Origin of the sequence: Listeria marthii, from assembly GCF_014227425.1 — a bacterium.
GTDB lineage: Bacteria > Bacillota > Bacilli > Lactobacillales > Listeriaceae > Listeria > Listeria marthii.
In genome coordinates this window covers 403331-461001 of sequence record NZ_JAASWB010000002.1, presented here as the reverse complement: position 1 = coordinate 461001, position 57671 = coordinate 403331, and the positions used below count along the sequence as shown (strand labels likewise).

Annotated in this window: 58 protein-coding genes and 1 pseudogene (2 of these 59 running past the window's edge); 45 read left to right on the top strand and 14 right to left on the bottom strand. The window is 39.5% G+C overall.

Features of this window, described 5'->3' with window-relative positions:
- The 9 genes from flgB to HCJ55_RS05065 all read left to right on the top strand — a co-directional run.
- Positions 1–372 carry the 3' portion of a flagellar basal body rod protein FlgB gene (flgB, locus tag HCJ55_RS05105; protein ID WP_008947131.1) on the top strand. Its footprint begins 30 nt before the window's first position, so the window shows 372 of its 402 coding nt (coding positions 31–402); its start codon lies beyond the left edge, outside the window; the stop codon is at positions 370–372.
- A gap of 11 nt (positions 373–383) precedes the next feature.
- A complete protein-coding gene (gene flgC, locus HCJ55_RS05100; protein WP_008947132.1) occupies positions 384–794 on the top strand; it encodes a flagellar basal body rod protein FlgC in 411 nt (136 codons plus the stop codon).
- A gap of 16 nt (positions 795–810) precedes the next feature.
- Complete coding sequence (gene fliE / locus HCJ55_RS05095) at positions 811–1107, top strand: flagellar hook-basal body complex protein FliE (RefSeq protein ID WP_008947133.1); 297 nt, start codon at positions 811–813, stop codon at positions 1105–1107.
- 67 nt (positions 1108–1174) lie between these two features.
- Positions 1175–2827, top strand: coding sequence for a flagellar basal-body MS-ring/collar protein FliF (fliF, locus tag HCJ55_RS05090; RefSeq protein WP_185517309.1), 1653 nt, complete (start codon positions 1175–1177; stop codon positions 2825–2827).
- A 2-nt stretch (positions 2828–2829) separates the two neighbouring features.
- Positions 2830–3936, top strand: coding sequence for a flagellar motor switch protein FliG (locus HCJ55_RS05085; RefSeq protein WP_185502384.1), 1107 nt, complete (start codon positions 2830–2832; stop codon positions 3934–3936).
- Complete coding sequence (locus tag HCJ55_RS05080) at positions 3923–4615, top strand: FliH/SctL family protein (RefSeq protein WP_185517307.1); 693 nt, start codon at positions 3923–3925, stop codon at positions 4613–4615. The genes HCJ55_RS05085 and HCJ55_RS05080 overlap by 14 nt, the downstream gene beginning before the upstream one ends.
- The gene (fliI, locus tag HCJ55_RS05075) at positions 4612–5913 is read left to right on the top strand and encodes a flagellar protein export ATPase FliI (RefSeq protein ID WP_185517304.1); all 1302 of its coding nucleotides are present in this window, start codon (positions 4612–4614) and stop codon (positions 5911–5913) included. The genes HCJ55_RS05080 and fliI overlap by 4 nt, the downstream gene beginning before the upstream one ends.
- A gap of 16 nt (positions 5914–5929) precedes the next feature.
- A complete protein-coding gene (locus tag HCJ55_RS05070; protein ID WP_185517302.1) occupies positions 5930–6589 on the top strand; it encodes a lytic transglycosylase domain-containing protein in 660 nt (219 codons plus the stop codon).
- A 13-nt stretch (positions 6590–6602) separates the two neighbouring features.
- Positions 6603–7247: a hypothetical protein gene (locus tag HCJ55_RS05065; protein WP_185517299.1), complete on the top strand. Its 645-nt coding sequence runs from the start codon at positions 6603–6605 to the stop codon at positions 7245–7247.
- Between the two features lie 40 nt (positions 7248–7287).
- Here HCJ55_RS05065 and HCJ55_RS05060 read toward each other — a convergent pair whose 3' ends face one another.
- Entirely contained in the window at positions 7288–7629 is a 342-nt protein-coding gene (locus tag HCJ55_RS05060) for a hypothetical protein (protein ID WP_185506387.1), read from the bottom strand.
- Between the two features lie 188 nt (positions 7630–7817).
- On the opposite strand from HCJ55_RS05060, the gene lftR reads away from it, so the two are divergent.
- Together lftR and HCJ55_RS05050 are read left to right on the top strand one after the other, a co-directional pair.
- Positions 7818–8144, top strand: coding sequence for a PadR family transcriptional regulator LftR (gene lftR, locus HCJ55_RS05055; RefSeq protein WP_003721840.1), 327 nt, complete (start codon positions 7818–7820; stop codon positions 8142–8144).
- A complete protein-coding gene (locus HCJ55_RS05050; protein WP_185502388.1) occupies positions 8144–8467 on the top strand; it encodes a DUF1048 domain-containing protein in 324 nt (107 codons plus the stop codon). The genes lftR and HCJ55_RS05050 overlap by 1 nt, the downstream gene beginning before the upstream one ends.
- 44 nt (positions 8468–8511) lie before the next feature.
- Here HCJ55_RS05050 and HCJ55_RS05045 read toward each other — a convergent pair whose 3' ends face one another.
- On the bottom strand, positions 8512–9159 hold the full coding sequence (locus HCJ55_RS05045) for a FusB/FusC family EF-G-binding protein (RefSeq protein ID WP_185506192.1): 648 nt from the start codon (positions 9157–9159) through the stop codon (positions 8512–8514).
- A 271-nt stretch (positions 9160–9430) separates the two neighbouring features.
- Here HCJ55_RS05045 and HCJ55_RS05040 point away from each other — a divergent pair, with 271 nt between their 5' ends.
- From HCJ55_RS05040 to HCJ55_RS05030, 3 genes are all read left to right on the top strand, one after another.
- A complete protein-coding gene (locus HCJ55_RS05040; protein ID WP_185517297.1) occupies positions 9431–11161 on the top strand; it encodes a pyruvate oxidase in 1731 nt (576 codons plus the stop codon).
- Between the two features lie 161 nt (positions 11162–11322).
- Entirely contained in the window at positions 11323–13128 is a 1806-nt protein-coding gene (locus HCJ55_RS05035; protein WP_185503861.1) for a methyl-accepting chemotaxis protein, read from the top strand.
- A 12-nt stretch (positions 13129–13140) separates the two neighbouring features.
- Positions 13141–13869, top strand: coding sequence for a C39 family peptidase (locus HCJ55_RS05030; RefSeq protein WP_185517295.1), 729 nt, complete (start codon positions 13141–13143; stop codon positions 13867–13869).
- A gap of 43 nt (positions 13870–13912) precedes the next feature.
- On the opposite strand, the gene HCJ55_RS05025 is transcribed toward HCJ55_RS05030, so the two are convergent.
- Positions 13913–14125: an LPXTG cell wall anchor domain-containing protein gene (locus HCJ55_RS05025; protein ID WP_185502393.1), complete on the bottom strand. Its 213-nt coding sequence runs from the start codon at positions 14123–14125 to the stop codon at positions 13913–13915.
- Between the two features lie 449 nt (positions 14126–14574).
- Here HCJ55_RS05025 and glmS point away from each other — a divergent pair, with 449 nt between their 5' ends.
- The 6 genes from glmS to HCJ55_RS04995 all read left to right on the top strand — a co-directional run bounded on the left by glmS (position 14575) and on the right by HCJ55_RS04995 (position 20488).
- The gene (gene glmS / locus HCJ55_RS05020; protein WP_008947147.1) at positions 14575–16380 is read left to right on the top strand and encodes a glutamine--fructose-6-phosphate transaminase (isomerizing); all 1806 of its coding nucleotides are present in this window, start codon (positions 14575–14577) and stop codon (positions 16378–16380) included.
- Between the two features lie 113 nt (positions 16381–16493).
- Complete coding sequence (gene ribC / locus HCJ55_RS05015) at positions 16494–17231, top strand: FAD synthetase RibC (protein ID WP_185506196.1); 738 nt, start codon at positions 16494–16496, stop codon at positions 17229–17231.
- Positions 17232–17317: 86 nt separating this feature from the next.
- Positions 17318–17797 (top strand): DUF6530 family protein, encoded by a 480-nt coding sequence (locus tag HCJ55_RS05010; RefSeq protein ID WP_185517294.1) that lies wholly within the window; start codon positions 17318–17320, stop codon positions 17795–17797.
- A gap of 13 nt (positions 17798–17810) precedes the next feature.
- A complete protein-coding gene (locus tag HCJ55_RS05005) occupies positions 17811–18149 on the top strand; it encodes a GIY-YIG nuclease family protein (RefSeq protein ID WP_185517292.1) in 339 nt (112 codons plus the stop codon).
- 139 nt (positions 18150–18288) lie between these two features.
- Positions 18289–18690, top strand: coding sequence for a DUF4064 domain-containing protein (locus HCJ55_RS05000; RefSeq protein WP_185517290.1), 402 nt, complete (start codon positions 18289–18291; stop codon positions 18688–18690).
- Between the two features lie 235 nt (positions 18691–18925).
- Positions 18926–20488, top strand: a complete 1563-nt coding sequence (locus tag HCJ55_RS04995; RefSeq protein ID WP_185517288.1) for an InlB B-repeat-containing protein — start codon at positions 18926–18928, stop codon at positions 20486–20488.
- A 50-nt stretch (positions 20489–20538) separates the two neighbouring features.
- Here HCJ55_RS04995 and HCJ55_RS04990 read toward each other — a convergent pair whose 3' ends face one another.
- Entirely contained in the window at positions 20539–22101 is a 1563-nt protein-coding gene (locus HCJ55_RS04990; protein WP_260451351.1) for a MucBP domain-containing protein, read from the bottom strand.
- A gap of 484 nt (positions 22102–22585) precedes the next feature.
- On the opposite strand from HCJ55_RS04990, the gene HCJ55_RS04985 reads away from it, so the two are divergent.
- Together HCJ55_RS04985 and HCJ55_RS04980 are read left to right on the top strand one after the other, a co-directional pair.
- Positions 22586–24286 carry a MucBP domain-containing protein gene (locus HCJ55_RS04985; protein ID WP_185517286.1) on the top strand — a complete coding sequence of 567 codons (1701 nt, stop codon included), beginning with the start codon at positions 22586–22588 and terminating at the stop codon, positions 24284–24286.
- Between the two features lie 153 nt (positions 24287–24439).
- Complete coding sequence (locus HCJ55_RS04980) at positions 24440–24949, top strand: helix-turn-helix domain-containing protein (protein ID WP_185390864.1); 510 nt, start codon at positions 24440–24442, stop codon at positions 24947–24949.
- A gap of 103 nt (positions 24950–25052) precedes the next feature.
- On the opposite strand, the gene HCJ55_RS04975 is transcribed toward HCJ55_RS04980, so the two are convergent.
- Positions 25053–25712: a Crp/Fnr family transcriptional regulator gene (locus HCJ55_RS04975; protein ID WP_185517284.1), complete on the bottom strand. Its 660-nt coding sequence runs from the start codon at positions 25710–25712 to the stop codon at positions 25053–25055.
- A gap of 263 nt (positions 25713–25975) precedes the next feature.
- Between HCJ55_RS04975 and HCJ55_RS04970 the strand changes: the two genes are divergently transcribed.
- The 17 genes and pseudogenes from HCJ55_RS04970 to HCJ55_RS04895 all read left to right on the top strand — a co-directional run bounded on the left by HCJ55_RS04970 (position 25976) and on the right by HCJ55_RS04895 (position 39704).
- Complete coding sequence (locus tag HCJ55_RS04970; protein WP_185517282.1) at positions 25976–26353, top strand: GntR family transcriptional regulator; 378 nt, start codon at positions 25976–25978, stop codon at positions 26351–26353.
- Entirely contained in the window at positions 26337–27026 is a 690-nt protein-coding gene (locus HCJ55_RS04965) for an ATP-binding cassette domain-containing protein (protein ID WP_185517280.1), read from the top strand. Before HCJ55_RS04970 ends, HCJ55_RS04965 begins: the two co-directional genes overlap by 17 nt.
- The gene (locus HCJ55_RS04960) at positions 27023–27727 is read left to right on the top strand and encodes an ABC transporter permease (RefSeq protein WP_185503853.1); all 705 of its coding nucleotides are present in this window, start codon (positions 27023–27025) and stop codon (positions 27725–27727) included. Before HCJ55_RS04965 ends, HCJ55_RS04960 begins: the two co-directional genes overlap by 4 nt.
- Positions 27728–27877: 150 nt before the next feature.
- Positions 27878–27994: pseudogene (locus tag HCJ55_RS14020) on the top strand (hypothetical protein); the annotation flags it as partial.
- Between the two features lie 22 nt (positions 27995–28016).
- A complete protein-coding gene (locus HCJ55_RS04955; RefSeq protein WP_185517278.1) occupies positions 28017–28520 on the top strand; it encodes a hypothetical protein in 504 nt (167 codons plus the stop codon).
- A 213-nt stretch (positions 28521–28733) separates the two neighbouring features.
- On the top strand, positions 28734–29555 hold the full coding sequence (locus tag HCJ55_RS04950; RefSeq protein ID WP_185517276.1) for an SGNH/GDSL hydrolase family protein: 822 nt from the start codon (positions 28734–28736) through the stop codon (positions 29553–29555).
- A complete protein-coding gene (locus tag HCJ55_RS04945; protein ID WP_185517274.1) occupies positions 29527–30432 on the top strand; it encodes an ABC transporter ATP-binding protein in 906 nt (301 codons plus the stop codon). Before HCJ55_RS04950 ends, HCJ55_RS04945 begins: the two co-directional genes overlap by 29 nt.
- Entirely contained in the window at positions 30425–31405 is a 981-nt protein-coding gene (locus HCJ55_RS04940; protein WP_185517272.1) for an ABC transporter permease, read from the top strand. Before HCJ55_RS04945 ends, HCJ55_RS04940 begins: the two co-directional genes overlap by 8 nt.
- A gap of 126 nt (positions 31406–31531) precedes the next feature.
- A complete protein-coding gene (locus tag HCJ55_RS04935; RefSeq protein WP_185517270.1) occupies positions 31532–32422 on the top strand; it encodes a VOC family protein in 891 nt (296 codons plus the stop codon).
- Positions 32419–33378, top strand: coding sequence for a ring-cleaving dioxygenase (locus tag HCJ55_RS04930; RefSeq protein WP_185506204.1), 960 nt, complete (start codon positions 32419–32421; stop codon positions 33376–33378). The genes HCJ55_RS04935 and HCJ55_RS04930 overlap by 4 nt, the downstream gene beginning before the upstream one ends.
- 6 nt (positions 33379–33384) lie before the next feature.
- Positions 33385–33993 (top strand): alpha/beta hydrolase, encoded by a 609-nt coding sequence (locus HCJ55_RS04925; RefSeq protein WP_185506205.1) that lies wholly within the window; start codon positions 33385–33387, stop codon positions 33991–33993.
- Between the two features lie 9 nt (positions 33994–34002).
- Positions 34003–34623 (top strand): flavin reductase family protein, encoded by a 621-nt coding sequence (locus HCJ55_RS04920; protein WP_185517267.1) that lies wholly within the window; start codon positions 34003–34005, stop codon positions 34621–34623.
- A 327-nt stretch (positions 34624–34950) separates the two neighbouring features.
- Entirely contained in the window at positions 34951–36207 is a 1257-nt protein-coding gene (hflX, locus tag HCJ55_RS04915; RefSeq protein ID WP_185517266.1) for a GTPase HflX, read from the top strand.
- A 65-nt stretch (positions 36208–36272) separates the two neighbouring features.
- A complete protein-coding gene (locus HCJ55_RS04910; protein WP_185517264.1) occupies positions 36273–37145 on the top strand; it encodes a metallophosphoesterase in 873 nt (290 codons plus the stop codon).
- Between the two features lie 5 nt (positions 37146–37150).
- The gene (lplA2, locus tag HCJ55_RS04905; RefSeq protein ID WP_185517262.1) at positions 37151–38140 is read left to right on the top strand and encodes a lipoate protein ligase LplA2; all 990 of its coding nucleotides are present in this window, start codon (positions 37151–37153) and stop codon (positions 38138–38140) included.
- Positions 38141–38265: 125 nt separating this feature from the next.
- Positions 38266–39018, top strand: coding sequence for a hypothetical protein (locus HCJ55_RS04900; RefSeq protein WP_185517260.1), 753 nt, complete (start codon positions 38266–38268; stop codon positions 39016–39018).
- A 35-nt stretch (positions 39019–39053) separates the two neighbouring features.
- Positions 39054–39704 carry a GntR family transcriptional regulator gene (locus tag HCJ55_RS04895; RefSeq protein ID WP_008947173.1) on the top strand — a complete coding sequence of 217 codons (651 nt, stop codon included), beginning with the start codon at positions 39054–39056 and terminating at the stop codon, positions 39702–39704.
- Positions 39705–39740: 36 nt separating this feature from the next.
- On the opposite strand, the gene HCJ55_RS04890 is transcribed toward HCJ55_RS04895, so the two are convergent.
- Entirely contained in the window at positions 39741–40730 is a 990-nt protein-coding gene (locus HCJ55_RS04890) for an NADPH:quinone oxidoreductase family protein (protein WP_185517258.1), read from the bottom strand.
- Between the two features lie 177 nt (positions 40731–40907).
- Between HCJ55_RS04890 and HCJ55_RS04885 the strand changes: the two genes are divergently transcribed.
- The gene (locus HCJ55_RS04885; protein ID WP_008947175.1) at positions 40908–41837 is read left to right on the top strand and encodes a diacylglycerol/lipid kinase family protein; all 930 of its coding nucleotides are present in this window, start codon (positions 40908–40910) and stop codon (positions 41835–41837) included.
- A gap of 37 nt (positions 41838–41874) precedes the next feature.
- Positions 41875–42207: a hypothetical protein gene (locus tag HCJ55_RS04880; RefSeq protein ID WP_185480313.1), complete on the top strand. Its 333-nt coding sequence runs from the start codon at positions 41875–41877 to the stop codon at positions 42205–42207.
- Between the two features lie 39 nt (positions 42208–42246).
- Here HCJ55_RS04880 and HCJ55_RS04875 read toward each other — a convergent pair whose 3' ends face one another.
- Complete coding sequence (locus HCJ55_RS04875; RefSeq protein WP_185517256.1) at positions 42247–43113, bottom strand: ROK family protein; 867 nt, start codon at positions 43111–43113, stop codon at positions 42247–42249.
- Positions 43114–43269: 156 nt separating this feature from the next.
- Between HCJ55_RS04875 and HCJ55_RS04870 the strand changes: the two genes are divergently transcribed.
- The gene (locus tag HCJ55_RS04870) at positions 43270–43653 is read left to right on the top strand and encodes a hypothetical protein (protein ID WP_003721894.1); all 384 of its coding nucleotides are present in this window, start codon (positions 43270–43272) and stop codon (positions 43651–43653) included.
- A 51-nt stretch (positions 43654–43704) separates the two neighbouring features.
- Here HCJ55_RS04870 and HCJ55_RS04865 read toward each other — a convergent pair whose 3' ends face one another.
- The 6 genes from HCJ55_RS04865 to HCJ55_RS04840 all read right to left on the bottom strand — a co-directional run bounded on the left by HCJ55_RS04865 (position 43705) and on the right by HCJ55_RS04840 (position 50263).
- Positions 43705–44172 (bottom strand): Lmo0779 family protein, encoded by a 468-nt coding sequence (locus HCJ55_RS04865; protein WP_003721896.1) that lies wholly within the window; start codon positions 44170–44172, stop codon positions 43705–43707.
- Between the two features lie 184 nt (positions 44173–44356).
- Positions 44357–45235: a PTS mannose transporter subunit IID gene (locus HCJ55_RS04860; protein ID WP_008947183.1), complete on the bottom strand. Its 879-nt coding sequence runs from the start codon at positions 45233–45235 to the stop codon at positions 44357–44359.
- 18 nt (positions 45236–45253) lie between these two features.
- A complete protein-coding gene (locus HCJ55_RS04855) occupies positions 45254–46066 on the bottom strand; it encodes a PTS mannose/fructose/sorbose transporter subunit IIC (protein WP_008947184.1) in 813 nt (270 codons plus the stop codon).
- A gap of 174 nt (positions 46067–46240) precedes the next feature.
- Complete coding sequence (locus HCJ55_RS04850; protein WP_008947185.1) at positions 46241–46726, bottom strand: mannose/fructose/sorbose PTS transporter subunit IIB; 486 nt, start codon at positions 46724–46726, stop codon at positions 46241–46243.
- Positions 46726–47160 carry a mannose/fructose/sorbose PTS transporter subunit IIA gene (locus HCJ55_RS04845; protein ID WP_185390889.1) on the bottom strand — a complete coding sequence of 145 codons (435 nt, stop codon included), beginning with the start codon at positions 47158–47160 and terminating at the stop codon, positions 46726–46728. Before HCJ55_RS04845 ends, HCJ55_RS04850 begins: the two co-directional genes overlap by 1 nt.
- A gap of 286 nt (positions 47161–47446) precedes the next feature.
- Positions 47447–50263, bottom strand: coding sequence for a sigma-54-dependent transcriptional regulator (locus tag HCJ55_RS04840; protein WP_185517254.1), 2817 nt, complete (start codon positions 50261–50263; stop codon positions 47447–47449).
- Between the two features lie 192 nt (positions 50264–50455).
- Here HCJ55_RS04840 and HCJ55_RS04835 point away from each other — a divergent pair, with 192 nt between their 5' ends.
- The 3 genes from HCJ55_RS04835 to HCJ55_RS04825 all read left to right on the top strand — a co-directional run bounded on the left by HCJ55_RS04835 (position 50456) and on the right by HCJ55_RS04825 (position 57353).
- Complete coding sequence (locus HCJ55_RS04835; protein ID WP_008947188.1) at positions 50456–51091, top strand: FMN-dependent NADH-azoreductase; 636 nt, start codon at positions 50456–50458, stop codon at positions 51089–51091.
- A gap of 194 nt (positions 51092–51285) precedes the next feature.
- Positions 51286–52662, top strand: a complete 1377-nt coding sequence (locus HCJ55_RS04830; protein WP_185502417.1) for an amino acid permease — start codon at positions 51286–51288, stop codon at positions 52660–52662.
- 263 nt (positions 52663–52925) lie between these two features.
- Positions 52926–57353, top strand: coding sequence for a 2-hydroxyacyl-CoA dehydratase (locus HCJ55_RS04825; RefSeq protein WP_185517252.1), 4428 nt, complete (start codon positions 52926–52928; stop codon positions 57351–57353).
- A 52-nt stretch (positions 57354–57405) separates the two neighbouring features.
- Here the strand turns inward: HCJ55_RS04825 and ybaK are convergent, their stop codons facing one another.
- Positions 57406–57671, bottom strand: the 3' portion of a protein-coding gene (gene ybaK / locus HCJ55_RS04820; RefSeq protein WP_185517250.1) for a Cys-tRNA(Pro) deacylase. 211 nt of this gene lie beyond the right edge of the window; 266 of the gene's 477 nt are visible here — the last part of the coding sequence; its start codon lies beyond the right edge, outside the window — the gene reads right to left on this strand; its stop codon occupies positions 57406–57408.

Below are 57671 nucleotides of genomic sequence, written 5' to 3'. Positions count from 1 at the left end.
TACTTGAATTATCTCCAAACGGCCAACCAAGTAGTTTCGAGTAATATCGCGAATGCCAATACGCCGAATTTTAAAGCAAGTGAAGCGAGTTTCGAGGAATCATTCGGCGCGAGCTTGCGAGCATCCGGCCAAAGTAGCACCGAGTCTACCGGAAACTTAACGAAAACAAACACGAAACATTTAGCCGGAACAAATACGGACGAAACAAACGCGAAAATCACTACCAAAAGTGGCTCCATCAACGAAGACGGCAACAATGTCAACGTCACTTCTGAAATGATCAGCTTAACTAAAAATAATCAAATGTACGCGCTCGCTATCAGTGCACTCAACTATAACTCATCCATCAACACAGCAGCCCGTGGAAAGTAAGGTGAACAACCATGTTTGAAGGAATAAACACAAGCGGCTCCGCGTTAAATGCTGCGAAACAATGGATGGAAGTGAGCTCCAATAATATTGCAAATGCTGATTCAAGCGCCGCGCCTGGCGAAACACCTTTCCTCAGAAAACGCGTCGTACTATCCGAAATTACGCCATTCGAAACAGCTCTAACAGGAACAAAAGGCGTCAAAGTAAGCGAAATCTCAAGCGACACCGGAAGCGTCAAGCGTGTCTATGATCCAACCCATCCAAATGCCAATGAAGCAGGTTACGTCAACTACGCAAATGTGGATATGACAGCGGAAATGACCAATTTGATGGTAGGACAAAAAATGTACGCGGCAAACACTTCAGCCTTACAAGCGAACGAAAAAATGATGGAAAAAGATTTAGAAATCGGCAGAGTATAAAGGAGTGGTTTAAGAAATGGCAATTGAAAGTATTAATGCAGCAAGCGTCTTGCCCAAAGTAACGCTTGGTGAAACCGCGAAAACAGACAATGCGGCAGGTGCCGGAAATACCTTCACGCAAATGCTGGATAGTATGAGTGATACACAATCAAACGCGCAAAATTCCGTTTCAAACCTTTTAACAACAGGAGAAGGAAACGCAAGCGACGTACTCATTCAAATGAAAAAAGCAGAGTCAGAAATGAAAACTGCTGCGGTCATTCGTGATAATGTAATCGAAAGCTACAAACAGCTTTTAAATATGCAAGTGTAGCGGTTAGACTAGTCGGGGGAGTTTTAGTCAATCGTCCACACGAGAAAAATGGAGCGAAGTTTTTAAGATGGCAAAAATAAAAACAATGTATTCGAAATTGAAGAATTGGCACAAAGGCGCGATTTTAGTCGGCCTTTTTGTCGTAGTCACGGTGTTATTACTCTACATGAACACGCCCAAAACAGAAGTTACTCTTTATAAAAATTTATCCGAAACAAGCCAGCAACAAGTCACCGATCAATTAGCCAAAATGGGCGTTGATTATACCGTCGACAAAAGCGGCAACATTTTAGTCGATGAAAAAGTGGAGACACTCGTTCGCGACAAATTCGCAGACCTCGGAATCCCTTACACAGGCCAAGATGGCAATGACATTTTGCTGAACAGCTCGCTAGGAGCCAGCGAAGAAGATAAAAAAATGCAAGAAAAAGTCGGCACAAAAGTCAATTTAGAAAAAGAAATCGTTCAAAGTTACGGAACAACTATAGACAGCGCATCTGTTCAGCTAACATTACCAGAATCGAGTTCAATTTTTGAAGAAGCGAGCCAAAAAGGAACCGCCGCAGTAACACTCAAAACAAAAAACAACCAAACACTAACAAGCGAACAAGTTCTCGGAATCCAGCGCACCGTCAGCGCAGCCGTACCAAACGTTGCCAGCGATGACGTAGCGATTATCGATACGAAAAATGGCGTTATCTCAGAAGCAGACACATCCAAAGAAGAAGGAAGCTCGGCCTATAAAAATGAAGTCGACATCCAAAACGCCATCGGAAAAAATGTGAAAACAGACATCGAAGGTACGCTTTCTAGCATTTTTGCCCTAGACAATTTCCGCGTGAATACCAATGTCACCGTTAATTTTGACGAAATCAAACAAAATACCGAACATTATCCAAGCGACGGCAAAGTCCGCAGCAATCAAAAAGATACATCAACCGACACGTCCAAAGGTTCCGCAAACACCACCGAATCAGGCACCGCATCAAACGCTGATGTGCCAAACTATACAGAACAAAACGGCGACGACACCAACACATACACAAGCGAAAAATCAAGCGAAACAACCAACTACGAACTAGATTCCACCATTCAAGAAATCAAAAAACACCCAGCCCTGGCAAAAACAAATGTTGTTGTCTGGGTTGATCAAAATGCTTTAAATAAAAATGGCGTGGACATGGCTGAATTCACGAAAGCAATCGGAGTTTCAGCAGGATTAACGCCTAACATGAGAACCGAAGAAGCTGGCGCAGACGGAGAAGCAGCAGCCGCACCAACGTTCGAAGGTACATTCCAAAACGGCGACGTTACCATCATGCCAATCCAATTTTTAGATAACCAAACACCAGTAGAGAAAGACACCACAGAAAAAGCAGCACCAGCAAGCAAAGCATGGATTTGGTGGCTAGCAGGAAGCTTACTATTTGCGATTATCGCAGCAGGAATTATCGCCTACATCATCTTCCTTAAACGTAAAGAACAACTAGAAGAAGCTTTAGAAGCAGAAGAAAAAGATTATATCCCAGCCGAAGAAGCCATCATCAATCCAGAAGAACATCCAGATTTCAATTTCCAAACAGATGCATTCGATTTATCTGAACCAGAATTAAAAGCGCGCAAAGAAAGCTTGAAAAATAAACTCGGTGAAATGGCCAAAGAAGACCCAGGGCGTGCCGCAGCAGTCATCCAAAAATGGCTCAATGAAAGGCAGGAATAACAATGGCAGACACACTTAAAGAAACCTTAGAAGAAACAAACGCTGAATTAGAAACGGTTGACACAGAAGAAACCGAAGAAAAAACAACCATTTCAGCAGAATCAGGTATTTCCCGACGTGAAAAAGCCGCACTTATTATTTGGAGCTTAGATGAACAAATTGCGACCGAAGTGGTAGATTTGCTTCCCGATGCATCCAAACAACGCCTTGCACGCGAAATGGCCAAAATGAAAGAAATGGACGGCGGCGCAGTAGAAGAAGCGACTAGAGAATTTTTAGGGGAACTAGAACTTCTGTCTGGTGGCATTGCCAAACTCGACCGCGAACACTTACAACGCCTATTCCCAGATATGACCACAGAAGAACTAAACCAACTGATTTACGGGGTAGAAGCAGAATCACGTATCGGCGAAACCGCCCTAGATATTTTACGCGAAATTGATGATGTCGACTCCTTGTTTACGATTATTAGCGATGAATCACCACAAACAATTGCGATGATTGCTTCCTACATGAAACCAGAAGAAGCGTCCAAACTACTAGCCTTGTTACCAGAAGAAAAAATGATCAACACAGTTATTGGCATCGCGAGCTTAGAACAATTTGATAGCGAAGTCATGCAAAACGTATCTAATTTACTAAGAATCAAACTCGACACAATGTCGAATAGCTCACTGAACAAAACAGACGGCATAAAAAATGTTGCCAACATCTTAAACAACGTGACCCGTGGTTTAGAACGTACGATTTTCGAACATCTAGACGCCGAACAAGCCGAACTTTCCGAACGCATCAAAGAGAAAATGTTTATGTTTGAAGATATTATTCTGCTTGATAACATGACCTTGCAACAAGTTCTGGCCGAAATTCAAGACAACAACAAAATCGCCCGAGCACTCAAAAACGAAAAAGAAGAACTCAAAGAAAAAATCCTTTCTTGCGTATCGAAAAACCGTCGCGATATGATTACCGAAGAACTAGAAGTCCTTGGCCCAATCAGACTTTCCGATGTCGAGCAAGCCCAACAAGATATCGCCAATGTCGTTAAAAATCTAGAAAAAGACGGCAAAATAGTTATCCAACGGGGGGAACAGGATGTCCTTATCTAATCCACGAATCCCAAAAGGCAAAGTCACTTTATCCGATGTGAAAATGGAACTATTCTATTTAGATGATATAGAAGAAACCGAAGAAGTCGAGTCGCCATACACGAAAGAACTCGAACAACTAGAAACGCATCAAAAAGAACTCGAAAAACATCTATCGGCCATCGAACTCGAACAGCAAAAACTAGCTAATGAAAAAGCGGCACTTGCAGCAGAACGCCAAGCCATCGAAGAATTAAAACAAGCCGCCGCAGTTGAAATCGAAGCACAAAAACAAGCATTCGAACTAGAAAAAACACAAATCTACCAAACAATCACCGACTTCCTTTGGGATGAAAGCATCGACCTCGCAGAAAAAATAGTCCATCAAGCCATCGACACCCGCCAAATCGAAGTGTTACCAATGCTAACAGAAGTCATCCAAAAACTCCCAGTCGCTTTCGACAAACTAAACGTCACCACCCACCCAGAAACGTTAAAAGCCCTAAAAGAAGAAAACACTGGCACAAAATACGATTGGCTTTTAGAAAATATTCATTGGAACTTCGATATGCGACTGGATTACGGCGAATTTACCGTAGAAGAAGAAAAAGAATACTTCGACTACCGCATCACCGAAATTTTCCAAACACTGCACAAACAAAACGCCGAACGGAAAATTCTAGGAGGAGATAAACCGTGAGCTGGTCGCCAAAAACCGCAGCATGGCAAGAACTAAAAAACACCGTCCCATACATTCAAAAAGGAAAAATCCACACCGTCCAAGAACAAGTCTATATTTCCAAAGGTCCCCAAGTGAAAATTGGCGATACGGTCATGGTCGGCGAAAACAAAGTGCTTTGCGAAGTAATCTCCATTGAAAAAGAAAACAACATGCTGCTGCCATTTAACCAAAGCGATAAAGTAGCTTATGGCGACTGGGTATACGTGACCGACACGAAAATCACCATCCCAGCTGACGAATTTCTCCTTGGAAAAGTTCTCAACGCATCCGGTGACATTTTAAACGAAGAAGCAGGTACAGCTAAATTCAAACAAAAAATGCCACTCGAAGCGCCGCCCATCCATGCTTTTAGCCGAGCAGAAATTACCGAAACACTCGAAACTGGCATCAAAGCAATCGACGGAATGTTAACAATCGGCATCGGCCAAAAAATCGGGATTTTCGCCGGCTCAGGTGTTGGGAAATCTACTTTACTTGGAATGATTGCCCGTAACGCCAAAGCAGATATTAATGTTATCGGCTTAGTCGGCGAGCGTGGTCGGGAAGTAAAAGATTTCTTGCGTAAAGATCTCGGTGAAGAAGGGCTGCGTAAAAGTGTGATTGTTGCCGCCACATCAGACGAAAGCCACCTTATGCAACTGCGCGCCGCCAAACTAGCGACTTCGATTGCCGAACATTTCCGCGATCAAGGAAAAACCGTTCTTTTAATGATGGATTCCGTCACTCGTTTTGCCGATGCAAGAAGAAGTGTTGATATTGCCGTCAAAGATTTACCCATCGGCGGGAAAACTTTACTCATGGAATCGTACATGAAAAAACTACTCGAACGTTCTGGTAAAACGCAAAATGGCTCGATTACAGGCATTTATACTGTGCTCGTTGACGGCGACGATATGAACGGTCCAGTACCCGATTTAGCGCGGGGGATTTTAGATGGGCACATTGTTTTAACCCGTGAACTTGCCACCAAAAACCATTATCCAGCCATCGATGTCCTCGGCTCCGTTAGCCGTGTGATGGAAGAAATTGTTCCAGAAAGTCAGTGGAAATCCGCTTCGAAAATCCGTGAGTGGATGAGTATTTACCAAGAAAACGAACTTTATTTCAAATTAGGAACAATCGAACAAACGAGCGATAATGCGGCCATTTTTACAAGTAAAGAGAAGTCCTATTTTATCCATCAATTTTTAAAACAATTGCGGGATGAAAGTGTTACGCTCGAAGAAACGAGTCAAATGATGGAAACGTTAGTATAACAAAGGAGTGCCGTGGATGAATCCAGTAGAACAAGTAATAAGTGCTAGACAAGCCGAGTTTCAAAGTGCGTTCGAAGCAGCGAAACAATCGGCCACCACATTTGAAACCAAATTAAATGAACGCTTAAACGCCACCACGCAAAAAACAACAACCAATGTGCAAACAGTTACCGATGCCGAACTAGCCCGCGCCCGAGAAGCGTACGAAGCGTTAATCAATAAATCCGAAACAAGTTCCACAGCAACCACATCAAGCACGACACAGGCAACGCCAACCGGGGAGCTAACCAACTGGAACAACTACCAAATCAAACCAATCAGCGCCGAAAATGAAGGGAAATATAGCGACTTAATCAAAACAGCCGCAGCCAAATACGGCGTCCCAGAAGCGCTCATTAAACGCGTCATCCAAGTAGAATCCAACTACAATCCGAATGTTGTATCGAGCGCTGGCGCAACCGGCCTAATGCAACTAATGGCCGGCTCCAACCGCACCGACCCAGCCACCAATATTGACGCTGGAACAAAAGAGCTTGCAGGCTACATTAAAAAATACGATGGCGACCTAAGACTAGCTCTAGCGGCCTATAACGCCGGACCAGGCAATGTCCGAAAATACGGCGGCGTCCCACCATTCAAAGAAACACAAAACTATTTAAAGAAAATTATCGGATAAGGGAGAATAAACCATGGGAAACTGGCAACAAAAGTGGGAGTCATGGCGCGATATGACAACAGCGATGCAACAAGAAATCAAAATCGAAGCCGCTGAAAAAGTAACTTCCTACATAAAAAACGACCAATTTGAAGAAGCAATTAACGTTATCAGACAAACCGAAAATCTCCTAAACGAACTTGACTTTGAATCGAAAATGAACCGCGTCGAAGAACAACTCCAAGCCTTCACATCCGACCAAGAAGCAGCTAAATCATTCGAAGCAAGCCAACTTCAAAACCTAGAAAAACCAACCACAAAAGTAAGCTTCGACCTTTCAAACGTGAAATCAGAAGCAATCAATCAATTCACCAAACGCGATTTCAACCTAGTAGACTCACACGACACCCACATGCAATTTCTCAAAGGCAACCGCAATTTTTACATGGACATTTTCAACCCCGAAGAAAGCGAAGAACACCATTACGCTAACCTCGATGAAAAATGCCAGTACAAAAACATCGGCTTCATTTGCCAAAATGACGCAGCAGCCGAAATCGCAACGAACCTAACAAACGAATGGCTTGAAACACTAGAAGCTCCAAAAAAGAAATTTTTAACAGTCAACATCGCCAATTTATCCGCAATGAAACAAAATCCAGAGGTACTTTTTCAGTAAACAAAAAGAGAGGCGCTACGATGCGTCTCTCTTTTTATTTTTATAAATCCCTATTTGTTTTGTCCTTTTTCTGATTACAAAATGTAGCAATGATCCCAGCTGAAATATAGAGCGAACCGGCAAGAGGACTTATATACATGTCATTTATTAGATTGGCGCTTAACAAAAGAATGCCACTTATAAGAACAAAGATAATTTGTTTTCTTGAAGCAAGGGAAGATACAAATATTAAAGCAACGCAATGAATGAGCAAAAGAATGCCTATCCAATCAATTTCTATAGTAGGAGATAATGTATCCTCAGAACCGCTGATAGGTATCTGTGCAAACAAAAATTCTAAAATAATGCCAAACCATAATAAAACTTTTGCTATTAATAACATGTTTTTTGTTCCTTTCTGAGAAGCGTAAGTACATGTTTTGGAAACTAATTCCATTTTAGTATACTTTTATCCCTGCTACAAAAGCAATAAGAATCACTAAAATTTTTCTAAAAACCAGTTGACAATCAATCTACTTTGTATTACTATATACTTGTACCTAGTAACAACTAGTAGAGGAGTGAATTCAAATGAAAGGACTTACCGAGTTACTCAAAGGTAGTTTAGAAGGAATGATATTGGAGCGAATTTCTAGAGGAGAAACTTACGGCTACGAAATCACCAAGTATCTTAATGACCTAGGCTTTGATGAAATCGTCGAAGGAACCGTCTACACCATTCTCGTCCGCCTGGAGAAAAAAGGGCTAGTCGAGATAGAAAAGAAAAAATCAGAATTAGGTCCACCACGAAAATTTTACACATTAAGCCCAGCTGGGGAAGAAGAATTAGCGATTTTTTGGAAGCGTTGGGACTTTATTCAAGGAAAAATCATGCAAGTTAAAGGAGGGCAAGCGTAATGTTTAAATGGTTTACAAAATACCGCGAAGAAAAACGAGACTATAAACTGTATAAAAAACGGATAGATGCTTTGCCAGAGGACTATAAAACCGCAATGAAAGCTATCGAAACATATTTATGGAACTTTGCAAAAGGCGCTGGGATGTTCGAAATCTTAAAAAACGTCCTCGAAATGTTCGAAAACGCCGCAGCTGACAACCTAGAACTAAAAGCTGTTGTTGGTGACGACCTAGCCGAATTTGCAGACAATCTATTAAGTGAATTTCCAGAAGAAACATGGATGGATAACCAACGAAAAAAACTACGCAATTCGATTAAATAAAAAACAGAAAGCCTCTCAAACAATCATGAGAGACTTTCTGTTTTTTATTTACGTTTCTTAACAACCTCTATAAATTCATCTAACGTTTCATGGGCTTTTATTTGCTCATTACAAACATCGCTATCGTAGCAAATATAATTACCATTTGTCGTATAAACACCATCACCCGACGATTTCGTTTTCGCCATAAAAAGCGACACTTTCGAATGCGAATGGCAAATTGAGCAAACACCCTTTTGAATCTCCGTAGAAATAGTTCCGTGTACGCCGACCAAATTTCCGTCCTCATAAGTCACGATATACTTGCGCTGCTGGGCAATATCATTCCAACCGTAAAAAGTATAGTCGCGCAAATCCAGTTTGGACCAAGCGGGAATTTTTAATTTTTTCGTTTTCGCAAAAAGTTTTTTAATTTTCACATCACTAGGCGCTATAAAAGGAATCACAAAGGTTTTTAACCCCTCTAAAAACGGCTCTGCTTCTTTGGTTGAAGTAATCGCATGAAGCTCGCTAAAAAGTTCCTTATGTTCCGTCAAAACGTCCTCCGGGAATAGCTCATTGATTTTCTCCTCTGTTAACGATTTTAACGCCTTCAAAGTCGAAGTATCATTCGCGGACCGGTATGCGCGTGAAACATTGGCTAATTGATTTTTGATAAAATTATATTGGTATGGCTCGATAAACTCTTTCATTATAATTCTCCTTTAATAGTTTAATGTTGGTTAAACTAGCTGAAGGATTGAAGAGTCTATTTCACTCTTGCTTTCTAAACAATCCTAAAGCCATTGTTAGAAAGTCGAGAGCAGTGCAATTTTGTTTGCATCTCTTTGATCACCACCTTGCCTTCATTATAAGCACTTCTGAATTGTTCGTCAATTCTCTTTCATGAATAACTCGTTCCGAAACAGGGTAAACGAACACTATTGGACATTAGAGAAAACATCCATGGGAGGAGAATATATAATGAAAAAAGTCAAAGCAAGCGAAACACTCGTACAAACATTGAAAAATTGGGGTATCGACCACGTTTACGGTTTACCCGGCGATTCGATTGATACAGTAGTCGACGCTTTACGAAAAGAACAAGAGGCGATTGAATTTATTCACGTCCGCCACGAAGAAGTCGCAACCTTAGCAGCCGCAGCCTATACTAAACTAACAGGCAAAATCGGTGTCGCATTATCAATCGGCGGCCCCGGCGCAATCCATCTATTAAACGGAATGTATGACGCGAAAATGGATCACGTACCAATGCTCGTTCTCGCAGGGCAAGTAACAACCGACGTCCTAAATACCGGCTTTTTCCAAGAAGTCAATTTGCCAGCAATTTTTGAAGATGTTGCCGTTTATAATAAACAAATTGATAACGCGGAAACGCTCGCAGATGTGGTCGATGAAGCGATTCGCACTGCCTATAAAGAAAAAGGAGTCGCCGTCCTAACGATTCCAAACGATATTCCGTCACAAGTAATTAAAGCGAGCCTAGAAGCAAAACCAGTGAAATTTGAACAAGAAAATCCGCAACTAGATGAAGCGGCAATAGGGGAAGCCGTAGCACTGATTGAGAAAGCGGAAAAACCCGTTATCTTAGCAGGATTAGGAACTAAACACGCTGGACCAGAATTAATCGCCTTCTCGGAGAAATTAAAAATCCCGATTATTCATTCCTTACCAGCAAAAACGATTGTTCCAGACGACCACCCAAATGCACTCGGTAACCTTGGAAAAATCGGAACAAAACCAGCCTATGAAGCCATGCAAGAAACCGATTTGCTATTAATGTTCGGGAATGATTATCCTTATAGCGACTATTTACCAAAAAAAGCTGACTGCATCCAAATCGATATCGACCCAGCTAAAATTAGCAAACGTTTCAAAGCAAATATCGGCCTAGTTGGTGATGCCGCAGAAATCATCAGCAATTTAACGACCAAAATTGCTCCAGTAGAAGAGCGCAAATTCCTCCAAGCGTGCCAAGAAAACATGCAAGAATGGTGGAAATGGTTAGAAGAAGACGTAACGCAAACAACTGACCCAATCGCACCAGAAGTTGTAATGGCCAACATCCAAAAAATCGCCGACAAAGACGCCATTTTCTCCATCGACGTAGGAACAGCAACCGTTTGGAGCACTCGTTATTTACATTTGACACCAGAAAATGACTTCATTGTTTCCGCATGGCTTGGTACAATGGGCTGCGGTTTACCAGGAGCCATCGCTGCTAAAAAAGCTTACCCAGACCGCCAAGCAATCGCAATCGTAGGCGACGGTGGCTTCTCAATGGTCATGCAAGATTTCGTCACAGCTGTAGGATTAAACATGCCCATGATTGTCGTCGTGTTAAACAACCAACAACTTTCATTCATCAAATACGAACAACAATCAGCCGGTGAACTCAATTACGCCATCGACCTACCAGACATCAATTACGCAAAATTCGCTGAAAGTTGTGGCGGTATCGGCTTCCGAGTAGAAAAAATGGCCGACCTAGAAGCTGCTTTCGAAAACGCAAAACTAGCAACCAAACCAGTCATCATCGACGTTTCCGTAGATAGCTCAGCCGCTCCACTCCCAGGTAAAATCATCATGGACGAAGCACTCGGCTACACTAAATTCGAAGTCCAATCTGTCCTAGAAGATCACCGTTTCGCAAAAATGCCACCGTTAAAAACGATTTTACGTAGATTTTTATAAAAAATAAATAAAAAAATAACAATATCACCCATTTTACGCCGATATTCACTAATTATTATAACGTTTTTTTATTAAAACTAATTATTTTACAATAAAATATAGAGTTTTTTTAAAAAATATGAGATAATAAACTAGAATTAGAGAATAGGAGTGTGGAATGGGTGAATTTAATTAAAAATCGTAAATTGAAAACAAAATTAAGCATCAATATTGTTATAACGACCATCATGTTAATCGGACTTGGCGCAACTAGTTTCCTAGGATTTCGTCATGTAGCAACACTTTCAGATAATATGGTTGATAATAATGTCGCACCAATGAAAGAAATCGCAAAAATCCAAACAAACATGGCGCAAATCAATATCGACATCCTGACCATGTTCGACACTATCAACGGAAAATCAACCCTTATCAAAGATATCGATAACCTGTACGCCGAAAATGACCAAGCAATCCATAATTTCAAAAAAGCCAATTTAACAGCAGAAGATAAAAAACAATTAGCTTATTTTGAAGAAAAACTAGCAGACATGAAAGCATCCGCATCCTCTGTAATCAGTGACACATCAAGTGCGCTAGACGATGCAGAACTACTTGGAGCACAAAACAGATACTACCAAAACGTCAAAACAAAATTTGATGATGCAACGAAACAATTAAACGTTTTAAATGACATGAACTATAAAGAAGTCGAAAATTCCTCACAAGCAATTTCTGACTTTGGCGTAAAAATCAGCTTAATTTTCACAGCAGTTATTATCGCCGTGCTAATTTCCTTATTCATTTTCAACGCCTATATTACGAGAGTTATTCTAAAAGGAATTCGTCATCTGCAAACAGCCGTACATAAAGTAGCGAGTGGTGACCTATCTTACCGCAGCACTTACAATGGTAGAGACGAACTAGGCGACATTACTAACGACTTGAACGAAATGAGCGAAAATCTACGCCTAATGATTGAAGACGTTAAAAAAGCGTCCACAGATGTGAAATCTTCGAGCGATAACGTGATTATTAGCTCTGAAATTATTTCCGCGATGACAACCGAAATGGACATCGAAATGAAAATGATGGGTGAACAAATCCAAACGCAAATTGGCAGCATGAAAGAAAGCACTGACGCGATGGATCAAATGACAGGCGGCGTTCAAAACGTGGCTGAATATGCTCTTAAAGTATCAGACTTAACAAAAGACTCCGCAGAAAAAACCAACGACGGAATTGCCGTTATTAATAACCTAGTATCACAAATGGACCGTATCAGCGGCGTTATGCGTTCGAGTACAGACGTTGTTTCCCAACTAGTTAACCGTGTTGGCGAAGTCGAAAAAGCGCTCGATACCGTTACAAATATCGCTGACCAAACAAACTTACTTGCTCTAAATGCAGCAATCGAATCCGCACGTGCCGGCGAACATGGCCGTGGTTTCGCAGTCGTAGCCGAAGAAGTCCGCAAGCTAGCAGAACAATCGCGCCTTGCTGTTGTAGATATTAATACCGTCCTGAAAAAAATCCAAACAGAATCAAAAACAACAATCGAAGTAATGAACACAGGTCTTTCCGAATCCGAAGCAGGCCAAAAAATCATTTCCGAAACAGAAGCAACTTTCACAGATTTACTCAACCGTGTTAATGATATTTCCGCCCAAATGCAAAACGTCTCCCAAGAAACCGAAGAAATGGCTGCTGGAATTGAAGAAGTAAACACATCAATTAGCGACGTCACAGAAATCTCCAACCAAATTGGTGAAAAATCCACTGCCGCACTTGAATTCGCGGAAGTAAACAAAATGAAAGTGGACGAGCTAGTCGTTATCTCCGAAGAAATGCAAAAAATTTCCGGTTCATTAGAAGGGTATATCGCCAACTTCAATACCGAAGTAAGCGAAGAAGCGGTCGAACTAGCAGAAGAAGCAGAATCAGAAACAAAAGATCCTGGAGAGCCAATCCTAGCTGAAAATGTCTAGGTAGCATGTATCATGCGAATTTGGATAAAATCACTGCTTGTTATTACAGCGTGTATATTTAGTTTGACCCTTCTAAATACGAAATATACCTTTTATTCACCAAACGTCAAACTCGAAAGCGCCAAAGTAGTTTACAAACTAGACAATGAACCTTTTAATGTAAGATTAGACGTGCCCTTAGTGAATCAAATGGATACGCCGTCCCTTTTTAACGGCTGTGAAGTGGCTAGTCTAGCGATGCTCTTACAGTTCGCTGGCAAAAACGTAACAAAAAACGAGCTAGCAAATAATCTCCCAACCACGCCAATCGAACAAAACGGCTTACATGGTAACCCGGATAAAGCGTTCGTTGGGAGCATTAACGGCGATAGCCCAGGCCTTGGAGTGAATCATGCTCCAATTGCCAAACTAGCAGCAAAATACGTCAATGAAGCGCATGTCCATGATATTAGCGGCAACAGTATCCACGATATCATCACTGTACTCAGCACCGGTGCTCCAGTTTGGATTATCACAACGACCGATTATCATGCTCCAAAAAACTGGCAAACCGTGCAAACCAAAGAAGGTACAAAAAAAATCACGTATTCGATGCACAGTGTCGTGATTACTGGGTTTGATAAAAATAATTTTTACATTAACGATCCATACGGACATAAAAACCGCGCCGTAAAAAGAAGCGTCTTAGAAGAAGGCTGGTCAGCAATGGGCAAACAAGCCATTTACCTAAGTCGCCCATAAAAAAATCGTTTGAAAGCATAACAAATGCTCTCAAACGATTTTTTTATATTCTTTTCTTAATAAATAGTACTACAGCAAGCACTACAAGAAGTACTCCGATAACAACCGGCCATACTGAAAATGCATCTCCAGTAGAAGGAAGAAGTGAAGCATTACTTGTATTTTCAAATGCCTGAACCGTACTCATGCGGAAATAAATCAAGCCAAGTGAAATAATAACAGCAATACTAGCGACTATTTTTTTGGTAAAAACCATTCAGCTCGCTCCTTTTCATATCATATCTATATTATTAGGCATTTGCTATTTTTTGTCAATGTATAGACCAATTTTAATCAAACGGCTTTATATAATGCTTGACCTAGTATACATATTATTGTAAAATGAATTTGTTTCCTTGAAAAGTAATGAAGGAGGATCGTACAACTAAATAGAAGCGCCAGAACTGGTTGGGACGAAAATGCTTGAAGGTGAAATTCCTGAAAAGTAACGAATCAGTTGACGAGGAGGAGATTAATCGAAATTTCGGCGGGAGTCTCCCGGCTGTGCATGCAGTCGTTAAGTCTTACTTACAAATCATTTGGGCGACCAAGTGGACAGAGTAGTAATGAAACATGCTTTTTACCCCTCCAAGGAAACCAAAAAAATCGAGAGGGCTTGAAATTGGACAAGTCTGCCCTCAAGTTAATTATTGGAGGAATTTTATTATGTGTGGAATCGTAGGATATATTGGAACAAACAATGCAAAAGGCATTTTATTAGAAGGACTTGAAAAACTAGAATATCGTGGTTATGATTCAGCTGGAATCGCCCTACAAAACAGAGAACTAGTAACAGTTGTCAAAGAAAAAGGCCGGATTGCTGATCTTGCAAGCCTAGTACCAAGCGACGCATTCGGTACTACTGGAATCGGCCATACACGCTGGGCAACTCACGGCAAACCAAATCACGAAAACGCCCACCCGCATCAAAGTAAATCAGGTCGTTTTACGATTGTTCATAACGGCGTAATCGAAAACTATACGCTTTTAAAAGAAGAATACTTAAAAAATCATTCCTTTATTAGTGATACTGATACAGAAGTAATCGTGCAGCTTATCGAACTTTTTGCAGCAGAACTTTCTACTAAAGAAGCATTCAAAAAAGCACTATCATTACTTCACGGTTCATACGCAATCTGCTTAATTGACCAAACCGATACAGAAACACTTTATGCAGCAAAAAATAAAAGCCCATTACTAATCGGAAAAGGCGAAAACTTCAACGTAATCGCAAGTGACGCAATGGCTGTTCTGAAAGAAACGGACGAATTCGTGGAAATTATGGACAAAGAAATCGTTATCGTAACAAAAGATGGCTTCACTTTAGAAACATTAGAAGGCGAAGAAATTACACGCGCTAGTTACAAAGCAGAACTAGATGCATCTGATATCGAAAAAGGTACTTACCCGCACTATATGTTAAAAGAAATCGACGAACAACCAGCTGTAACACGTAAAATCATCCAAGCATACCAAAACGAAGCTGGCGAAATCAACGTCGACAAAACAATCATTGACGAAATCCTATCTTCTGACCGCATTCATATCGTTGCTTGCGGAACGAGCTATCATGCCGGTTTAGTCGGAAAAAATTTAATCGAAAAAATGGCTAAAATTCCGGTAGAAGTACATGTTTCCAGTGAATTTGGTTATAATTTACCATTAATGTCTAAAAAGCCGCTATTCATTTTCATCACTCAAAGTGGCGAAACAGCCGATAGCCGCCAATGTCTTGTGAAAGTGAAAGAACTTGGTTACCGCACATTAACATTAACAAACGTACCAGGCTCGACACTTGACCGTGAAGCGGATCATTCGATGTATTTATACGCAGGCCCAGAAATCGCTGTTGCATCTACAAAAGCCTATACAGCCCAAATTTCTGTCTTGGCGGTACTCGCGGTTTCGCTTGGTCGTGAACTTGGCGACGAAGAAGCGCTTAAAATTAATTTAGCCGCTGAATTAGGTATTGTGGCAACTGCAATGGAAGCAATGGTTTCTAGCAAAGAAGTTATCGAGCACATTGCCGGTGAATATTTAGCAACTTCTCGTAACGCTTTCTTCTTAGGTAGAAATATCGATTATTTCGTAGCAATGGAAGCCGCTCTTAAACTAAAAGAAATCTCTTATATCCAAGCAGAAGGTTTTGCAAGTGGGGAATTAAAACATGGAACAATCGCGCTAATTGAAGACGGTACACCAGTTTTAACTCTTATCACGCAAGAATCAATCAACTGGAATATTCGCGGAAATGTCAACGAAGTATTAGCACGAGGAGCTAAAACATGTGTATTCGCAATGGAAAACGTCGCTCAACCAGGTGACCGTTTCGTCATTCCACAAGTACATCCGTTATTAACTCCACTAGCAAGTGTCATCCCGTGCCAACTACTGGCTTATTACGCAGCACTTCACCGTGACTGTGACGTCGACAAACCAAGAAACTTAGCAAAAAGCGTAACAGTAGAATAAATTTTTTCAAGACCTTTTCGAAACTAGAAAAGGTCTTTTTTTACGCAATCAATAAATTTGCACGCGCCCCTTGTTATGCTTTAAACTTAAAGAGGAATGGGGGAAATCAGCCAATGGAAGTATCACACGTAACGCTCGAACCAAATAAAGATAGTCGTCCCGCAGTTTTAACAATCGGTAAATTTGACGGAGTGCATCTCGGTCATCAAACCATTTTAAATACAGCCTTATCCATCAAAAAGGAACACGAAATACTAACGGCCATCAGTTTCAGCCCGCATCCACTTTGGGCTTTAAAACAAATCGAAATATATCGCGAAATGCTCACGCCAAGAATGGAAAAAGAACGCTGGCTCGCACATTATGGCGTAGACCATTTAATCGAAACAGCTTTCACGCCAAGATATGCCGAAACAACGCCAGAAGAATTTGTCACTGATCATTTGACCAATCTACATTTATCGCATATCGTCGTTGGCTCTGAATTCAATTTCGGAAAAGGGCGCGATTCGGATGTAGACTTACTCCGGGACCTTTGCAAGCCCTATGGCATTGGTGTCACATCTGTCCCAGTAATTGAAACAAACCAAACAAAAATCAGTTCTACCAACATCCGAGCGTTCATTCGGCGCGGCCATTTTATAGAAGCAGAACAACTCCTCGGACATCCGTGGTACATTACCGGAAAAGTAGAAAATGGCGAAATGATAGGCTTAGATGATTACGTTCTCCCGGCAACTGGCACATATCAAACAGATGCAGGACTCGTAAAAGTAACCAATAACCGTACCATCCAAGTCGATTTACCAGATGGCTTACAACAGTTACATATGAAAAACGAACTTTCCTAACAATAAGGAAAGTTTTTTCTTTACATTTTATAAATTTAGTAATATACTAATTTAGTAAATTACTAAAAATTAAAAGGAGAAATCTCATGAAGATTCCAACTACCTTAAAACATAAACCAGTAATTGTTGTCGAAAATTACGAAGAAGTAGACGGCAAGAATGCTTATCACTCTGATGCAAAGGGACTTTCACTTGGACTAGCACAGTGGAATGACCGAGGCAAAGTAGACATTTCAGCCAAAGTTTGGCGTCACACTGGCGATAAATGGTCGCGCCAATCCGAAGAACTACCGTTGCATCGCGTACTGGACTTGGCCATTTTAATCGCACGAACCAAAGTCCATTTCAAAGATGCTTACCGTTTACCTCATTTTTATGACAAAGAAAATCCAACGCTCGATCGTATCGGTTTGCAAGGAGATGCACTAACTATCACGGTTTGTGAAGACAACGAATATATCGATGAAGACATCCAATTATTCGAACAAGCTTTAAAAAACGACGACGAACTTCTCAGTGAACGCCTCAAAACACTCAGCAAACTTTTACAAGAAGCAGGCTATTAAGGACGTGAAATAAATGAATAAAGACAACCGAAAAGAACTGATTCGCGCATACAAAGAAAAAGCCCCCGACGCCGGCGTATACCGTTTCATCAGCAAAGAAAGCGGAAAATACCTAATTGATAACACAATGGATTTAAAAGGAATAGCAAACAAACTAGCATTCGGAGTGAAAATCGGCGCTGGAAATATGCTTCCACCAGAAATGGCGAAAGAAGCTAAACAATACGGAATTGAAACCATCACCTTTGAAATTCTCGAAAAAGTAGATGTTAAACCTGAAATGACCAAGGATGATATCAAAGAAGAAAATGATGTGCTACTAAGCTTATGGCTAGAACGAGAAGACCTTTAGGATTAAGGGTCTTCTTTTTTATAAATTAAAATTGTATATTAAAAAGTTTATTTGGATAAAAAGTCACGAAATATCTATATTTTCCCGGTATAATTAATGTTATAATGTTAATTGACTATAAAAAGGGAGGGTTTTAAACATGAATCCAAGAAAATCAGAATTTGTTTTAAGTTTAATCGCTGGGATTACAGGTATTATTGCGGGTATTACTGGAATCGCAGGTGGAGGTCTTCTTGCTGCTTTATCTGGAAACGAAGAGCTATCCAACGCAGCTTCAATGACTACTGCTGATAGTGAGACGCTTGCTGCTGTAGGTGGCTTAACAGTATTTTTCTCAGTGATTGCTTTAGTAATTGGTATCGCTTTGATTGTTTTTGCAGTATTAATCAAACGTAATGCTAAAGTATTCGGTATCTTGACACTTATAGCTGGTGTTGTAGGTTTCTTCTTAGTTGGACTACTTTGGATTGTTCCAGGTATTCTTGCAATTATCGCAGGTATTATGTGCCTAGCGAGAAAAGTACCAGCTTCTTTAAACTAATTTTATGGATAGGCTGTAACAAGATGAGCAATCATTTTGTTATAGCTTATTTTTTTTTGAATAAAATTATTTAAAAATGCATTTTTACAACATTGTTCACATTCTATTCATATTTCAAATGGATTGTGAGTGATTTAATCCTGAATTAGTACTATATCAATATATTTTGATAGTATAATATTAGAAGTAGAGTCCACGCATAATGAATTTACTTTTAGGAGGAATAAACAATTTAATGAAAAAAATGATAACGATACTATTGCTTGTTTCATCTGCCTTTATAATTAGTGTGATTAGTTCACCAAACCAAGCATTTGCAGATACCACTGACATTTTACAAGCTCCAAAGCCAATCAATGAGATTTTTCCTGATGAAGGCGTGGCTCAATTAGTTGCTAGAGAGACTGGAAAAAGTACAACTAGTGGAGTTTCGCAGGCCGATTTGGATGGAATCACGAAGCTGAACGATGCTATTCAAAGTAGTAGAACGGTGCCGATGATTTATTCTTTGGAAGGTGTAGAATATCTTCATAATCTGAGAGAACTGGCTATTCCAAACCATTCTGTCAGTGATATTTCCGCATTAGAAGGATTAGTAGAGTTGCGAGGGATAGGCATTAGTAATAGTAATGTAAGTGATTTATCGCCACTTAGTAAGTCGAAAAAAATATCATTTATCGATGTGAGTGGTAACAATATTAGTGATATAAGTGTATTCAGCTCATTCTCAAAAATAAATCAAGTAATTCTAAGTGAGAATAACATAAGTGATATAAGCGTTTTAAAAGATTTCCCAGCAGATCAATTTGTTTATATTTACTTGGACAATAATAAAATTAAAGATATTAGCCCGCTTTCAGGTAAATCTTTTCATCAATTGACACTTAATAATAACGAAATTAGTGATATTAGTCCGTTAAATACAATGACTCTATCTGCAGATTATGAATTCACGGATAACTTTTATATTGATATTAGTAGCAATCACATTAGCGATATCAGTTCTTTAAAAAATGCTAATCTCAGCAAATTAAATTATTTTTATGCAGAGGAGCAGAACATTACGAACCAAGTCAAAGCTTTTGCCGCCGATTTAACATTTGAAAATAGTGTGAAAAATATCGAAGGGGTAGCTATAACACCTGAAATAATTAGTAATAACGGTAGCTACTCCGGTTCTATGCTAAATTGGCAACTTCCTAACTTTGTAGCGAATGTAGATTATTCATTTTCTGAGACAATCCAAATTGGCCAAACTACAGGAGTGTTTAGCGGGAAAGTCACGCAACCACTAGTTGATGGATTTACCGTGACATTTGATAATGAAGGTTCTATTTCTACAGAATCCTACAAAAGCGACGTAATCATTTCTGAGCCAGCCGAACCATCCAAAGAAGGATTCACTTTTGACGGGTGGTACGATGCGCAAACAGGTGGAAAGAAATGGGATTTTGCGACTGACAAAATGCCGGCAAATGATATTACGTTATATGCCCAGTTTACTGAAACAAAAACAGAACCTGCAAACCCAGTAGTTCCAGTTGAATCAGAAGAATCGACAGACTTAGAGGATTCAGAAGAATCAGCGGATCCGGATGTTACTGAAGTTGATCCTGAAAATTCTTCAAAACTAGAAAAAGGAACAAAAAATAAAACAACCGAAGCATCAGAAAAGGTACCAGAAAAAATAGCAACAAGCGAATTGCCAAAAACGGGAGATAGTTCACCGTACTTGATTTTATTAGGATTTGTTCTTGTTGGAGCAGCCGTTTTCGCTTGGAAGAAAAAACAAGCATAATCATATAAAAGAAAAACCGACAAAATTATTTGTCGGTTTTTTAGTCGTTATTATTTAGAAGTTTTTCTCCAAACAATTAATGCGGAAGTGAAAACTAGTAGGCCTGTAGCTATTGGTTTTACAGGGTTATTGTCACCAGTGTTCGGTAACTTTCCTGCAGTTGTAGTTCCGTTTTCAGTCTTATTTTTAACTTCATTTTGAGTAGGGGGCGTGACTGTTGTTTCTAGGTTACTTGTTTTCTTGTAAACAAAGATGACTTTTTCCGGTGTTTCTCCAAAAGTTCCATTGGTGTTAGTTGGAGTTGCTTCCAATTGATAGCCAGGGATACTTTTCGGTTTTACATTGTAAGCATTTCCGACGGTACCAGTTAATGTCGAAGGGGTACTAATTACTTTATTGTTAGAGTCGACATATTGTACCTCAAGGATAGCTGATCTTTTGGAATTTCTATTTTTCGTATAAACATAATTAACGGTTTGCTCTTCTAATGTATAAAGGCCATTCGCATTTGCTGGTGTTTTTGTGAGTGTATAGCCAGGGATTTTCTTCGGCTTGGAAGTATATTTAGCGTCTAATAATCCTGTTAATGTATCAGCTGGCGCAATGTTTTCGCCGTTAGTACCCTTATAATTTACGGTGATATTCCCACCAATTGGCGGTTGTTCAACGATAATTGGAACGCGCACTTTCGCGAAGGTATTGGAATTGGTCGATAAGGTGCTTTTGATAATAATGAAACCTTCTCCGGGCGTTTTTGCGATACCGTTAGAGAGAATAGAAGAACCATCATCAACGTACATAAATTCATGTGTATCAAAAAGTGCTTTTCCAGAAGCTAAACCAAGCTGGGATTTGTCTGGTGTTAATTGATTAAAGTCGGTTTTATACGGCACAGTAATAGGTTCGCCGTTATAAACTAATTGATCTTGGCCTTGTCTGTAATCATAATGTTCTAGCATATTGCCACCATTATTAAAGTCATCGAGGTAACCAGGGGGAATATCCGTCGTAATTTGATTTCCACTCATGATCACAGCTAATGGTTTCAAATCAAGAGGTGGCCAGTAGTTACTAGCCCAGTTAATCTTGAAAATCTCAGAAGGAAGCGAGATTATTTTATTATCTCTAATGTTTAGGCTAGTTAAACTGGAAGATAATTGAGTAATGTTATCAGGGATTTCCTTAATAGAATTATTTTCTAACTGCAATGAATCTATAGCTGGCAGTTGAAAAACAACCGTAGGAAACTCATGTAAATTATTGGAAGATAAATTTAATACTTCTAATTTCTTTAATTGACCTACGCTATCAGGAACCTCGCTCACCGTCCCAAGAATGACCGTCAGATTCTTTAAATTCTTAAAATCTGAAATATTTTCGGGAATAAAGGAAGCACCTTCTGGACTTAGCATCGTAACTGTTTCTATGTCGGCTAATGTAATATCTTCGCGATTTTTATTTAGTCGTTGTTCAGTGGCTGCAATAAACGGTTCATTGTAATCTAATTCTTCTTCTAACCAAGACACTGAATCCGCATTTGCTTTTGAAAAAAGAAAAGGGATTAGAGTGGCAAGTATCATCAAACAAATTAAAAGGAGAATAATTTTTCTCAAGTTGTGGCACATCCTGTCTGTAATTTGTAAATTTGTCAATTATTGGTTAATTATATTACTTTTTCATTTTTAGTAAGTACTAAAAAAAGACTTTAAAATCGGGTTCGTTTGGAAAAGTGTGTCTAAAAATTGTCGGTTTTTCAAAATTATATAAATAGGCATGGGTGTTTAGGAATGAGAAATGACTAAGATTTAAAGTTATTTTTTATCAGAGGGGATTTATTTAAGATTAAATTAAAATGGCTGTATATAACGGCTCTATGAGTGATTTTCATTTATTTTGATAGGGATAAATTTTAAAAAAATAAGTTGTTTTTGATGTGAAAATAATATTTTTAACCAAATAAGTAGCTATTTTTATGGTGGATAATTTTCACTAAATGTTCACAAAGAGCTTTTTTTTACTGCCGTGCAAGGAATTTTACTAAAAAAAGATAGAGTATAATTTTAGTAGTAATCAAAGTAAACAGGAGGTTAGACATTAATGAAAAAAGCTATTACTTTTCTTTCAACGATAGCGATATCTTTCAGTATTTTTAGCGTCAATCCACTTTTGGGGTCAGCGCTTGAAAAGGAAACTGCGCCAACAGAAACAAAACAACAAGTGAATTCAACGAACGTGGCTACGGATATAGTGACTGCTCAAGATTTGGGAGGGCAGACTTGGTTAATTAATGAAGTGAATAAACAGCTCGCACCAAAAACAGTTGGGGTAGATTTAACGTTTGGGGACTTGGCGAAAATTACTAGAATTACGCTTACTGGACGAGGGCTTACAGGGGAAATACCACCTGAAATTAAAAATCTCGTTTCATTAGAATCTTTACTTTTATACAGTAATAATTTAACCGGGACGATTCCGGCTGAACTTGGGGAATTAACTAAGCTGAAGGAACTTCGATTAGATTATAATGATTTAACTGGAACAATTCCTGATGGTCTTGGAAATATTTCGTCGATTGCTTTACAGAGCAACCGGCTAGTTGGCCAAATTCCTTTAAGCTTATACGAAAATCGAACAGGGAAAAATGAAGTGAATGTTTCGGGTAATCAAGTGACCATTAATAGTAGGGAGCCGGAGCCAAGTATTTATTCCTATTCAACTTTTGTTTATCCAGCTAGTACGCCGGAATATAACGGTCATTTGAAAGCAACGAACAGCTATTTTACTAACCTAACAAGTGATACATTACTTACACCTTTTCTACCCGGTAGCCCCACATTTATCGATTTACATGCAGAGTTTATGTTTGAAAGGGAACTTTTTGAAGGGCACGAGGTAACGATTACGGACGACGCATCTGGAAAACTGCTTTATGAGGGCGAGTTAACTTCGGACATTAGCATTTCTTTAAAGAGTTTAAGTTCTGGCTCCCATAATATTCGTGTTGTACTGGATAATGCACCAAACAATCCGCAAAACCAAGTAACTTTTGGTGTCGACATTCCAAGTACGATAGCAGGAGATTTAACAGTTAATTACGTGGACGAAGCTGGAAAAACCATCCATGAATCACAGACAGTTAGTGGATTTGTAGGCGACGATTATGATGTAACAACCGACGAATACCAATTGGCAATTGATGAGTATGAATTAGATGCTTCTAAATTACCAGTGGATGTAATTGGCACATTGGACTACGCGCCACTTTCTGTTACGTATGTGTATGAAAAAATGGAAGGCGCACCAGTCACGGTGAAATATGTAGATGAAAATGGGGACGAAATAACTACTTCTGAAAACTTAACTGGTAAATTAGGTAGCTCTTATCAAACCGAAGCCAAAGAAATTGCAGGGTTTACATTAGATGAGAGCAAATTGCCGACCAATGCGAGTGGGGAATTTGAAGCGAGTACGCAAACTGTCACATATGTGTATAAAGTCATTCCTGAGACACCAACCGCTCCAACTACACCAACTACTCCATCAGATCAAGTCATACCAATAGAACCAACGACACCAACCACACCAAAAGCACAAGACGAACAAAAGGTAACAGAGAAATCAGCAAGCTTAAAAATAACGCCCACACAAAGTGAAACATCCACATTAGCAGGTAAATTAAAACTACCAACTACTGGGGATAATCTTTGGGATAGCTTGTTGTATAGTGTATTTGGTTTAATAGCAGTATGTGTCGCATTCAGTTTATTCTTCAGGCGTAAAAAACAAAATCATAGCTGAAATATATAAGAACTAGGCTGTCTATTTTAGAAGAGTGATGTGCCAAACAGCATATCATGGGTATAAATTTGAATGTTAATATGCGTTGCTTGTAGCAATGGACGGGTTCTCATACAATAGTGATAACAACTGAAAGAAAGGCGGTTATCTCTAATGTTAAACGAAAATATTAAAGCAATCAGAAAATCAAAAGGACTTTCGCAAGAAGAAATTGCCATCAAACTGAATGTGGTGCGACAAACAATCTCTAAATGGGAGCAAGGATTGTCAGTTCCTGATTCCGATATGTTAATCTCCATATCGGAAGTGCTTGAAACACCAGTAAGCACTTTGCTTGGAGAAACTGTTATGGTTTCAAAGGTTGATGACCTAAAAGCAATCTCCGAAAAACTGGAGATTATAAACATACAGCTCGCACAAAGAAAGACCGCTAGACGAAAAATGCTTTATTGGCTATTTATCTCGATGTGTACCGTTATAGCAATAATTTCAGCGGTCTTTATAATACTAAATAGTCCTTACCTAGGGTGGGATTATAGTGACCCTGAAACTAGCGTTATTGGAGTAGCTTTTCATACATTTGAATGGTTGTTTGTCAGATTAGCACCGATTATCCTTATAGGAGGAGTCGTTGGGATTTTTTTAATGCGGAAGAACGTATAAAAACGTACTATCTTTGATGCTTTGAAGAAGAAAATTTTAAATTGGTATAAAAAAGTAATTGAAACTAATGGAAATGATTTAAGTTATTAAATTAAGATAAATCTCATATATCCAAAGAGTCCTTATCAATCCGGTAAGGGCTTTTTTTGTTGACCAAAAATTCTTCTTCTACAAGTTCGGTTAGTAAATTGGATATGTTTGGCTGCGTCGTGCGGCAATATCTGGCAAGGACTGACTGATTGATAAAGTTTGGTAACATGATTTCATTTTTTACCTCATCTTCAGTGCCCATCTCGGCTGCAAGATTTTCCAAAGCCATATAAATCCGTTCTTTCGGCGTTTTGGCAATCATTCCAAGAAGTGCGTAGTGGCGCGCGAAAACATCCGCAGTACTCGTCAAAAGAAAATCATTCACATCAGGTTTTACAGACAATATATTGAGTAAAAAGTCAGCATCAATTTTATAAAGCACGAGCCGTTCACTCATGACCGTAATACTATGCTTTTTTTTCGGATAGGAAGAGAATGCATCAATTCCTAAAATATTATATGGAAGAACAAATATCGAAATATAGTTCGTTTTTCTCAAATTATCCTCTAATTCGACTGCAGCATAACCCTCTAATACGAAAAAGATATGTTTTGCCTTTTCTTCCTCAAAAATTATTTTTTCATTCATTGTATAGGTTTGCTTTTTTACATGTTTATAGTAATCCGGAAATTCTTTTAAATAGCCAAGTACGGTATCAAGTTTTTCTGGCATTCGTGTCACTCCTTTTCGGATGTATTTATCCTTTTAGTATACGCTATTTATTTTGAAAAAGAATTTTGAACAGTTTGTGACGTTCGATAGAATAGCGCCTTGTATACATTTCTAAGAAGAAAATATTTTTTTTACGAAACGAAAAGGCTTTTTTCATATATTAAATGTATAAATCACGCGAAAATCCTTTGATATAGTACATTCATAGCCAGTGTGACCCAGGTGGTACGGTGATACGGACAGACAGGCGAAAGGAGGAAATTATGAAGTTTGATGATAGTAAACCCATTTATAAGCAAATCGTTCATTATATTCATACAGAAATTGTTACAGGAACATACGAGGCTGGTGACAAGCTACTATCTGTTAGAGAACTAGCAACAAAGTTAGAAGTAAATCCGACAACCATCCAGCGAGCTTATGCAGAACTGGAAGAAACGGAAATTATTTTCACCGTTCGAGGTACTGGTAAATATTTGACAGAAGATAAGAGGAGAATGGAGCAATTGGAAAATGACATCGCAAAACAACTTACCGAAAATTTTATTAGTGAAATGAGTAAATTAGGAATTAATAAAGAAAAAATCATCGCTTGGGTGAAAAAAGTAGAGGAGGTAAAAGTAAATGTTAGTAGGGAATAATATCGCTAAATCCTATCCAAATAAATTAGTCTTACAAAATGTGGACTTCGAAGCAAAGCCAGGCGACATGATCGTACTCACTGGTGAAAATGGCAGCGGGAAAACGACCTTGCTAGATATGTTAGCAAGCTTGAAGAAACCGGATAGTGGCACATTGGAATTAGACAATGAACTATTTACTACCAATGATATCCGCCAGCAAATCGCTTATTTAAATAATGAACTTTACGCGAAAAAAAGTATTACTATAGAAAATTTTATGAAACAACATGCTTTGCTTTTTGAAGATATGGAGTTAGATAAGTGGGATAGATTACTTGCTGGATGGCGAATTAACAAACGACTAAAACTTGGCGAACTATCAACAGGTATGTTAATGAAAGTGAAAATTGGTAGTGTTTTAGCAAGAAAAGCCAAATTGTATCTTTATGATGAACCATTTGCGAGTATCGATATTATGGCTCGTTCAGAAGTAATGAAAGCTATTATTAGCGAAACAAATCCAGATGCTATCACGATTATTTCTTCCCACCATTTAGAAGGAACCGAAAAATTATATAGCAAACTTTGGTTAATTAAAGACCATACACTGCAAACAATCGAGACAGAAGCTTATCGCGAACAAACAGGTAACTCACTAATCGATTTCTATAAGGAGGAAATGAACAAATGAAAAAAATGATCACTTTTTATTTAAAACAAATTAGTCCGATTCTTTTGATTGGACTAGCCATTATCTGGGGACTGAATTTAGTAGGTTTAACAATGAACTTAATGGAAGGGCCAGATTTACTCTTTAGAGCTATTCGCGGAACGACCGTGATGAGTGTACTTCTAATTCTAATCACCACTTGGAAAATAACCAAACTAGATACATCGAAAGAAAACTTAACACTTGCATCCCTTTCTGGGTTTTCAGAAATGAAGAAGTTTTTTGGAAAACTATTCGCCGCTTATTTAGCAGCTATTACGGTTATTTTAGTTCAAAGTGTTTTTATTTGGTATTACGGGTTTGAAACAGGACGCATGGAAGCTGGCGATGCACTATCTTTTGCTTCTGGAACGTTGATGATGTTCTTATTTATCGCCATGTTTGTTTGCTATTTTGTTATCCCAGTGGGCTGGTTAAAAGATCATGTGAAAGCTAGTTATGTTCAAAAAGCAGCCGTAATCTTATTGATGTTCGGAATTTTAATCGTGAATTTGCTTGCTGAATATTATTTGCATATTTATAACAGTGCTGGAATTATTTCGATTTTACCAAGTGGTCACTTTGAAATTTCACTGTTATCCATTATTTGGAACGCAATATTATGTTCTATTATTGCCGGAAGTTACATTTATATGAAATCCAAAAAAATGGACACTATTTGAAAATATTGGAAAAAGTGGTCGCGGAAAGTCCATTTTATTAAACATAATTAGTTGACTTGATACGGACTATTCAGGAGAGGTTTGTATACCGGAGAAGATTTACAAGATATTGATTTAGATTTGTATCATATCAGTTTCATTTTTCGATAGGAGTTTCGGAATTTATTAGTCGCACTTGGCACATCCACTGAGATTATCACCATTCTACTAGCTTTTGGGCTGGAAAATGGCTTTACACAAAGTTTAACCAAAATTTTTGGAATCACTTAACAGAAAAGAGGAATTTAACATGAAAAAACCACTAAAAATCAGCTTAATCGTCGTAGGAATCGCCGTAGTCATATTTGTAGGAGTGATGTTATCCTATCGTTTTATTAAATCAATGGATGTTATTGAAAATGCCGAAATAAATCAATCAGCAACAGGGAACCATGTATTACTTGCAACTCAAGGTAGTAAGTTCAAAGACAGTGTAATGGACCAAGTGAAAAAAGACATGGAAGGCAAAAACGTGCATGTTTCCATTATCGATACAACAAAATTAGACAAAGTAAAAGCAGCTGATTATGACAAAGTAGTGCTATTCACTACAGTGCAGTCCAATGATATCCCAGAAAACGTATCCGCTTTTATGAATGCTAATAAAAATAAAAGTATCCATATTGCGGTAACCGCAGATTCTGGCCGTTGGGATGATAAACCAAATGATATTGATGCAATTTCCGAAGCATCGAAAGCAGAAAATAAACAAGATTTCGTGGACGATTTAACAAAAGCAATTTTGATGGAATAAGACTTGCAGGGAAATCCATTCTTTTAGTCGTGTTTCATAAGAAGCTTGTTGAGAATTACAAGAGAATAATGGATAATTTTAACTCCCGCTAAATCACTAAGTTGATTTAGTGGGTTTTATTTGGAGTTGAAATGTGAGGAATGAAGGAGTCTCCTTTTAAAATATGCTATACTTAGTGAAATATAAACCTCATGAAACGGTAGGTGGTTGTCAGTGAAAAAAAGTAAGACGGTTCAAATTCTGTTAGGCTTTTCCCTTATTGCGTTAATTTTGAGCGTGGTTGGTGTGGCATCGATTTGGTATGGGCAGAAAAATCATCAAACGAATAATGCGAAAACCACCGCCAAAAAAGAGACAACTGTAACGAAAAAACAAGATACTTTTAAAATAACGGCGCTTGGTGATTCGCTTACATATGGTGTTGGTGATACAGAAGGCGGCGGGTATGTCCGAGTGGTGGAGAATTTCTACAAACAAAAAGAGAAGAATGTCGAGAATGTCAATCTTGCTATTAGCGGGGCGAAATCAGGACAACTTCTCAAACAATTAGACCAAAAAGAAGTGCAAAATCAAATAAAATCAGCCGATGTAATCTTGATGACGATTGGTGGCAATGATTTGTTCCGTGGTGGGGAAGCGCTGGATGATTTTAAAAGCGATGCGATTAAACAAGCCGAAGCAAGTTATACAAGCAATCTAAAACAAATTTATCAAACGATACGAAAGTTAAATCCATCCGCGCCAGTTTTTCATATTGGGCTGTATAATCCGTTTATGTCGTTAGAAAATGCGAGCGAAATGTCGGCAGTTGCGAATGAGTGGAATTTGCAAAGTCAAAATCTATCGCAAAACGAGAAAAATATTATTTACGTCCCAACCTTTGATTTATTTCAGCAAAATGGGGCTGCCTATTTAGCCAGTGATAAATTCCATCCAAATCATGCTGGATACCAATTTATCGGCAATCGCGTGACCGAAGTTATTCAGACGGGAGGGGGAAAAGGCAATGACGGAGCGAGCACTTCAAGTAACTAATCTGCATAAAAAAATTCGTAAACGAGAAATTATTAAAGGGATCTCTTTTGAAGTAATGCCCGGAGAAGTTTTTGGCTTTCTTGGACCGAATGGAGCTGGGAAAACGACGACGATTCGAATGATTGTCGGCTTAATCAAACCAACGTCTGGAACGATTTTGATTGGTGGCAAAGATATTCGTAAAAATTTCACCGAAGCGATGCGGGGTCTTGGTTCTATCGTTGAAAATCCGGAATTTTATAGCTTTTTAACAGGACAAGAAAATTTGGCGTATTTTGCCCGAATGGATTCTTCGATTAAAAAAGAACGTATTCAAGAAGTAACCGAACTAGTTGGGCTAGAAAAGCGGATAAATGACAGAGTTTCTACTTATTCACTTGGTATGCGCCAACGTTTAGGAATTGCTCAGGCATTACTTTCGAATCCGAAATTATTAATTCTTGATGAACCAACAAACGGTCTCGATCCATCTGGAATTCACGAAATGCGCGACTTTATCCGTGCTCTGGCTAGAAATGAAGGTATAAGTGTGCTCGTGTCTTCTCATTTATTAAGTGAAATTGAACTTTTATGTGATCGGGTGGCGATTATGACGGACGGGACGATTATTAAAACCGACCAAGTTGCGCACTTGCTCAGTTCTCGTGCGCAATTACGCTGGCGGGTGACTCCAATAGAACAAGCCAAAGCCTTTTTGGAAAGTGTGACCGAAGTGGAAGTGGACGGCGAATACGTTGTGACAGCTATAGATGAGCGTAGTGCGGAATGGAACAAACAGCTCGTTGCAAAAGGTGTCAAAGTCCATGAAATCGACAAGCGAAAACCATCCCTTGAAGATCTATTCCTTGAGTTAACGGGAGGTCAGTCTATTGATTAATTTAGTGTATAATGAGCAATTAAAACTTTGGCGTAAAAAGCGGCTCATCGTTATTTTAGCGTTGGTGGCAATTATCGTAGCGATTTTCACGTATGCGCAATTCAGACAGCATCAAGAAGACGAAAAGCAAGCTGGGACAAGCGATTGGCATGTACAGACTCAGCAACAAATCGTCGACCTTGAAAATCGACTTGGCACAGGTCGGTTACCCGAAGAATATCAAAAATATTTCAAAGTGCTTGTCGGGCAACTACAATATTATTTAGATAATGACATCAACCCAAATGCACCCGGAGCACCAACTTTCCTAAAAACCTTTGTCGAAAATGGCATTAGTTTATTGTTTCCACTTTTTATCATGGTTATAGCAGCCGACTTAATCAGTGCTGAAACAAGCGCGGGAACGATGAAGTTCTTGCTGACAAGGCCTGTGAAGCGATGGCGGATTTTGACGAGTAAGTATGTTTCAATGTTGCTCTCGATTTCCGCGATTATGGTGTTATCCGCCGTTATTGCCTATTTGATTTCTGGGATTGTCTTTGGCTACGGTGGCTGGGACGCGCCAGTTCTCACCGGGTTTGGCATGAAAGATGGTGCCGTAACAACAACAGACGTGTACCAACTACCAGTTTGGCAATTACTGCTCATGGAATTTGGCCTTGCGTGGTTTGTCAGTGTCGTGGTCGGCGTGTTAACGATGTTTGTATCCGTACTCGTCCGCTCCACAGCCGCCGTAATGGGAATTATGCTCGCCTCACTTATTACCGGAACGATTCTAACCAACCTCGTCAGCTCTTGGCCGAGTGCGAAATATTTATTTATGGTCAATTTACAACTAACAAATTATTTAAACGGCTCCAGCCCACCAGTCGAAGGAATGACATTAAGTTTCTCAATGCTCGTCTTAACCGCGTGGATGCTAGTCGCATTCGTTTTATCTTATATTATTTTCACCAAAAGAGATGTCTATTAAAGAGCGCTTACCGGCGCTCTTTTTTGCGTTCAATAAAAGTTACTTACTTTTTGTGAGCATAAAACTTTCCTTTTGAATAGTTTAGTTATAAACTATAGTTAGTAATCAAAAAGGAGGTACAAACAAATGATTAAAGGAATTCATCACGTATCCGCGCTAACAAAATCTTTCAGCGAAAATCATCATTTTTATTCAGAAATATTAGGGCTACGGCTCGTGAAAAATACAGTGAACCAAGATAATATCCATATGCGCCACCTGTTTTACGGTGATTACATCGGTTCACCCGGGACTTTGCTGACCTTTTTCGAAGTACCACGCATCGGCTCAAGCTACGACGAACGCGCCTTTTTCGGCAATATCACCCTAGGCATACCAACAGACACAAGCCCTTACTGGGAAAAAAGGCTAAACGATTTTGCGATTTCTTTTCAAAAAGACGGCCAGACTTTAACCTTACAAGATCCCGACACAATGGGCATCATCCTAACGGAAATACCAGCTACCAATTCTAACCCAACCATTCACACCGATATCCCGGCTGAAAAACAACTTGTTCGGATTATCGGCGCTGATTATCACGTGCCAGACCCGGCCGCGACCAGCCAGTTTTTCACGAATCTTTTTGGGTTAGAAAGTCAGAATGGGGTATTAGTAGATAGGGACGAGATGAGTTTTGCGAAACTGCATGTGACCACATCAAACAAAAAATCCCGCACAGGACGCGGAACCATTGATCATATTGCTTATACTTTAGAAACGAAAGAAGCCGTCGATGAACTGCACGATTTAGCCGTTCGAAACGATTTAAAAATAGAAGAATTTGTTGACCGTGAGTATTTTAAAAGTTTATATATTCGTGAGCCAGGTGGACTGAGGATTGAATTCGCAAGTGCTGGCCCCGGTTTTACTATTGACGAACCACTCGAAACAATGGGTGACAAACTAGCCTTACCAAGCTTTTTAGAAGAAAAAAGAACAGAAATTGAAACTTATTTTGGAGGAGATTTATCATGATTAAAGATTTAAAAGGAATTCACCACGTAACTGCAATGACAAGTAGCGCCGAGAAAAATTACGCATTTTTCACAGAAGTTTTAGGAATGCGTTTAGTGAAAAAAACCGTTAACCAAGACGATATTCATACGTATCATTTGTTTTTCGCGGATGACAAAGGTTCTGCGGGAACAGATATGACATTTTTCGATTTTCCAAATTTACCAAAAGGGCGCCACGGAACAGACAGTATTTCACGTGTAGCTTTCCGTGTACCTAGTGATGCGGCGTTGGAATATTGGCTTGATCGTTTTGAACAATTAGAAGTTCCGCACGGCGAAATCAAAACTTTATTCGGTAAAAAATATCTAACATTCCAAGATTTTGATGACCAACAATTACAACTGATTTCCGACGAAAATAACGAAGGCGTAGCTGCGGGAACGCCGTGGAAAAACGGTCCAGTTCCAGAAAAATATGCGATTTACGGCTTAGGACCAGTCTTTTTAACCGTTGTTTCTTTGAAAAATATGGAGGCGATTTTGCAAACCATTTTTGGCTTTAGAAAAGTGACCGAAGAAGATGGACTTCATTTATTCGAGGTTGGTGAAGGTGGAAACGGGGCGCAAGTGATTGTCGAAGAGCGTACGGACATTCCTGCTGCGATGCAAGGTTACGGCGGCGTGCACCATGTGGCTTTCCGAGTAGAAGACCACGAGGAGTTACAAAAATGGATTGATCGCATGAATACAATCGAAGCGCCCAATTCTGGCTATGTAAATCGCTTCTACTTTGAATCTTTATACGTGCCTGTTTCGGAACGAATTTTGTTTGAATTTGCGACAGATGGTCCGGGCTTTGCGAGCGACGAACCATATGAAACACTCGGTGAAAAATTAGCTTTACCACCATTTTTAGAACCAAAACGCGCGGAAATTGAAAAAATGGTACGCCCAATTAATACGAAACGGAGCTGATAGTCGATGGAACATATTTTTATCCCAGCGAAAAATAAGGAATTAGCGCCATTATTACTACTTCACGGGACAGGCGGCGATGAAAAGTCGCTTGTCGAAGTAGCAGAATTTATCTCGGGTGATGCCGCTGTTTTATCATTGCGAGGAGATATTAAAGAAGGCGGAGCAAATCGATTTTTCAAAAGATTTCATGACGGCAGTTTAGATTTAGAAGACTTGGAAAGTAAAACTGCAGAATTAATTGCAACGACGCGGGAGCTTGCTGAAAAGTACCAACTGGATTTTGAGCGAATTATTGCGGTAGGCTATTCTAACGGTGCCAATATTGCTGCCAATGCGTTACTTCAAGCAGAGGATAGTTTCCATAAAGCGATTTTGTTTCACGCGATGCCAGCCGGGAATAAACAACCCGAATTTTCGATTAGCCATCGTAGTGTATTTTTATCAGCTGGTTTAAATGATCCGCTTATTACTGCTGAAGCTTCCGAAAAACTGGTTGAAATCCTCGAAAAACGTGGTGCGAAAGTCGAAACAGTTTGGACAGCGGCTGGGCACTCACTCACCATGGAAGAACTAGAAGAAGCAAAAAAATGGTATCACAACAACCAGAAATGAGGTAAGTAGATGACTATTTTCAAAAGTGCTGAGTTATCCCAAAAAGATAATTATAAATTTTTAACAGGAAGTATTATTCCGCGACCAATTGCTTTTGTAACAACGCTTGCTGAAAACGGGGTGACGGTTAACGCCGCCCCGTTCAGTTTTTTTAATGTCGTTTCGAGCTCTCCTGCAATAGTTTCGATTGCTGTCCAACGCGCAGATGGTGAGCAAAAAGATACTGCGCGGAATGCGGCTTTCACGAAGGAACTGAACATCCATATTGTCAGCGAGGAATTTGTGGAAGAAATGAATAAAACCGCCGCGCGCCTTGCACGAGATGTGAGCGAAATCGACAAGACGAACTTGCATTTAGAGCCAGTCCAAGACATGAAAACACCAAAGATTTCCGAAGCAAAAATTGTCCTTACTGCCAAATTGGAACAAATCATTCCGATAAAAAATGATGCTGGCGAGGTTGTTTCTGATTTGATTTTAGCGCGTATTGTGACATACGATTTTGCAGATGATGTGTTTGACCCAGAGCATCAGTACATTTTTCCAGAAAAGCTTGCGCCAATTGCTCGGCTCGCGGGAAATGACTATACGAAACTTGGGGAGATTTTCCGGATTGAACGACCAAATTAACGAGAATTAGTTGCGAAACAACAGCCATCATGTTAAACTAGGGGCATCTAAATTGAACGGAGGGTTGCCCATCATGCGTTATATTAGACTACGTTTCCCAAAAAATCTATGCAACTAATTTAATAGTGCGGGAATATCCATGCTTATTTGGTGTGGATAACGGGATTGGTCTTGCGTGCATGTATGGCACCCAAAATAAATATGGGTAGAATGAAGGGGAACTCGCTTCATTTGAAGGCAATCTAGTATCTTTTTGATGCTGTTTTTGTGTTTTCAATCTACTCAGAACCCTGACCGCGCTGAATCTATTTCAGGAGGTCCTTTTTTATGGAGAAAAAAATATTAATCGTTGGTATAAGCCAAAAACAAACAGATTTTGATTACTCAATGGAAGAATTAGCCAATTTAGCGGCTGCAAATAATATGGAAGTGGTAGGTGAAATCCGCCAAAATATCGACCGTGAAAACCGCGCTACCTATGTTGGAAAAGGGAAAGTGGATGAAATCAAAGGCCTGGCAGAAATGCAGGAAGCACGCTTGATTATTTTTAACGATGAACTTTCGCCGTCGCAAATCAGAAATTTAGAAGAAGCGCTCGAACTGGATGTAATGGATAGAACTGGTTTGATTCTGGCTATCTTTGCGAACCGAGCAAAAACAAAAGAAGCGCAACTGCAAGTCCAAATCGCCAAATTGAAATATGAACTTCCGCGGATTTTTGGACAAGGCGAAGATATGGACCAACAAAGCGGAAAAGGCGGGCTCAGCAACCGTGGTTCCGGTGAAAAGAAAATCGAAACAGACCGCCGTACTATCAAAAATCAAATCCGTCATTTGCAAAAAGAGCTTGATATGCTCGTAGATGACCGCGAAGTCCGTCGTCGCAAACGGAAGAAAAATGAAATTCCTGTGGTGTCGCTCGTTGGTTATACGAATGCGGGGAAATCCACGACAATGAACGGCTTAGTACGTGCCTATAGTGAAACGGCTGAAAAACAAGTTTTTGAGAAAGATATGCTCTTCGCTACGCTAGAAACAAGTGTGCGCGAAATTGTGTTGCCGGATAATAAGCAATTTTTACTCACAGATACGGTTGGTTTTGTAAGCAAACTACCGCATCAACTCGTGAAAGCATTCCGTTCCACACTTGAAGAAGCGCGCGATGCTGATTTGCTCATTCATGTGGTAGATTATTCGGATCCGCATTATAAAACGATGATGAAGACCACGGAAGAAACGTTGAAAGCTGTTGGCGTGGAAGATGTTCCGGTTATTTATGCGTATAATAAAGCTGATTTGATAGAAGACGAAATATACCCTAAACAAACGGAGAATACGATTGTCTTTTCGGCGCGGGAAGAAGAAAGTTTGGAATTTCTAACAGAGGTGATTCGTAAAGAATTGTTCGCTAGCTATGAAAAAGCAACTTTCTTAATTCCGTTTGAAGCTGGACAAGTTGTTGCTTATTTGAACGACCATGCTGATGTTTTAGAAACCGAATACTTGGAAAATGGCACGCAAATTGTTGCAGAAGTAAGCCCGGCAGATTTACAAAAACTAGCCGCATATCACATAGCTGACTAAAGCGAGTTCCGACTGAATTTGCTATAATGAACCATACAGCAAATTTAGTGAGGAGATTTCTAGCTATGAAAAAAACTGGATGGGGAATACTTGGCGCAGTTGCTGCTTTTACAGGTTATGCATACTGGTCGACCAAACATTTAACCGTAACAAATTATGAAATAGTATCAGATAAGATTCCGGCAGAATGGGACGGCGCGACATTTGTTCAGCTGTCCGATCTGCATAGTGCAAGTTTTGGTTTATATAATAATCCTTTGCTCAGTATCGTGAACGAGCTGGCTCCGGATGCCGTTTTTCTAACTGGAGATATGATTGACGGCGATGAGTCACCAATTGTAGCAATGGCAGCCGTGCGCAAATTGGCGAAAGAATTTCCGGTCTTTTACGTGAGCGGAAACCATGAAGGCAGAAGCGCATTTTATGAAGATTTTAAAGCGGATATGGAGAAACATCACGTCGCTGTTCTTGAAAATGAACGCTATTTTCTTAAAAAAGATGGCGCGGCAATCATGGTGGCTGGCGTCCGAGATCCACGTTTTGTAAGAGATGATTGGGCTGATAAAGAATTACCGAAGCAAGAATGGGAAGAGGCTGCCTTAAAAGAAGCACTAGATGAGGCGACCGCTAATTTGTCGCCGGATTATTTTGCGATTCTACTTGCGCATCGTCCAGAGTTTTGGCCGCTTTACCAAGCTTATCCGGTAGATTTAGTTTTATCAGGTCATGCACACGGTGGCCAATTTAGACTACCGTTAACAGAAGGTCTTTTCGCACCGGGGCAAGGTTTGATGCCAAAATGGACAGCGGGAATTCACCGAGCTGGCGGAAAAGCGCTTATTGTTAGTCGTGGCTTAGGAAATGTAACGAAACTTCCACGCCTATTTAATGATCCAGAAATTATTCGGATTACGCTTAAAGCAAAAGGGGATGCTTAGGAAAAGTGATTTATTTAGATAATGAAGATGTGCTCGATCAAGCGTACAACTTTGCAATGGAGGAATATGCGCTTCGTTCTTTAGACGAAAATGAAACGTATTTTATGTTTTACCGGATGAAGCCGACGATTATTGTTGGTAAAAACCAAAACACGCTGGAAGAAATTAACCATACGTTCGTTCAAGACAATAATATTGATGTGCTGCGCCGGTTGTCAGGTGGCGGGGCGGTTTACAATGACGAAGGTAACATTAGTTTTAGCATGATTACAAAAGATGATGGAAATAGCTTTCAAAACTTCGCGAAGTTCACCGAGCCAGTGATTCGCGCGCTTCAAAAACTTGGCGTAAATGCAAAGCTTAGCGGCCGAAATGATATTGAAGTGGACGGCAAAAAAATCAGCGGCAATGCCCAATTTGCAACAAAAGGTCGACTTTATAGCCACGGGACTTTGCTATTTGATGTAGATTTGTCGATGCTTGAAAAAGCGTTACAAGTTGATCCAGAGAAATACCTATCGAAGGGCGTTAAATCCGTACGCAGTCGCGTGACAACCATTCGTGAAAATCTAGCGAACGATATGGATATTCTGGAGTTCAAGCAAATTTTACTAGAATCCATTTTTGGAACGACAGAAATACCGCGTTATACGTTCACTGAAGCGGACAAACAAGGTATCGAGAAATTACGTGTCGAGCGTTATCGGAATTGGGACTGGACTTACGGGAAATCGCCAAAAGCGACAATCAAACGCAAAAAACGATTTCCAGCAGGCACTATTGAATTCCAACTAGCGCTACAAAAAGGTCAAGTAAAAGAAGCGACGATTTATGGCGACTTTTTCGGGACAGAAGATGTTGCTGAATTAGCCGAAAAGCTCATTGGTTGCCGTTTTGAACGCGGGGAAATGGATAAAGCTTGGATGGATGTCGATACTAAAGCTTACTTCGGAAACATTGAAAAAGAAGCGGTTTTAGCGATGTTATTTGAATAAAAGATAGAAGAAAAAACTCTAAGAAGCGAATTCTTGGAGTTTTTTCGTGGAAATGATTACCACGCTTTAATAAATCAAGAACTCGTGTTAAACTTAAAGTTAGAAAAAAAGGAAAAGGTGTAGAGATGGCTATAAACAAATTAAACGATTTTTATTTTAAAAAACTTGGCAGCTGGAATTTAATACATAGTTTTATAAAGGGTTTTTGGAGAGCGTTTTTTTTAATCGTGTTACTTATAATTGTTATTAACATTATAGTTGCAAATTTTCTGGATAATGCTTTTTTAATTCCAGTGATGTTGATTAGTTTACTCTATATTCCACTCTTATATTATCTATTAATTTATAATCGCGCGAAGAAATTCATCCGAACACGGTATCAATTACGTAACTTTAAAGAGTTGACTGCAATGCGACGTTATTTATTATATGCCTATTTAGAAAAAAGCGGTTTTAGCACACGGGACGATTTAGACAAACTACTTCGCTTTGTTCATTCAGAAATGGCAGAAGAGAAAAAGAACTATAAACCACTGAATACAATAATCGGCGTTTTTATCGCAGCATTTTTGGCGATTTTGGGCGGTTCCTTTTTATTCTTAATGGAGAATGTCGTTGAGCGACTTATTGCAGCAGTTGTAATAATCGTGATGGCTGTTATTTTATATTTTATCGGCCTTACAGTTATGCGAATTATCCGCTCCAAATCAGAAATAAACACAAGAAAAGAACAGGAACTAACAAGAGAAATTATTGCCATTCAAACGGCTATGCTTGTCAGTGAAAACACCAGTTATCACCCATTTTTAGCAATGGAAAAGAAAGTGAATGAAAGTGAATTTTTAAAAGAGATAATTACATCACGGTCCTTTTTATAAACATATCGTTATAGGCATATTTAGGAGGCAGAATCATGACAACCAAACGCAAAGAGACGAGAGAAAGTGTTTGTTATCGGGAAATTAAAAAGAAGATTCGAAACGGGGAACTAAAGCCAGGAGATCGCTTAATTGAAAATACGCTATCGCAACAATTAGAAATTAGCCGCACGCCAATTCGAAAAGCAATCGGAATGCTTGCTGCTGATGGCTATGTCGAATACAATGATTTTCGCGGCGCCTTTGTCCGAGATAGCATTATTAATAAAGAACGCTACTTTGAAATGACAGAAATTATTGGTTTGTTTCTAAAACAAGCTATTCAAAAAATCCGCACGAAAAAAATCACCTTCAACAAAATGCGTGTCGTTGCTAAATTAGTCGAGATTGAACGGGAAGAAAACCCAGCCGATCCAGCAATTTACTTCGAATATGAAAAGTGGTTTGTGAGTGATTTATTGACGTATATGAAAAATAATTACTACTTAAAAATTAGTGATGACTTTTTCAATAATATTCAAGAATTTGGTGATGAGGAAGTTATCAAAATCGCGCAAAATGCTTGTGTTAAAACGGTTGCTAACATTCAACGTTTTATCGATGCCCTAGAAGAACAAGATTACGATCAGTGCATGGCGATTATCGACCAAGTCATCGATGCCCATGTATTAGTCGCTTATCGTTAAAAAAAGTATGGTCCTTAAATTCAAGGACCATACTTTTTATTTTACTTTTACTAAATATCTACCAGTAACGCCGCCGTTCATTACTTGATGAAGCGCTCTAGGTAACTCGGAAAATGGTACTTCTGTCGCCAGATTTTCTAAGTTAGCCAATTTAAAATCTGTCGCAAGTCTATTCCAAATCCGAACTCGTTTTGGCATCGGACATAAAACAGAATCAATCCCGAACAATTGAATACCGCGCAAAATGAACGGGAAGACGGTCGTATCTAATTTTCCGCCAGCAGACATTCCGCATGTCGTCACGGCACCACCATATTGAACAGCTGTTAGAAGATAAGAAAGCGGCTTACCACCAACGCAATCAATCGCTCCAGCGTAAAGTTGTTTATCTAACGCACGTACTTTTTCAGGTTGGAAAGCTTCTCTTGGAACTACTTCTGTTACGCCGAATTTTTCTAAGAATTCCTTGGCATCGCTTCTGCCTGAAGACGCTACGACTGAAAATCCACGTTTTGCAAGGATGGCTGAGCTAAGGCTACCCACACCGCCAGTTGCGCCACTTACAGCGATTTTTCCGGCATCTGGAGTTACGCCACTAAATTCCAGCGCATCGACCGAGAGCGCTGCTGTAAAGCCTGCTGTACCAAGTATCATTGCTTCTTTCAGTGATAAACCATCTGGCAACGGGACAACCCATTCAGCTGGAACACGAATAAACTCACTATAGCCACCAAAATAGCTCACGCCAAAATCATAGCTAGTGACAATAACCATATCGCCAACCTGAAAACGGTCAGATTTCGATTCAACCACGACGCCACTTGCATCAATACCGGGAATGAAAGGATATTCGCTCACAATTTTCCCGTCAGGAAGCACCGCCAGTCCGTCTTTATAATTAATACCAGAATAGTGTACTTCAATCGTTACTTCATTTTCCGGTAAGTTATCTAATATAGTTTCTCTAAAATGAAGGGAAGTATTATCTGCTTCTTTTTCAATAAAAAGCGCTTGAAATGATTTCATTTTTTAAATTCCTCCACAACTCAATTTTGTGTTCCTCTTCACTTTACGACTTTTTTCGGCATTTTACAAGGCTGTGACTGGTACAAATCCCCATTTCAAGGTAAACTATAGTAGTGAAGATGCCGATATTATGTGTAAATTTATAAATAGAATTTTTGGCAAGAAAGGGTGAGTGCGATGGGGAAAGCACTATTGATTGTGAATCCATCATCAGGTAAAGAAAAAGGAAAAACCTACCAGGGGAAGACAGAAGCAGTACTAAAAAAACGTTATGATGAGGTTGAAGTTCGCCTTACTGAAAAAGCAGGGGATGCGACGGAATTTGCTTCTTGGGCTGCTGAACAAGGTTTTGAAGCGGTAATCGCGATGGGTGGCGACGGGACTTTAAATGAAACAATAAATGGTCTCGCTATCCATGAAAAACGTCCTGATTTTGGCTTTGTTCCACTTGGGACAGTCAATGATTTGGCGCGCTCGGTAGGCATACCGCTAAAACCCGAAAAAGCTATTCAAGCATTAGAAAAAGCCATTGCCGTACCAATGGATGTTGGCCGAATTGGCGACCAATACTTTATGAACGTCCTAGCGATTGGTATGATTGCGCAAGCCGTCGACCAAGTTAGCGTTGAACAAAAAACAAAATTTGGCTCCGTGGCATACTTTTTAGAAGGCCTAAAAGCATTTAACCGCAATGAGTTACTTCATTTTAAAATAGAATACGACGAAGAAGTCTGGGAAGGCGAGGCGGCGCTAGTCGTGGCTGGCTTAACGAAATCAGTCGGCGGGATGGAGTCATGGGCACCGGATGCAAAAATCGACGACGGCTATCTCCATATTATTATTCTAACCAAGCTCGGCCTGCTAGATGCAGCCAATATGATTCCACAATTAATCCGTGGCAATTTAAAAAATAGTGAGGGTGTCGTTTATATTAAAACGAAAAAACTGACCATCGATGCGAGCGGAGAAGATTTAAGCATCAACGTTGATGGCGACCCAGGTCCGGGTGTTCCAGCAGAAATCGAAGTTCTCGGCAGTCATTTAAATATACTTGCACCGAAAAAAAGCAGCAAGAAGCGTTTTGGCCCATTCGTACTGAAAAAGTAATCTACGAATTGTAGAAGAATAAGGAGATGAAAGCTTTATGGAAGAAGAACTAGAAGTCGTTCATAAAGGCCTTGCCAACGCGAAAAATGGGTTTAAAGCCGTCCCCGGAAAGCTGTATTTGACGGCAACATATATTGTCCACAAACCGAATGATTACTTTGACGAAGAAATCAATATTCCACTTAATCGAGTCGCAAAAATACGCGGTGTTCGTACGAAAATCCTTGGAAAAGAATTGCTTTCTAACATTTTAGAAGTAGACATGATATCCGGAGTAAAGTATCAATTCGTTGTTAATAAACAGAAAAAGTGGCTGGAAGCAGTTTCCAAAGTATTAGAAAGCCGCGGTGAATCAGAAAAATTAGCATAGAAAGAAGCTGGCACGGAAAAAAGTGACCAGCTTCTTTTTTTACGCTAAATGAAATGCCGTTGCTCCAATCAAATTCGCGTCATTTCCAAATTGACATCCAACAACAGTAGGGCTAATAGTCGCAATCGGAACGCTCGCTTTGACTTTCGCCACATAACGAGTTAACTCATCAATAAAATCCGCCCGTTCACTTACACCACCACCAATAACAACCAGTTCAGGATCGAGCGCATATTGTAAATTAAAAATACTTCGAGCGAGATAATAAAACATCGTATCCAATTCTTCCTCCGCGATGGTATTTCCTTCTGCACGTAACTCAAAAGCACGAAGCCCATCAATCGCAGCCGCTGGAACTTCTAACCGCTCAGCAATTCTCGTAGCAGCATTCACGACCGTACCAAGCTCACTAAGCGTGTGTCCGTCACGATCCATCAGCATATAACCAAATTCACCACCATGCAAATTGGCCCCGTGATGCACCTTACCGCCACGAATAACCGCACCACCAACGCCGCTTCCAAGAATCATAAAAATAATATCTTGTTTATCTTTCGCCGCTCCAATCCAAACCTCTGCCAAGGCCGCACAGTTGGCATCATTTTCCATCGTAACCGGAAGCGCCAGTTTTTCTTCAAGCAATTGTTTGAAAGCAATATTATGTATGTACGGAATCGCACTCGCGCCGCCAATGATGCCGGTTTCATTATTCACTGCACCAGGACAACTAAAAGCTGCACCTTGAAACGTATAATCATACTTATTTTTTACATCTACAATTAGTTGCACCATTTCATCCAAATTATCTGGGGTACTGAATTTACCTTTTTCTAGTATTTCTCCAGCTGTTGTCAACACACCAAACTTTACTGCTGTTCCACCTAAATCAAACGCAAGTATCGTCATAACCCATTCTCCTTTGACAAAAAGTATATACTTATCATACTTTCAAACATAACAAATGACAAATAAAAAGTGAAATTAGTTTGCTAAAAATTAACGTCATTTTCCAGTTTTGTGCTATAATAAAGCAAGAATTTGAAGCGCAGGAGGAAATGGTTAGTGGAGATAAAGGTTCAAAAGAAATTGACTGACGGCAGAATCGCTTTTAGTAGTGAATATGGTGAATGCGTTGGAATATGGGCCGATGAAGACCCAGAACCAAGTAGGGTTTACACAGTAGAAATTACGATACCGGACATGATTAGCGCGGAACTACTGCACGAAAGCGAAGAAAAACATTGTGCATTAGAAATAGATGAAGAAGGCTTAGTTCACGTAATTGGGAAGTTAGAGGATTACGAAGAAGACGGCTTTGCAGTGCTTCGCTTAGAAGAAAGTATTATTTGTTTTGACACGAAATTCAGCGAAGAAATCGAAATGCTCCATGGAAGATTTGTTGAATTTGTTATTCCAGAAATAAAATTGAGTAATGTTGGTATATAAAAAAACGCCATGCTTCATTTCCCTTAAAACAGGAAATCAAGCGTGGCGTTTTTAGCTATATGTAGTAAATACAGCGAGCATTTTCTCTAAATCTTTCTCTGATCTTGCAAACAGCATCAAGCGTTGACGATTGGTTTCAATCACAAGCACGCCATCCTCAGATAAATTCATCCGTTCAATTTTTGCATAAGGGAAGAATAACAGAGCATAAAAAAGTCCAGATTCTTTGAAAACAGCTTTTGAACTACGGAAGAAACAAATGTAAATGAAAAGCACACCCATAATCCCAAGTAGCACAGAAGTGGAAAATGGTCCTTCACGAAAGAAAGTATTGGAAACGAACAATAGAACGATAATCCCAACAAAAATATAGCCGTCCCAACGACCACGAGAACGTAATTTGACACTTAAAACCGTCTTACCTTTCCAAAGTGGAATTACTGCATCATTATACAAAATATACAGCACCGTCAAGATGTTTGCCGCGAACAAAAAGATATTAGTAGCATCCCAAACCATTTTAGCTATCACTCACAATCTATCATTGATATAGTTTAGTAATATTGTAACATAATTATGTGAGGAAGAGGGGGAACTGGGTTTGAGGATGTTCATTTAGAGCGGATTTTTCGGCATAATAAGGCATACAAAAAAAGAACCGGAATTCTAATCCCGGTTCTTTTCGAATTATAATAACCACCCATTATCCAAGCGGCGAATACCCAGCTGGTGGAAGTCCTAAGATACCAGACCAGTAACCTAGAATACCAACAACGAATAGTCCTAAAATCAACCATAAAGCATTGACTTTTTTCTTGAGTATCCACATACATGCAAATGTAAGTAGAAGGGCAAGAAGACCTGGCATTAATTGGTCCAAGATACTTTGAACAGTAGTTGGAACGTCTTTACCAGTTTTAGAGTCTTCTGTTGTATAAGCTACAAGTGGAACATAAATCGTAGTCCACTTATTAACGAGGGCGCCCATAACGAATAGTCCGAGAATGGAAGCTCCTTCTGTTAGTTTTTGAAGCAGACCGCCAGACATATCAGATACAACATCTGTACCTTTTGTATATCCGTAGAATACGCCCCAATAACGGAAACCTAGGCGAATCGCATTAAATAGTACGAAGAATAAAATTGGTCCGATAATACTACCGTCAGTCGCAAAACCGGCACCTAAAGCGGCAAGTACTGGACGAACAGTTCCCCAGAAAATTGGATCCCCAACGCCGGCAAGTGGTCCCATTAGACCTACTTTAATACCATTGATAGCCCCGTCGTCAATATCAGCGCCATTGGCTTTTTGTTCTTCCATCGCAGTTGTTACACCTAAAATTGGTGCGGCCATATAAGGGTGTGTATTAAAGAATTCCAGGTGACGTTTGATAGCTTGTTCTCTTTCAGGCCCTTTTTCAGGATAAAGACGTTTAATCACGGGGATTACTGAGAAACAGAATCCTAATGATTGCATACGCTCAAAGTTCCACGACCCTTGGAAGAGGTTGGAACGAACGAACACGCCCATTAAATCACTTTTCGTTATCTTTTTTTCATTAACTGTAATTTGTTCACTCATATTTTTTCTCCCCCTTCCTTAGTCGTCAAGGTCGTCGTCGAGATCATCCGCTGCTCGTCCGCCGCCGCCCCCGCCGTATTGTTGGATAGCTTCTTTCAATTGATATTTAGGATTTAGTTGGATGTAAATGATTGCTGCAACTAGTCCTAAAACACCTAGTGCTACTAAGTTGAATTGAGTAAATGCTGCGACAACAAAACCTAAGAAGAAGAAAGGCATTAAATATTTAGCTGACATCATATTAATAACCATTGCGTAACCAACAACAACGATAAATCCACCAGCTACGTTTAGGCCGTTAACGATAACGTCCGGAATGGCATTGAGTAAATTTTCGACTGCTTGAGTACCAACTGTTACCGCAACGATAACGGCTGGAATCGCGATACGCATAGCTTGAAGTAGTAGTGCTGAAACATGTATCCAGTCGAGACTTCGCAGATTACCTTCCTTACCAGCTTTATCAGCCATATGTTGGAATGCAACTGTAATTGTACGAACTAGGATAGTAAGTACTTGACCAAGAGCAGCTAAAGGAATCGCAAGCGAAATACCTACGCTGATATCTTGTCCCCCAGTAATAACTAAGATAGTAGAAATAATGGATGCAAGGGCAGCATCTGGAGCAACCGCAGCCCCGATGTTCATCCATCCAAGCGCAATCATTTCAAGTGTACCCCCAATAATAATACCCGTTGTAATATCCCCAAGAACAAGACCAATCAATGTACAGGCAATCAATGGACGGTGGGTTTGCCACTCATCCAAAATACTACCCATACCACTAATACACGATACGAGGAATACAAGGATTAATTGTATTGCTGACATATATTTCCCTCCCAATTTTTCTTTTGAATGATAAAAAAAGATAATTTCATTATGATGACTGAATAAATTAAGCATCTAATACTTAGACTTTTATTCATGAATCACCCCTTTAAAGGTCTTCCTTTAAACGTTTGTTTTTTCGGGGCTCTAAAGTAGATTAGAGCCGCGGATGAATTATTTATCTTTATCTAGTAATGGGATAAGTTTGACTTTATTGTCAGAAGCGACTTTGCGAATTTCAAGTTCGATTCCTTTTTCATCCAATTTGCGGAATGCTGCTTCGTCCGTTGCGTCAACAGATACAGCGTTAGTAATCATATGTTTGCCTTCGCGGAATGCCATACCACCAATGTTTACGGTTGTAATATTGACACCAGCTTCTACTAGAGTTAGTACATCTGTAGGGTTAGTAAATAAGAACATTACAGGAGTTGTAGCATATTTCGGGTTGTTGTATACGCGAATCCCTTTTTGTACATCAACGACACTTGCTTTAACGCCTGGGGGTGCTACTTGTGTTAAAAGTGTTTTACGCACTTCATCTTTAGCGACATCATCACTAATAACGATGATACGTTCCACCTGTGTTTCTTTTGTCCAAACTGTTGCTACTTGACCGTGAATTAAACGGTCATCAATACGTGCTAAGCGAATATCCATTATAAATCGTCCTCCCCGACTTCTGTTTCTACTTTTGGTAATGATTGTTTGAGTGACTTAACGCCACCTGATCCTGCTGTAAGAGCTGTTTCGACTAGATCTTTTTGATTACTTGCTGCGCGCATCGAGAGCGTTTCAAGTAACATTGGAATATTCACACCAGTGACAACATCCATATTGTCTTCTGGAAGGGCGATTTGGCTAGATGCATTATAAGGACTGCCACCAAATAAATCAACCATAAAAATGACGCCTTCAGAAGTATCCAATTTGTCTAGTTTTTCTTTATATTTAGTAATAAGCGTATCCGTGTTTTCTCCAGGAACGAAAGTAATGAATTCCACATTATCCTGTTTGCCGATAATCATTTCGGTTGATTTCAACAATTCACGCGCGGCTTCACCATGTGTGCCAATGATAATTCCAACTGGCATAAGTATCTCCTCCTTAAGCGTGGATATAATCATCCATTAATACTAACGCAAAAACTGTGCCAACATTTCTGTATTAAACAACCTCCTTTGCTAATAGAAGCGGTTCAAGGCTTTTGTAAGCGTGTACTAACAGATGTGGCGCGCCTTAATACGCTAAATACGTAGCTTAATACACTAAGTACTAATCTTAGACATACATACAACATTACCCTAAAAGAAAGGGCAGAAAACGCAATTGCTGAAAATAAAACAAGCCAACTTGTGAATCTTGTTGGCTTGTTTATGCTTATGAAAGTACTTCTGGTTGGATTTCGTTCAAAATATCATACAAATAACAAAGCTCATCATTGGTTAGTTTTAAGTTCATTTTGTAGATAACTTCTTTATTTGTTTCTTCTAGTGCTTGGAAAATGTCTGTTTCGAGCATGATTTTAGGATCACGATAAACTAATCCGTCATTTAAAACCATACGTTCCAAAGCACAACCGACATGAATGAGTAAATTGATTTTGAACGTGTTATCGAGTTTGTAACCCAGTTTTTTCTCTAATACGCTAGCAAATGAGCTTAAAATTTCAATCGTTTTCTTCGGATTGAGATAGGTTAGAAATTCGTTCAAGCTTTCTTCGATAATTTCTTTCGCGATTCGGCCAGTTTCGCCAGTTTTAACAACGATATTGCGTTGCTTCACTAGGCTGACTAGTTGTTCTTCACCATCAACGCCAAAAAGTCGTTCGAGCGGGATGAAGGGGATTTGGATTTTTGGATCCTGAATACCAACCGCCATCAAAATATCATTTTCTTCTTGAAGCTGCTCTAAACGACTATCCATTTCATGCAAGCCGATTGGAATAACTTTGATAGCGTCCGTTGTAATCGTATCTAAAATGTTTTCGATAAACAGTTGTAGTTTTTCTGCGGTACCTTCGCCGGTCGCGCAAATCGTAACGATTGCGTGTGGTTTTTGGTTGGAATCGAGCGTATCATCATCGGAATTATAGCCGCCGTAACCGCGGAAATCTTTTAAGGAATCGTAAATACTATCAAGTTCCATATCGAGAATATTGGATTTGCGGACTGCTTCAATAACGGTTGCGGTTGAAACCATATCAATCGAGCGAACCGGAATACCAGTACGTTCCGAAATAACCGGAGCAAAACTTGTCAGCGAGCCCATATCAACAAGCAGCAAGAGGCCACGTCCCATATCCATTTCTTTCGCACGTTCGGTCAATTTATCAAGCACGATTTTCGGACTTTGATCAAGTGGCATATCAATTCCTTCCACTAAACCTTCACCGAGCAGTTTCTTCGCCACACTCACCATGCTACTAGCCGTATTATTGCCATGCGTCGCCACAAGAACCGCCACACGAGCATTTTCTTGTTCTTTTAAAAGGGAACTAATTAATAGCGTTAAATACATCACTTCCATATTGGGAACGCGAATGTGGAAAGTAGCCTCGATATCATCTTTAATTTCACGCGACAATTCATAGGCTTCGGGTTGATCATTGACAACATTTTCGATATTAGTATATTTTAACGGTTTATTACTTTCAATTCGTTTAATAAAAGAAGTCAGGTGAAGACTAAACGCAAGCAGGAAGCGCTCATTCAACTTTTTACCAAGCTGATGTTCAATTCGCAGCTCGACACCTTCCGCAAAATTCAAAATTTCTTCATTAACGATTTTTAAAATATTTTCGCGATTATGGATGGTATTTTTGAATTTGTTGTAAAAGCTGTTGAGATGAATATCGATATCCATCTTGATAAATTTCTTGATATCATCATCTTCCACACCTTGATCCATTAAAATTGACGCTTTATCTTCAATAATTTTGTAAAGGTTGAAGTTGGGCTCATATTCATCTGACGTAATTAAAGTATTATTCATTTCTGGGAAAATCGTCGTATATGGCTCCAAATATTCTGCAATCGCTTGAAGTTCCTTGCGGCGATTACTAAAGTGGAAGAAACCATCTTTAATATTAATCGGTAGCGTTTTAAAATCAATCAAAATTTCTTCGTCTTTGTCAAAACTATTAAGGAAGCCTTGCGCGCAGACGAGTTGAATATTGGATTTTAATTGCCCGATATTTCCGTAAGTCGTATTGCCAATCAATGCTTTGGCAGCTTCATCTTCAATTCGAATCGGTTTATTGACACGATGCGCCTCACTGGAAAGCAAGTATTTCAGCAATTCAACGCGTTCAAAAGCCGTCCGTTCTTCCAAACTTGGTAGGGTAATAATAATCGGAATACGGCGCATAAACGTTTTCAAAAGGGAAGATTCCGGATTTTCTGTTGTAGCACCGATAATTAAAACATTGGATTTACGTGTCCGGTCAGTTTCGCCAAGTTTATTATATGTGCCAGAATCCATCAAATAAAAAATCATTTCTTGGCCTTCTGGTGGGAGACGGTGAATTTCATCAAGGAACAAAATGCCGCCTTCTGCTTTTTCAACAAGTCCACCTTTGTCATTTTCAGCGCCGGTAAAGGCACCTTTCACATGGCCGAAAATATGGGACATCAAAAGTTGCGGGTTATTATAGTAATCTGCGCAGTTGAAAATAATAAACGGCGCATCGGCAGGGAGGCGTTTGGCATGTTGCGAGAAACGATACATTAGATTAGCAAAAAGCGTTTTACCAACACCAGTTTGTCCGAGAATCATTGTATGTAAGCCATTTGGTGGATAAAGTACGGCAGCTTTTGCTTGCTCAACAGGAGTTTTAAGACTGTCATTAACGCCAATGAGATCATCAAAAGGACTTCTTTCGACAATGCTAGGTTTTAACATTTTTAAGAGCGAATCACAGCTTTCAAATTCGAGTTCAGTATCGGAAAGGGTACGTCCAATTTCATCTTCAACAGCTCGTTTAGGAAAATAAAGCACTGGTCGGCCAACGATTTTAATGATTTTTCCTTGTCTGTGAAGTTCATTCAATTCCATACTGACATTATTTCTCAAAATAGATAATGTTTCCGAAATCATACTTGCTGTAAAGCCTTCATTATTCTCTAATTGCTCGTGAATGGTCTTAGCAGAAGGGTTTTCTAAAATAAATTCATAAATACGGTCAATACGCTTCATTATAAAACCTCCATTTAGTGTATCGGTGAACGTTTAGTGTATTATAAAAGATTAATACACTCTAGAATTCTGTATTTATCTTAGCATGACTAGTGAAAATGTCAATGTTTATTTACTAAAAATCAAATTGACTAGCTACGCGGATAGTACTATTATATAGAAGGAACAAATAAAATCTATGAGGTGTTCATAATGTCAAAAGTACTATTTATTAAAGCGTCACCACTTCCAAATGAAGTATCCAGAAGTTCGCAAGTAGCAGAAACATTTATGGCTGAATATAAAGCGAAAAATCCTTCTGATACAGTAGAAGAATTAGTTTTATATAATACAGAAGTACCGTTGCTTGATCTAGAATTAATGTCGGCTGGAAGAGAATTACAAGCTGGTAAAGCTTTCACTGATTTAGCTCCAGACGTACAAAAAAGATTAAATGCATACAATGCGCTTACAGAACAATTTTTAGCAGCAGACAAATATGTTTTTGTGTTCCCACTTTGGAACCTTGGAATCCCGCCATTATTAAAAGCTTATATTGATACTTTTGTAGTTGCTGGAAAATCTTTCCGTTATACTGAACATGGCCCAGAGGCACTTTTAAAAGATAAAAAAGCGATCTTAATCCACGGTAGCGGTGGTATTTATTCTGCTGGACCAACAAGTTCATTTACTCACGGAGAACCATATTTGCGTACTATTTTACAATTTATCGGTATCAACGTAGTGCCATCGATTTTTGTAGAAGGAATTGATCACAATCCTAGCAAAGAAGCGGAAATCGTTGCAGCTGCTAAAGCGGTAGCGCAGGAAAGTGCTGCAGAATTCTAAAAAAGTTTGTGAAAATTTTATTTCTTGCTAATGATATTAAGGTAGTATTATCAACTGTCTAGACCAATAAAAACATATAAAAAGTTTGCTAATCCCTTTATAAATTGGTAAAGTAGAGAAGTAGATTGATTGATAAAGTGCTGACATAACTCGGCACTTTATTCTTTTTAATTACTCGAAAGGGATGAATTAGGATGGAAGAGCAAAAAGAAGAATTGCAAAGAGGACTGAAAAATAGACACATTCAGTTAATCGCGATTGGCGGAGCAATTGGTACAGGGCTTTTTCTAGGAGCAGGGAAGTCAATTCATTTGGCGGGTCCATCCATCATGTTAGTTTACTTAATTATAGGGGCTATTTTATTCTTTGTTATGAGAGCTTTGGGTGAATTATTAATACATAACCCAACAACAGGATCTTTTACAGAATTTGCAGAGCAGTACATTGGACCGTGGGCTGGCTTTATTACCGGCTGGACATATTGGTTCTGCTGGATTGTGACAGGTATCGCGGAAATTACAGCAGTTGGTATGTACGTGAAATTTTGGGTGCCAGACTTACCACAATGGATTCCAGCACTGGCTTGCGTTTTAATACTTCTTTTGTTTAACTTAGCAACCGTCAAAGCTTTTGGCGAAATTGAATTTTGGTTCGCGATTATTAAAGTAGTTGTCATTATTGCATTAATTGTTATTGGATTTGTACTAGTATTTATTGGTTATAAACATGGAACAAGTACGGCTTCATTTTCTAATTTAGTCGATTACGGCGGCTTTTTCCCGAATGGTATTGCGGGGTTCTTACTCGCTTTCCAAATGGCGACTTTTTCGTTTGTCGGAATTGAACTTGTTGGTGTAACCGCGGGAGAAGCAGATGACCCAGAGCGGACACTTCCAAAAGCAATTAATAATATTCCTATTCGGATTTTAATCTTTTATATTGGGGCATTACTAGTTCTGATGTCGATTTATCCGTGGAGCAATATTGATCCAAATACGAGTCCATTCGTTAGTGTATTTACGATGATTGGGATTCCAGCGGCGGCCGGAATTATTAACTTTGTTGTGTTAACGGCTGCGATGTCTTCCTGTAATAGTGGGATTTTCAGCACGAGCCGGATGCTTTATACTCTTTCAGCAGAAGGAAAAGCACCGAAAAAAATGCATCATTTGAGCTCGAATGGAGTTCCCGCAACAGCGTTAATCACATCAACCGCATGTTTACTTATTGGCGTATTTTTAAATTATATTTTGCCTGAGCAAGTATTTATTCTAGTAACGAGTATTGCGACGATTTGCTTTATCTGGGTTTGGGGCGTTATTTTAGTGGCACATTTACGTTTTCGCCGTAAACATCCAGAAATTGCAGCGAAAAGTAAATTTAAAATGCCATTATCTCCTTTAATGAACTGGGTTAGCTTAATTTTCTTCGGAGGACTACTAGTTATCCTAGGTTTTGCGGCAGATACAAGAATTGCGCTATTCGTTACACCAGTATGGTTCTTGATTTTAGGTATTGCTTATCAGATTTTAAAAGCATCCAACCGAAAGACAAAAATTCGACATAATTAACAACCCGGCAAGTATTCGCTAAACAAAGCAGTTTTAGTGAATACTTGCTTTTTTTTGACTTTAAAAGCGCCGCGAATTTCTTTACAAATGAAAATAATCGTGTAGAATGATAGGTGTTTAGAGCGTTTTGTCGTTTTCACGCATATAGAGTGAGTACTCACTCATTTTTAGAAATAGCTATTTATGTGAAGCGACGTACAATCGACGGATAATATGTGAAATTTGATACATATTAAGTAGTGCGTAACGAAAGGGATGAGAAAATGATTCATGCAGGATTAGATGTAGGATCAACAACAGCAAAAGCCGTAGCACTTAATGACCAGGGGGATATTTTATTTCAAACTTACCGAAGACATTATTCCGACATTAAAAAAGTAACATTAGAAATCATGCAAGACATGCAAAAAAAATGTGGGATGACCGAAATGACGTTCAAAATTACCGGTTCATCAGGTTTAGCAATTTCCAAATTTTTGAATGTGCCATTTGTGCAGGAAGTAATTGCTTGTACGGAAGCGGTCGAACAAGTTATTCCAGAAACGGATGTAGTAATCGAGCTAGGTGGGGAAGATGCGAAGATTATTTATTTCAGTGGCGGGATTGAGCAACGAATGAATAACGCTTGTGCTGGTGGAACGGGTGCGTTTATCGACCAAATCGCCACGCTGCTTCAAACTGATCCAACAGGCTTAAATGAATTGGCGCAAAATGCGAATACAATTTATCCGATTGCTTCTAGATGTGGGGTATTTGCCAAAACGGACGTACAACCATTACTGAATGAAGGGGCTAGAAAAGAAGATATTGCCGCTTCCATTTTCCAAAGTGTGGTTACGCAGACGATTAGTGGACTTGCTTGTGGACGTCCAATCCGTGGGAAAGTAGCATTTCTTGGAGGGCCGCTTACCTTCCTTGATCAATTACGTTATCGTTTTACAGAAACATTGAAGATGAAAGATAGTGATATTATTGCGCCTCAAAATGCGGAATATTTTATTGCACTTGGAACTGCTTTTACGGGACTGAATGATGTGCCGCTAAAAGTAGATGATATGATTCATCGTCTTTCGAATATGGATATGACGACAATGGCGACAGATACCGTAATTTTGCCGGCGCTTTTTGAAAAGAAAGCAGACTTAGACGAATTTCGCGCGCGTCATAATCAAATGAAAGCAAAGCGGGCGAAGTTGGAAGACTATGAAGGCGATGCTTACTTAGGTATTGATGCTGGATCAACTACGACTAAATTAATTTTAATGAGCCAAACCAATGAAATTCTTTACTCGTTTTATTCTAGTAATAATGGGAATCCACTGCAATCTGTTATTGATGCGACGAGTGATTTATATGAAATTTTACCGGAAAAAGTTCGAGTTGCGCAGTCGGGAATCACAGGCTACGGCGAGTCGCTTATTAAAGCCGCACTTAAAATTGATGTTGGCGAAATTGAAACAGTAGCGCATTACCGTGCCGCTCGCGAATTTTTGCCAGATGTTGATTTTATTTTAGACATTGGCGGACAAGATATGAAATGTATGAAGATTAAAAAGGGCGCGCTCGATAGCTTAATGCTGAATGAAGCTTGTTCTGCCGGATGTGGCTCATTCCTCGAAACATTTGCGCAAACACTTAATTTATCGATTGAAGATTTTGCTGCTCGGGCACTTGAGGCGAAAGCTCCAGTTGACCTAGGTTCACGCTGTACCGTTTTCATGAATTCCAAAGTGAAACAAGTGCAAAAAGAAGGCGTGAGCATGGAAGATTTATCTGCGGGTCTTGCTTATTCCGTTGTGAAAAATGCCCTGCAAAAAGTAATTAAACTGCGTAGTCCGAAAGACATCGGTGAAAAAGTTATCGTTCAAGGTGGAACTTTTTACAATGAATCAGTCTTGCGTGCTTTTGAACTGTTAACCGGACGTGAAGTGGTTCGACCAGATATCGCTGGAATGATGGGCGCTTTTGGTGCAGCCTTGATTGCTCGCGAACATTACGAAACTGGCGAAGTAACAGAAATGCTCGTACTGGAAAAATTGCGTGAATTTAGCGCAGAAACTTCTCAGTCGCGCTGTAATCTTTGTAGCAACACGTGTCAACTAACAGTGACGAGATTTGGCGATGACCGGATGTTCGTTAGTGGAAATCGTTGTGAACGCGGCGAACGTGTCGAAACGAAACGCAATTTACTGCCCAACTTATATGCCTATAAGTTAAAACGGACTTTTGATTACAAATCATTGAAAAAATCAGAAGCTACCAGAGGAACAATTGGTATTCCACGTGCGCTAAATGTTTTTGAAAACTATCCGCTATGGCATACGATTTTAACGAACCTAGGTTTCCGCGTCGTTTTATCTTCTAAATCATCTAAAAACTTGTATGATAAAGGGATTGAAACGATTGCATCCGAAGCGGTTTGTTTCCCAGCCAAATTAACACATGGCCATATTATGGATTTAATTAAGAAAAAAGCAGACCGTATTTTCTATCCATCGGTCGTGTATGAAAAACCCGAATTCGGCGAGGCGACCAATAACTTCAACTGCCCAGTCGTGGCCGGTTATCCAGAGGTTATTCGTGTAAATGTCGATGCTTTAGAAGAGAAAAACATCCCAATGATTAGTCCATTTTTAACATTAGATAATGAAAAAGCATTAATCGAACAAATGAGTCTTGCGTTCCCAGAAGTCCCAGCTGCGGATATGGAAAAAGCAGTCCAAGCAGGACTTGAAGAAGCTGAAATTTGCCGTAAAGACATTCAAGCGGAAGGGGAAGCGGCACTTACTTATATTAAGAAAAACAAAATTAAAGGGATTGTTCTTGCGGGACATCCGTATCATATTGACCCAGAAGTAAACCACGGAATTCCTGAGCTTATTACGATGAACGGGATGGCGGTTCTTACCGAAGATTCGATTTCCCATCTTGGTGAACTCGATCATAAACTTCGGGTTGAAAATCAGTGGAAATATCACGCAAGACTATATCGCGCAGCAAGTTTTACCGCTAAAAGTGAAGATTTGGAATTTGTGCAATTAACTTCATTTGGTTGCGGACTGGATGCGATTACAACGGATATGTGCCAAGAAATTATTGAAGGCCATAATAAAGTCTATACGTTGCTCAAAATCGATGAAATCAACAACCTTGGTGCTGCGCGTATCCGCGTGCGTTCCTTAAAAGCAGCCATGGAAGAACGCGAGAAAAACAACGTAAAACCAGGCATAATGGCGAAACCAAAAGAACGTCCATTATTCACAAAAGAAATGAAGAAAACCTATACTATTTTAGCGCCACAGCTAGCTCCGACCCATTTTGAAATGTTAGAAGCGGCTTGTAAGGTTGGCGGTTATAATTTAGAAGTACTTCCTGCCGTAACGCCGCGCGCAGTCGATGAAGGCTTGCGTTACGTTAATAATGATGCTTGTTATCCAGCAATTTTAACAATCGGTCAAATGATGGATGCGCTGAAACATGGCGATTATGACACCGATAATTTAGCGGTATTGATGACGCAAACAGGTGGCGGATGTCGGGCAACCAACTACATTTCAATGCTGAAAAAAGCACTCGGGGAAGCTGGAATGGACCATATCCCGGTTATTTCGCTTAATGCCAATGGCTTAGAAAAACAACCCGGCTTTAAAATGACGCCAAAAGTGCTTGTTCGTTTCCTAGCTGGAATTAGCTTAGGGGACGCACTCGACCGGATGCTTTACCGGACAAGACCATATGAAGTTGAACCAGAAAGCGCCAATAAATTATTCCGCCAGTATCTCGATGCTGGGCGCGCTTTAATGGAAAATTATTCTTTTGGAGCATATAAAAAATTAGCGAACGAAATGGTACGAGCTTTTGATAACTTGCCAATAACCGATGAAGTAAAACCAAGAGTCGGTGTAGTTGGAGAAATTCTCGTCAAATTCCATCCGGGCGCAAATAACAATATTGTTGATGTCATTGAAGAAGAGGGCGGAGAAGCAGTTGTTCCGGACTTAACAGATTTCATTTTATATTGTTGCTATGATGATCACTTTGCAGCCAACACATTTGGTCGTTCCAAAGTAAAATCATTCGCAAAACAAAGTGTTGCGATTCCGCTGATCAACCAATTCCGTAAACCAGTAACAGATGCACTGAAGAAAAGTGAACGCTTTGAAGCACCAGCGAGCATCGAATCCATCGCTGAAAAAGCAAGTCAACTTTTATCACTCGGAAATAAAATGGGTGAAGGTTGGTTCTTAACAGGTGAAATGTTCGAATTACTTGATAGCAACGTGCCAAATATCGCGTGCTTACAACCATTCGCATGTCTGCCAAACCATATTACCGGCCGTGGAATGATTAAAGGACTCAAAAAAATGTACCCAGAAGCCAACATCATGTCAATTGACTACGATGCCGGTTCAAGTTCCGTAAACCAACTAAACCGTATTAAACTAATGCTCTCCATCGCTAGAAAACAACTAGAAACGACAGAAGTTGTGACAGAAAAAGCAACCAATACACGATTCAACCCAAGAGAAAAAATCCTTGGGAAAGCAAAACAAGTAAGAGAAAGCGCACCAGTCGAAATGATTGGCAATAAAGTCAAACAAGCGCGCGAAGCCGATCCAGTTGGGGCTATCGCTCAAAAAGTGAAGCATGTGGCATCAAGTAGTGAACATGTTCAAACAGATAATGACTAAATAAAAAACCGCCCGTATAAAATGGGCGGTTTTTTGTCGCAAATTAACTTCTTTATCCTTCCGTAATCATCGCAAACTCCGCACGAACGACCTTCTTCAAATCAGCTGGCGCAAGTTCGATTTGCAGTCCTCTTTTTCCGGCTGAAATTAGCATAGTATCCAGCGATTCCGCACTACTATCAACAAAAGTTGGAAACAATTTCTTCATGCCAATCGGAGAACATCCACCGCGAATATAACCAGTCAGCTTCTCTAGTGTATCTACCGCAATCAGTTCACATTTTTTATTCCCACTAATCTTTGCTAAATGCTTCAAAT

Bases quoted from the DNA above. Each gene is read 5' to 3' on its own strand.
- flgC (WP_008947132.1), top strand. From the start codon at position 384: ATGTTTGAAGGAATAAACACAAGCGGCTCCGCGTTAAATGCTGCGAAA.
- fliE (WP_008947133.1), top strand. From the start codon at position 811: ATGGCAATTGAAAGTATTAATGCAGCAAGCGTCTTGCCCAAAGTAACG.
- fliF (WP_185517309.1), top strand. From the start codon at position 1,175: ATGGCAAAAATAAAAACAATGTATTCGAAATTGAAGAATTGGCACAAA.
- HCJ55_RS05085 (WP_185502384.1), top strand. From the start codon at position 2,830: ATGGCAGACACACTTAAAGAAACCTTAGAAGAAACAAACGCTGAATTA.
- HCJ55_RS05080 (WP_185517307.1), top strand. From the start codon at position 3,923: ATGTCCTTATCTAATCCACGAATCCCAAAAGGCAAAGTCACTTTATCC.
- HCJ55_RS05070 (WP_185517302.1), top strand. From the start codon at position 5,930: ATGAATCCAGTAGAACAAGTAATAAGTGCTAGACAAGCCGAGTTTCAA.
- HCJ55_RS05065 (WP_185517299.1), top strand. From the start codon at position 6,603: ATGGGAAACTGGCAACAAAAGTGGGAGTCATGGCGCGATATGACAACA.
- HCJ55_RS05060 (WP_185506387.1), bottom strand. From the start codon at position 7,629: ATGTTATTAATAGCAAAAGTTTTATTATGGTTTGGCATTATTTTAGAA.
- lftR (WP_003721840.1), top strand. From the start codon at position 7,818: ATGAAAGGACTTACCGAGTTACTCAAAGGTAGTTTAGAAGGAATGATA.
- HCJ55_RS05050 (WP_185502388.1), top strand. From the start codon at position 8,144: ATGTTTAAATGGTTTACAAAATACCGCGAAGAAAAACGAGACTATAAA.
- HCJ55_RS05045 (WP_185506192.1), bottom strand. From the start codon at position 9,159: ATGAAAGAGTTTATCGAGCCATACCAATATAATTTTATCAAAAATCAA.
- HCJ55_RS05040 (WP_185517297.1), top strand. From the start codon at position 9,431: ATGAAAAAAGTCAAAGCAAGCGAAACACTCGTACAAACATTGAAAAAT.
- HCJ55_RS05030 (WP_185517295.1), top strand. From the start codon at position 13,141: ATGCGAATTTGGATAAAATCACTGCTTGTTATTACAGCGTGTATATTT.
- HCJ55_RS05025 (WP_185502393.1), bottom strand. From the start codon at position 14,125: ATGGTTTTTACCAAAAAAATAGTCGCTAGTATTGCTGTTATTATTTCA.
- glmS (WP_008947147.1), top strand. From the start codon at position 14,575: ATGTGTGGAATCGTAGGATATATTGGAACAAACAATGCAAAAGGCATT.
- ribC (WP_185506196.1), top strand. From the start codon at position 16,494: ATGGAAGTATCACACGTAACGCTCGAACCAAATAAAGATAGTCGTCCC.
- HCJ55_RS05010 (WP_185517294.1), top strand. From the start codon at position 17,318: ATGAAGATTCCAACTACCTTAAAACATAAACCAGTAATTGTTGTCGAA.
- HCJ55_RS05005 (WP_185517292.1), top strand. From the start codon at position 17,811: ATGAATAAAGACAACCGAAAAGAACTGATTCGCGCATACAAAGAAAAA.
- HCJ55_RS05000 (WP_185517290.1), top strand. From the start codon at position 18,289: ATGAATCCAAGAAAATCAGAATTTGTTTTAAGTTTAATCGCTGGGATT.
- HCJ55_RS04995 (WP_185517288.1), top strand. From the start codon at position 18,926: ATGAAAAAAATGATAACGATACTATTGCTTGTTTCATCTGCCTTTATA.
- HCJ55_RS04985 (WP_185517286.1), top strand. From the start codon at position 22,586: ATGAAAAAAGCTATTACTTTTCTTTCAACGATAGCGATATCTTTCAGT.
- HCJ55_RS04980 (WP_185390864.1), top strand. From the start codon at position 24,440: ATGTTAAACGAAAATATTAAAGCAATCAGAAAATCAAAAGGACTTTCG.
- HCJ55_RS04975 (WP_185517284.1), bottom strand. From the start codon at position 25,712: ATGCCAGAAAAACTTGATACCGTACTTGGCTATTTAAAAGAATTTCCG.
- HCJ55_RS04970 (WP_185517282.1), top strand. From the start codon at position 25,976: ATGAAGTTTGATGATAGTAAACCCATTTATAAGCAAATCGTTCATTAT.
- HCJ55_RS04965 (WP_185517280.1), top strand. From the start codon at position 26,337: ATGTTAGTAGGGAATAATATCGCTAAATCCTATCCAAATAAATTAGTC.
- HCJ55_RS04960 (WP_185503853.1), top strand. From the start codon at position 27,023: ATGAAAAAAATGATCACTTTTTATTTAAAACAAATTAGTCCGATTCTT.
- HCJ55_RS04955 (WP_185517278.1), top strand. From the start codon at position 28,017: ATGAAAAAACCACTAAAAATCAGCTTAATCGTCGTAGGAATCGCCGTA.
- HCJ55_RS04945 (WP_185517274.1), top strand. From the start codon at position 29,527: ATGACGGAGCGAGCACTTCAAGTAACTAATCTGCATAAAAAAATTCGT.
- HCJ55_RS04935 (WP_185517270.1), top strand. From the start codon at position 31,532: ATGATTAAAGGAATTCATCACGTATCCGCGCTAACAAAATCTTTCAGC.
- HCJ55_RS04930 (WP_185506204.1), top strand. From the start codon at position 32,419: ATGATTAAAGATTTAAAAGGAATTCACCACGTAACTGCAATGACAAGT.
- HCJ55_RS04925 (WP_185506205.1), top strand. From the start codon at position 33,385: ATGGAACATATTTTTATCCCAGCGAAAAATAAGGAATTAGCGCCATTA.
- HCJ55_RS04920 (WP_185517267.1), top strand. From the start codon at position 34,003: ATGACTATTTTCAAAAGTGCTGAGTTATCCCAAAAAGATAATTATAAA.
- hflX (WP_185517266.1), top strand. From the start codon at position 34,951: ATGGAGAAAAAAATATTAATCGTTGGTATAAGCCAAAAACAAACAGAT.
- HCJ55_RS04910 (WP_185517264.1), top strand. From the start codon at position 36,273: ATGAAAAAAACTGGATGGGGAATACTTGGCGCAGTTGCTGCTTTTACA.
- HCJ55_RS04900 (WP_185517260.1), top strand. From the start codon at position 38,266: ATGGCTATAAACAAATTAAACGATTTTTATTTTAAAAAACTTGGCAGC.
- HCJ55_RS04895 (WP_008947173.1), top strand. From the start codon at position 39,054: ATGACAACCAAACGCAAAGAGACGAGAGAAAGTGTTTGTTATCGGGAA.
- HCJ55_RS04890 (WP_185517258.1), bottom strand. From the start codon at position 40,730: ATGAAATCATTTCAAGCGCTTTTTATTGAAAAAGAAGCAGATAATACT.
- HCJ55_RS04885 (WP_008947175.1), top strand. From the start codon at position 40,908: ATGGGGAAAGCACTATTGATTGTGAATCCATCATCAGGTAAAGAAAAA.
- HCJ55_RS04880 (WP_185480313.1), top strand. From the start codon at position 41,875: ATGGAAGAAGAACTAGAAGTCGTTCATAAAGGCCTTGCCAACGCGAAA.
- HCJ55_RS04875 (WP_185517256.1), bottom strand. From the start codon at position 43,113: ATGACGATACTTGCGTTTGATTTAGGTGGAACAGCAGTAAAGTTTGGT.
- HCJ55_RS04865 (WP_003721896.1), bottom strand. From the start codon at position 44,172: ATGGTTTGGGATGCTACTAATATCTTTTTGTTCGCGGCAAACATCTTG.
- HCJ55_RS04860 (WP_008947183.1), bottom strand. From the start codon at position 45,235: ATGAGTGAACAAATTACAGTTAATGAAAAAAAGATAACGAAAAGTGAT.
- HCJ55_RS04855 (WP_008947184.1), bottom strand. From the start codon at position 46,066: ATGTCAGCAATACAATTAATCCTTGTATTCCTCGTATCGTGTATTAGT.
- HCJ55_RS04850 (WP_008947185.1), bottom strand. From the start codon at position 46,726: ATGGATATTCGCTTAGCACGTATTGATGACCGTTTAATTCACGGTCAA.
- HCJ55_RS04845 (WP_185390889.1), bottom strand. From the start codon at position 47,160: ATGCCAGTTGGAATTATCATTGGCACACATGGTGAAGCCGCGCGTGAA.
- HCJ55_RS04840 (WP_185517254.1), bottom strand. From the start codon at position 50,263: ATGAAGCGTATTGACCGTATTTATGAATTTATTTTAGAAAACCCTTCT.
- HCJ55_RS04835 (WP_008947188.1), top strand. From the start codon at position 50,456: ATGTCAAAAGTACTATTTATTAAAGCGTCACCACTTCCAAATGAAGTA.
- HCJ55_RS04830 (WP_185502417.1), top strand. From the start codon at position 51,286: ATGGAAGAGCAAAAAGAAGAATTGCAAAGAGGACTGAAAAATAGACAC.
- HCJ55_RS04825 (WP_185517252.1), top strand. From the start codon at position 52,926: ATGATTCATGCAGGATTAGATGTAGGATCAACAACAGCAAAAGCCGTA.